This window comes from Bradyrhizobium sp. CW1 (assembly GCF_023100665.1).
GTDB lineage: Bacteria > Pseudomonadota > Alphaproteobacteria > Rhizobiales > Xanthobacteraceae > Bradyrhizobium > Bradyrhizobium canariense_D.
The window spans coordinates 6,939,371-6,996,178 of sequence record NZ_CP064684.1; the positions used below are offsets into that span (position 1 = coordinate 6,939,371).

The 56,808-nt window shown below is 60.0% G+C and carries 55 protein-coding genes and 4 pseudogenes (1 of these 59 running past the window's edge); 13 read left to right on the forward strand and 46 right to left on the reverse strand.

Annotation, left to right across the window (positions count from 1 at the left end; all coding sequences use genetic code 11):
- Positions 1–1,027 precede the first annotated feature (1,027 nt).
- The 3 genes from IVB54_RS33325 (at position 1,028) to trpD (ending at position 4,109) form a co-directional block, all read left to right on the forward strand.
- Positions 1,028–1,765, forward strand: a complete 738-nt coding sequence (locus IVB54_RS33325) for a carbonic anhydrase (RefSeq protein WP_247440346.1) — start codon at positions 1,028–1,030, stop codon at positions 1,763–1,765.
- A gap of 667 nt (positions 1,766–2,432) precedes the next feature.
- Entirely contained in the window at positions 2,433–2,621 is a 189-nt protein-coding gene (locus IVB54_RS33330; protein WP_247776822.1) for a hypothetical protein, read from the forward strand.
- A 474-nt stretch (positions 2,622–3,095) separates the two neighbouring features.
- Positions 3,096–4,109 (forward strand): anthranilate phosphoribosyltransferase, encoded by a 1,014-nt coding sequence (gene trpD / locus IVB54_RS33335; protein ID WP_247282149.1) that lies wholly within the window; start codon positions 3,096–3,098, stop codon positions 4,107–4,109.
- Between the two features lie 680 nt (positions 4,110–4,789).
- On the opposite strand, the gene IVB54_RS33340 is transcribed toward trpD, so the two are convergent.
- The 10 genes and pseudogenes from IVB54_RS33340 to IVB54_RS33385 form a co-directional block, all read right to left on the reverse strand.
- On the reverse strand, positions 4,790–5,266 hold the full coding sequence (locus IVB54_RS33340; protein ID WP_247776823.1) for an Lrp/AsnC family transcriptional regulator: 477 nt from the start codon (positions 5,264–5,266) through the stop codon (positions 4,790–4,792).
- 477 nt (positions 5,267–5,743) lie between these two features.
- Positions 5,744–6,163: a hypothetical protein gene (locus IVB54_RS33345; RefSeq protein WP_247776824.1), complete on the reverse strand. Its 420-nt coding sequence runs from the start codon at positions 6,161–6,163 to the stop codon at positions 5,744–5,746.
- A 1,784-nt stretch (positions 6,164–7,947) separates the two neighbouring features.
- Positions 7,948–8,154, reverse strand: a complete 207-nt coding sequence (locus IVB54_RS33350; protein ID WP_247338327.1) for a hypothetical protein — start codon at positions 8,152–8,154, stop codon at positions 7,948–7,950.
- A 560-nt stretch (positions 8,155–8,714) separates the two neighbouring features.
- Entirely contained in the window at positions 8,715–8,984 is a 270-nt protein-coding gene (locus tag IVB54_RS33355) for a DUF6129 family protein (RefSeq protein ID WP_247776826.1), read from the reverse strand.
- Positions 8,985–9,015: 31 nt separating this feature from the next.
- Positions 9,016–9,357 (reverse strand): DUF3024 domain-containing protein, encoded by a 342-nt coding sequence (locus tag IVB54_RS33360; protein ID WP_247776827.1) that lies wholly within the window; start codon positions 9,355–9,357, stop codon positions 9,016–9,018.
- A 15-nt stretch (positions 9,358–9,372) separates the two neighbouring features.
- On the reverse strand, positions 9,373–9,612 hold the full coding sequence (locus IVB54_RS33365) for a nitrogen fixation protein NifZ (protein ID WP_247776828.1): 240 nt from the start codon (positions 9,610–9,612) through the stop codon (positions 9,373–9,375).
- Positions 9,609–9,923: a nitrogen fixation protein NifZ gene (locus tag IVB54_RS33370; RefSeq protein WP_247776830.1), complete on the reverse strand. Its 315-nt coding sequence runs from the start codon at positions 9,921–9,923 to the stop codon at positions 9,609–9,611. The genes IVB54_RS33365 and IVB54_RS33370 overlap by 4 nt, the downstream gene beginning before the upstream one ends.
- A complete protein-coding gene (locus IVB54_RS33375) occupies positions 9,920–10,213 on the reverse strand; it encodes a hypothetical protein (RefSeq protein WP_247776831.1) in 294 nt (97 codons plus the stop codon). The genes IVB54_RS33370 and IVB54_RS33375 overlap by 4 nt, the downstream gene beginning before the upstream one ends.
- Before the next feature lie 638 nt (positions 10,214–10,851).
- A complete protein-coding gene (locus IVB54_RS33380) occupies positions 10,852–11,094 on the reverse strand; it encodes a ferredoxin (RefSeq protein WP_247776833.1) in 243 nt (80 codons plus the stop codon).
- Between the two features lie 92 nt (positions 11,095–11,186).
- A pseudogene (locus IVB54_RS33385) lies at positions 11,187–11,612 on the reverse strand (nitrogenase cofactor biosynthesis protein NifB); the annotation flags it as partial.
- Positions 11,613–12,451: 839 nt separating this feature from the next.
- On the opposite strand from IVB54_RS33385, the gene IVB54_RS41530 reads away from it, so the two are divergent.
- Together IVB54_RS41530 and IVB54_RS41845 are read left to right on the forward strand one after the other, a co-directional pair.
- Entirely contained in the window at positions 12,452–12,574 is a 123-nt protein-coding gene (locus IVB54_RS41530; RefSeq protein WP_256464718.1) for a hypothetical protein, read from the forward strand.
- A gap of 958 nt (positions 12,575–13,532) precedes the next feature.
- Positions 13,533–15,232 (forward strand): annotated as a pseudogene (locus IVB54_RS41845) (aldehyde dehydrogenase family protein).
- Positions 15,233–15,456: 224 nt separating this feature from the next.
- On the opposite strand, the gene ald reads toward IVB54_RS41845, so the two are convergent.
- Positions 15,457–16,569: an alanine dehydrogenase gene (gene ald / locus IVB54_RS33400; protein WP_247367627.1), complete on the reverse strand. Its 1,113-nt coding sequence runs from the start codon at positions 16,567–16,569 to the stop codon at positions 15,457–15,459.
- Between the two features lie 545 nt (positions 16,570–17,114).
- Between ald and IVB54_RS33405 the strand changes: the two genes are divergently transcribed.
- From IVB54_RS33405 to IVB54_RS41855, 5 genes and pseudogenes are all read left to right on the forward strand, one after another.
- Positions 17,115–17,270 (forward strand): autoinducer binding domain-containing protein, encoded by a 156-nt coding sequence (locus IVB54_RS33405; RefSeq protein WP_247367688.1) that lies wholly within the window; start codon positions 17,115–17,117, stop codon positions 17,268–17,270.
- Between the two features lie 134 nt (positions 17,271–17,404).
- The gene (locus IVB54_RS33410; protein WP_247367624.1) at positions 17,405–17,629 is read left to right on the forward strand and encodes a LuxR C-terminal-related transcriptional regulator; all 225 of its coding nucleotides are present in this window, start codon (positions 17,405–17,407) and stop codon (positions 17,627–17,629) included.
- A gap of 133 nt (positions 17,630–17,762) precedes the next feature.
- A pseudogene (locus IVB54_RS33415) lies at positions 17,763–18,322 on the forward strand (acyl-homoserine-lactone synthase).
- 184 nt (positions 18,323–18,506) lie between these two features.
- Entirely contained in the window at positions 18,507–18,764 is a 258-nt protein-coding gene (locus IVB54_RS41850; RefSeq protein ID WP_345956793.1) for a LysR family transcriptional regulator, read from the forward strand.
- Between the two features lie 138 nt (positions 18,765–18,902).
- Positions 18,903–19,229, forward strand: a complete 327-nt coding sequence (locus IVB54_RS41855; RefSeq protein ID WP_346658842.1) for a hypothetical protein — start codon at positions 18,903–18,905, stop codon at positions 19,227–19,229.
- A gap of 58 nt (positions 19,230–19,287) precedes the next feature.
- On the opposite strand, the gene IVB54_RS33425 is transcribed toward IVB54_RS41855, so the two are convergent.
- From IVB54_RS33425 to IVB54_RS33495, 15 genes are all read right to left on the reverse strand, one after another.
- Positions 19,288–19,530, reverse strand: coding sequence for a DUF2274 domain-containing protein (locus IVB54_RS33425; RefSeq protein ID WP_247289307.1), 243 nt, complete (start codon positions 19,528–19,530; stop codon positions 19,288–19,290).
- Between the two features lie 5 nt (positions 19,531–19,535).
- The gene (locus tag IVB54_RS33430; protein ID WP_247776835.1) at positions 19,536–20,741 is read right to left on the reverse strand and encodes a TrbI/VirB10 family protein; all 1,206 of its coding nucleotides are present in this window, start codon (positions 20,739–20,741) and stop codon (positions 19,536–19,538) included.
- Positions 20,738–21,712: a P-type conjugative transfer protein TrbG gene (trbG, locus tag IVB54_RS33435; protein WP_247776841.1), complete on the reverse strand. Its 975-nt coding sequence runs from the start codon at positions 21,710–21,712 to the stop codon at positions 20,738–20,740. Before trbG ends, IVB54_RS33430 begins: the two co-directional genes overlap by 4 nt.
- A 1-nt stretch (position 21,713) precedes the next feature.
- Positions 21,714–22,394, reverse strand: coding sequence for a conjugal transfer protein TrbF (gene trbF, locus IVB54_RS33440; RefSeq protein ID WP_247776843.1), 681 nt, complete (start codon positions 22,392–22,394; stop codon positions 21,714–21,716).
- A gap of 47 nt (positions 22,395–22,441) precedes the next feature.
- A complete protein-coding gene (gene trbL, locus IVB54_RS33445) occupies positions 22,442–23,677 on the reverse strand; it encodes a P-type conjugative transfer protein TrbL (RefSeq protein WP_247776850.1) in 1,236 nt (411 codons plus the stop codon).
- Between the two features lie 3 nt (positions 23,678–23,680).
- Entirely contained in the window at positions 23,681–24,052 is a 372-nt protein-coding gene (trbK-alt, locus tag IVB54_RS33450) for a putative entry exclusion protein TrbK-alt (RefSeq protein WP_247776851.1), read from the reverse strand.
- A gap of 2 nt (positions 24,053–24,054) precedes the next feature.
- Positions 24,055–24,789, reverse strand: coding sequence for a P-type conjugative transfer protein TrbJ (gene trbJ, locus IVB54_RS33455; RefSeq protein WP_247289295.1), 735 nt, complete (start codon positions 24,787–24,789; stop codon positions 24,055–24,057).
- Complete coding sequence (trbE, locus tag IVB54_RS33460; RefSeq protein WP_247776853.1) at positions 24,786–27,221, reverse strand: conjugal transfer protein TrbE; 2,436 nt, start codon at positions 27,219–27,221, stop codon at positions 24,786–24,788. Before trbE ends, trbJ begins: the two co-directional genes overlap by 4 nt.
- A 9-nt stretch (positions 27,222–27,230) precedes the next feature.
- Positions 27,231–27,494, reverse strand: a complete 264-nt coding sequence (locus IVB54_RS33465; protein ID WP_247289291.1) for a VirB3 family type IV secretion system protein — start codon at positions 27,492–27,494, stop codon at positions 27,231–27,233.
- Entirely contained in the window at positions 27,494–27,820 is a 327-nt protein-coding gene (locus IVB54_RS33470; RefSeq protein WP_247776855.1) for a TrbC/VirB2 family protein, read from the reverse strand. Before IVB54_RS33470 ends, IVB54_RS33465 begins: the two co-directional genes overlap by 1 nt.
- On the reverse strand, positions 27,817–28,737 hold the full coding sequence (gene trbB, locus IVB54_RS33475; protein WP_247296875.1) for a P-type conjugative transfer ATPase TrbB: 921 nt from the start codon (positions 28,735–28,737) through the stop codon (positions 27,817–27,819). The genes IVB54_RS33470 and trbB overlap by 4 nt, the downstream gene beginning before the upstream one ends.
- A gap of 572 nt (positions 28,738–29,309) precedes the next feature.
- Positions 29,310–30,605 (reverse strand): C4-dicarboxylate transporter DctA, encoded by a 1,296-nt coding sequence (gene dctA / locus IVB54_RS33480; RefSeq protein ID WP_247296874.1) that lies wholly within the window; start codon positions 30,603–30,605, stop codon positions 29,310–29,312.
- A 538-nt stretch (positions 30,606–31,143) separates the two neighbouring features.
- Positions 31,144–32,358 (reverse strand): TlpA disulfide reductase family protein, encoded by a 1,215-nt coding sequence (locus IVB54_RS33485; RefSeq protein WP_247776856.1) that lies wholly within the window; start codon positions 32,356–32,358, stop codon positions 31,144–31,146.
- A 214-nt stretch (positions 32,359–32,572) separates the two neighbouring features.
- Positions 32,573–33,868: an MFS transporter gene (locus tag IVB54_RS33490; protein WP_256465331.1), complete on the reverse strand. Its 1,296-nt coding sequence runs from the start codon at positions 33,866–33,868 to the stop codon at positions 32,573–32,575.
- Positions 33,869–33,971: 103 nt separating this feature from the next.
- Positions 33,972–34,634: a hypothetical protein gene (locus IVB54_RS33495; protein WP_247776857.1), complete on the reverse strand. Its 663-nt coding sequence runs from the start codon at positions 34,632–34,634 to the stop codon at positions 33,972–33,974.
- Between the two features lie 944 nt (positions 34,635–35,578).
- Between IVB54_RS33495 and IVB54_RS33500 the strand changes: the two genes are divergently transcribed.
- Entirely contained in the window at positions 35,579–35,749 is a 171-nt protein-coding gene (locus IVB54_RS33500) for a hypothetical protein (protein WP_247289281.1), read from the forward strand.
- Between the two features lie 1,122 nt (positions 35,750–36,871).
- Here IVB54_RS33500 and IVB54_RS33505 read toward each other — a convergent pair.
- The 10 genes and pseudogenes from IVB54_RS33505 to IVB54_RS33550 form a co-directional block, all read right to left on the reverse strand.
- Positions 36,872–37,867: a nitrilase-related carbon-nitrogen hydrolase gene (locus IVB54_RS33505; RefSeq protein ID WP_247289279.1), complete on the reverse strand. Its 996-nt coding sequence runs from the start codon at positions 37,865–37,867 to the stop codon at positions 36,872–36,874.
- A 68-nt stretch (positions 37,868–37,935) separates the two neighbouring features.
- On the reverse strand, positions 37,936–38,577 hold the full coding sequence (locus tag IVB54_RS33510) for an SDR family oxidoreductase (protein ID WP_247776859.1): 642 nt from the start codon (positions 38,575–38,577) through the stop codon (positions 37,936–37,938).
- Entirely contained in the window at positions 38,574–38,984 is a 411-nt protein-coding gene (locus tag IVB54_RS33515; protein WP_247776861.1) for a hypothetical protein, read from the reverse strand. Before IVB54_RS33515 ends, IVB54_RS33510 begins: the two co-directional genes overlap by 4 nt.
- A gap of 450 nt (positions 38,985–39,434) precedes the next feature.
- Positions 39,435–40,486, reverse strand: a pseudogene (locus tag IVB54_RS33520) (type IV secretory system conjugative DNA transfer family protein); the annotation flags it as partial.
- A 200-nt stretch (positions 40,487–40,686) separates the two neighbouring features.
- Positions 40,687–41,085, reverse strand: coding sequence for a DUF3363 domain-containing protein (locus IVB54_RS33525; protein ID WP_247776863.1), 399 nt, complete (start codon positions 41,083–41,085; stop codon positions 40,687–40,689).
- Positions 41,006–41,275, reverse strand: coding sequence for a DUF3363 domain-containing protein (locus IVB54_RS33530; protein WP_247776864.1), 270 nt, complete (start codon positions 41,273–41,275; stop codon positions 41,006–41,008). Before IVB54_RS33530 ends, IVB54_RS33525 begins: the two co-directional genes overlap by 80 nt.
- Before the next feature lie 1,364 nt (positions 41,276–42,639).
- A complete protein-coding gene (locus tag IVB54_RS33535; RefSeq protein ID WP_247777558.1) occupies positions 42,640–43,728 on the reverse strand; it encodes an IS110 family transposase in 1,089 nt (362 codons plus the stop codon).
- A 450-nt stretch (positions 43,729–44,178) separates the two neighbouring features.
- Positions 44,179–44,859: a lytic transglycosylase domain-containing protein gene (locus IVB54_RS33540; protein WP_247776866.1), complete on the reverse strand. Its 681-nt coding sequence runs from the start codon at positions 44,857–44,859 to the stop codon at positions 44,179–44,181.
- A gap of 135 nt (positions 44,860–44,994) precedes the next feature.
- Positions 44,995–45,507 carry a S26 family signal peptidase gene (locus IVB54_RS33545; protein ID WP_247776868.1) on the reverse strand — a complete coding sequence of 171 codons (513 nt, stop codon included), beginning with the start codon at positions 45,505–45,507 and terminating at the stop codon, positions 44,995–44,997.
- Positions 45,504–45,968, reverse strand: a complete 465-nt coding sequence (locus tag IVB54_RS33550) for a DUF2840 domain-containing protein (protein WP_247776870.1) — start codon at positions 45,966–45,968, stop codon at positions 45,504–45,506. Before IVB54_RS33550 ends, IVB54_RS33545 begins: the two co-directional genes overlap by 4 nt.
- 278 nt (positions 45,969–46,246) lie before the next feature.
- On the opposite strand from IVB54_RS33550, the gene IVB54_RS33555 reads away from it, so the two are divergent.
- On the forward strand, positions 46,247–47,296 hold the full coding sequence (locus IVB54_RS33555; protein ID WP_247777559.1) for an IS110 family transposase: 1,050 nt from the start codon (positions 46,247–46,249) through the stop codon (positions 47,294–47,296).
- Between the two features lie 586 nt (positions 47,297–47,882).
- Here IVB54_RS33555 and IVB54_RS33560 read toward each other — a convergent pair.
- The 5 genes from IVB54_RS33560 to IVB54_RS33580 form a co-directional block, all read right to left on the reverse strand.
- The gene (locus IVB54_RS33560) at positions 47,883–48,761 is read right to left on the reverse strand and encodes a replication initiator protein A (RefSeq protein ID WP_247776872.1); all 879 of its coding nucleotides are present in this window, start codon (positions 48,759–48,761) and stop codon (positions 47,883–47,885) included.
- Positions 48,762–48,783: 22 nt separating this feature from the next.
- On the reverse strand, positions 48,784–49,065 hold the full coding sequence (locus tag IVB54_RS33565; protein WP_247776874.1) for a helix-turn-helix domain-containing protein: 282 nt from the start codon (positions 49,063–49,065) through the stop codon (positions 48,784–48,786).
- A 133-nt stretch (positions 49,066–49,198) separates the two neighbouring features.
- Positions 49,199–49,639 carry a DUF2285 domain-containing protein gene (locus tag IVB54_RS33570; protein WP_247776875.1) on the reverse strand — a complete coding sequence of 147 codons (441 nt, stop codon included), beginning with the start codon at positions 49,637–49,639 and terminating at the stop codon, positions 49,199–49,201.
- 136 nt (positions 49,640–49,775) lie between these two features.
- Complete coding sequence (locus IVB54_RS33575) at positions 49,776–49,970, reverse strand: DUF6499 domain-containing protein (RefSeq protein WP_247776877.1); 195 nt, start codon at positions 49,968–49,970, stop codon at positions 49,776–49,778.
- A 165-nt stretch (positions 49,971–50,135) separates the two neighbouring features.
- Positions 50,136–50,408 carry a DUF2285 domain-containing protein gene (locus IVB54_RS33580; RefSeq protein WP_247776879.1) on the reverse strand — a complete coding sequence of 91 codons (273 nt, stop codon included), beginning with the start codon at positions 50,406–50,408 and terminating at the stop codon, positions 50,136–50,138.
- Between the two features lie 159 nt (positions 50,409–50,567).
- On the opposite strand from IVB54_RS33580, the gene IVB54_RS33585 reads away from it, so the two are divergent.
- Complete coding sequence (locus IVB54_RS33585; protein ID WP_208086328.1) at positions 50,568–50,819, forward strand: helix-turn-helix transcriptional regulator; 252 nt, start codon at positions 50,568–50,570, stop codon at positions 50,817–50,819.
- 181 nt (positions 50,820–51,000) lie between these two features.
- Here IVB54_RS33585 and IVB54_RS33590 read toward each other — a convergent pair whose 3' ends face one another.
- The 5 genes from IVB54_RS33590 to IVB54_RS33610 form a co-directional block, all read right to left on the reverse strand.
- The gene (locus tag IVB54_RS33590; RefSeq protein ID WP_247777561.1) at positions 51,001–52,191 is read right to left on the reverse strand and encodes a DUF932 domain-containing protein; all 1,191 of its coding nucleotides are present in this window, start codon (positions 52,189–52,191) and stop codon (positions 51,001–51,003) included.
- Between the two features lie 377 nt (positions 52,192–52,568).
- Complete coding sequence (locus tag IVB54_RS33595; protein WP_247776881.1) at positions 52,569–52,880, reverse strand: DUF736 domain-containing protein; 312 nt, start codon at positions 52,878–52,880, stop codon at positions 52,569–52,571.
- Between the two features lie 715 nt (positions 52,881–53,595).
- Entirely contained in the window at positions 53,596–55,095 is a 1,500-nt protein-coding gene (locus tag IVB54_RS33600) for a chromosome partitioning protein ParB (RefSeq protein WP_247776883.1), read from the reverse strand.
- Positions 55,061–55,636 (reverse strand): hypothetical protein, encoded by a 576-nt coding sequence (locus IVB54_RS33605; RefSeq protein ID WP_247776884.1) that lies wholly within the window; start codon positions 55,634–55,636, stop codon positions 55,061–55,063. Before IVB54_RS33605 ends, IVB54_RS33600 begins: the two co-directional genes overlap by 35 nt.
- A protein-coding gene (locus IVB54_RS33610; protein WP_247776887.1) for a hypothetical protein crosses the window boundary here: on the reverse strand, positions 55,633–56,808 show its end. It continues 2,634 nt past the right edge of the window; 1,176 of the gene's 3,810 nt are visible here — the last part of the coding sequence; its start codon lies off the right edge, out of view; the stop codon is at positions 55,633–55,635. The genes IVB54_RS33605 and IVB54_RS33610 overlap by 4 nt, the downstream gene beginning before the upstream one ends.

Consider the following 56,808-nt stretch of genomic DNA (forward strand, 5'->3'; position numbering starts at 1 on the left):
GGTCCGATGCTGACAGGGTGCCAAGGTCAACAAGCGTGCATAATCAAAGGTCTCGAGCATGGCGCGATTCGCCTTTCGACACGCGCTTGATCTTGGCACCGCTGCGTTGGCGCACGAAACGACTTCGTTTGCGCCGGCTACCGCCGAAGGCAGGTGTTCGGCACCTGAATTAATTCGGCGGACCGCCAACCGTGCACAGTCTTACATACGAGTTTGTGACGTTAGATTCCCTTCGAAGCACTTGAGAACGGTTAGGGCACATGCTTGCATGCCATCGAGCAACTTGACTTCTTCGCGCCTGCTCCGTGGAGGAAGAAGAGAATATGCTTTGCAATGGCAGACGCCCGCCACTCCTAGTGTCCTTACTGTTGGCCGTTAGCGTCAGCACGATGGTCAAGGCCGAAGAGCCCTCACCGAAGTACGCTGAGGTGCTCAGTGCCTTGCAGACCGGCAATACTCCGAACGTCATACTGGACCTAAACCGCTGCACCACGCGCACCGCGGGACGGCGCGCAGTTCGTCTAGAAATTGGAATGAGGCTTGAGCCGTTCTTAGCTGCGTCGCAATGTGATAGGCATCCCATTGGGCAGGCGCCGATGACAACTTCGGTCGGGCTACATTACCTGAGGAGCACTAGCGACCAGGATGCCCAGTTCGTTCGTGCTCACCGTGCGTGCGCACATGGGGATCCCGGCGCTAAGGCCGTTCGCGCGGCTCCGCGTTCACTCCACTCCTCCCAATCTAGTGAAGCGCATGCCGCCCGAAGAACGGCTGTTTGGAAGGCGGTGACGTTGTCTCGAAATCCTGATCAGGCCGCCGTAATGACACTTTAGAACTCCTTCTCGGAGCCATTTTGGATAACGCCCATCGCGCTGTCATCAAGCAAAGCGAGAGGCGCTAGGGCGAACACATCTGTGCAACTGAGTTGGTGCACCTCCATAGGCAAGGCGCTGGGTAGCGCTGGTTCCGCAGCGAGGCCAAGCCCGAAGCCACGGGACGGCGTAGAGCAGCACTCGAAGAGGGGAACATGTGTGAAGACTGCCTACCGATCCTGCCTTATCCGATGACGCCGTCTCGCCGTTCGCTAATGCTGTTCACGGCTTCGGCGGCGGGCATCCTGCTGGGCGGTAGGATTGCCGGCGCCATGGAGGCAACAGCGCCGCCAAAACCGGACAACCTTCTCACGCCGGACGCTTCGCTGAAGCGACTAATGGAAAGCAATGCGCGCTACGTGCATGGCCTATCACGACTCGACGATTTCAGGCAGGAGCGCGAAGCTTTAATCAGCGGGCAAAATCCATATGCAGCGGTCCTAACCTGCGCCGATTCACGTATTGCACCCGAACATGTTTTCAATAGCGGACTTGGCGATCTGTTCGTCTGCCGTGTCGCTGGTAATTTCGCCAACGATGAAATGCTAGCCAGCATTGAATATGCGGTGGCCGTGCTAAAAACCCCGGTGGTCATGGTACTTGGCCACGATCGCTGCGGCGCCGTCGGTGCTACGATCGAGTCTTTAAGAGAGGGCAAGCCTTTGCCTGGGCACATTCCATCTCTCGCCGCCGCACTTGCGCCCGCGGTAAAAGCGTCTTCCCAGGAAAGCGGGGATGCACTCGCAAATGCGATCCGGCAAAATGTAATCGACAATGTCAATAAGCTCAAATCGGCAGCTCCGATTCTAAATATAGCAATTGAGCAGAATAGGCTGAAAGTCGTCGGGGGTCTTTATCGGCTCGACACCGGCCGAGTCGAATTGGTGAGCTGACCGTCATCAGAGCCCTATTCTGAGCAGTGCCGTTTGAAAAGCGACAACGTTGAAAGGTTGTTGTCTCTGCCGCCGAGTCGACCAGATCCTGGTGATCGGAGGGACGGATCATACGCAGCGGGCCGGCGCAGCGCCTTCACGTGGCAGGCCCCACCGGTGGGACAGAATGGATAGTACGTTACGCACGGACCTGGCTACTTCCGGGGAGCCAAAAGCTTGGAGATCTTTCTGCGATCATTTCGTTGAAAGGACTTGAATCGCACGTAACGTCACATTGTACAATCTTGAAATGAAATCGCGAACTCTAACAAACAAATGTAACCTACTCCTAGCGTGTGGGGTGATGGCATAACGATCTTATCCTATTTCGAATTTGCGGCGAACGCTCGCCGCAAATGAGCCGGCGGCAACTCTCCCTTGCCGACGGTCGGTGCGATGTGTAGCAGCGTCGCTCCTCCCAGACTGACTTCGCCCGGCTTCCAAAATGAGGCCGGGCTTTTTTTGCATGCAAGCCATCATACGATCGCGGTCAACGATTCCACGATGGGCTGGTTGCAGAAGAAGTCGTCCCGCCATGCTCGGCTATGGAAACCACCCACCGTCCTCCCATCCAATCGCTGGCTCTGATCTCGAGCAAAGAACGCTTGCTCCTTTGCAGGTGAATGCCATGGATAGCTTGATTCTTACGCAGCGTCAGGTTGTAGGATCGCAGGGCGGACTGACGTTCAAGCTGACCGCGCATGCCTTCGACGACGCATACGCGGCCCTAGCCGGACCGGCTGCCGAGCTGCATGCCCCACGAATGCCCCCTTCAAATGACGCCTCGCTGTTGAACGCAGAACACGAAAACGGGTGAGAATGATGTCATGGGGCGCGCAAGTATCGATAACGAGTGACTTAGGATCAGTGCAAACATCCGCCAAGCCCACAAACGCTGCCGGTAACGAGCCCCGATGATGCCGGCCGAGACGCGCAAGTTGTGCAACGCGCTCGAAGGTCAGTTACCTCAAAGAGGAGGAGCACCATTTTTGATCGAGACGGCGCGACATAATGCCATATCAAGAGCAACATGCAGTGTATTTGGTCAGGATCTCGAGCTATGCGCCAGCGCCAGCTGGGAGCATCAACGGCGAGTAGTCGTGTGTGGCATGGACGTCATCCTGCAATCGTCGAGTGCGGCTCGATCCCACAAAACCGCAACGTTTGTCCGATCATCTATTTGCAAAGAACAGCGTGGGTAGCGACAACATGGAGATGGGATCATCTAGCGGATTAAGGTCGCGCTCGCACGCGCGACTCGCCAGTTGGCACGCTAAACACGTGTAGAGCAATGAACGCGCTCAAATCGATCATTAGCAAAGTTGCTACAGGTGCCACGCTGACCCGCGAGGAGACCGCAGCAGCCTTTGAAATCATGATGTCGGGCCAGGCGACATCCTCCCAGATCGGGGGATTACTAATGGGCATGCGGGTACGTGGCGAAACCGTAGAAGAAATCACCGGCGCAGCCTCGGCCATGAGGAGCAAAATGCTCCGGGTCAGCGCGCCCCCCGATCCTGTAGACATCGTTGGTACGGGCGGTGACGCTTTGGGCTCAGTCAACGTGTCGACATGCGCCTCATTCATCGTCGCCGGCGCCGGCGTTCCTGTGGCCAAGCATGGCAACCGCGCCGTGTCCTCACTATCGGGCGCTGCTGACGTCTTGGCCCGGCTCGGCGTGAAGGTCGACCTCCCGCCTGTAAGCGTTGCTCGTTGTGTGCACGAAGCTGGCATCGGCTTCATGCTTGCGCCCATCCGTCATCGGGCTATGCACCACGTCGCCCGGATCCGAGCGGCACTTGGGACCCGCACGATCTTCAATCTAGTCGGCCCGCTCGCAAATCCAGCCGGAGTCAAGCGGCAGATCGTCGGAGTGTTTTCGCGTCGATGGGTGCAGCCCTTGGCGCAGGTGTTAAGGAACCTTGGTGCTGAGTCGGTGTGGGTGGTGCATGGCTCAGATGGACTCGATGAGATCACCCTTACCGGACCGTCATTTGTTGCCGCGCTAGAGAGAGATGCGATCCGTACCTTCGAAGTCACCCCGGAAGACGCGGGCCTAGCCCGCTGCCACAACGAGGCGCTGAGGGGCGGCAACGCCGATGCCAATGCAATCGCGCTGCAAAGCGTGCTCGACGGCATGCCAAGTCCGTACCGCGATGTTGCTCTTCTCAACGCCGCCGCAGCAATGATCGTGGCCGGCCACGCAACCAGCTTGAGGGACGGCGTCGCCCTTGCGCAAGAATCCCTTAACAGCGGAGCGGCAGCTGCGCGATTGAAACACCTGATCGCGATCTCCAACGCTTGACACGGCCGACGCGGGACATTTTGAACACCAACATCGAAGCCTACGAGCGCGAAGAGGTTGCAGGCGCAAAGCGCGATGTGCGTCTGCCACACGTCGAGAGGCTTACCGCGGTTGCGGGGTCACAGACGCAGCAGCCCCGCTTTTCCAACCGACGGAGCGGGATCCGCGAAAGGCCTCAGATCGCCAAGACCAGTGCGAAGCAGCCTGCCGAGACAATCAGCAAAGGCCGCGGCCGAAGCTTAGGTTCTCAATTTTGTGTGCACGCAAGACGTCAATGGATAAGCAATGACGTCCCCGCGAACGGTAGAAGCGCTCGCATTTATGGCAAAGATAGAACACATTATTCCGAAATTTCGGGCGGTCATCGATACAGGCAGCTCCATCCTCAAAATCTGCGGGGTACGCTGCACACAACACTCGATAAGCATCTTCTCGCTGCAAAAAAGCAGGTTGTCGGCGATTCCGGAATCCACTAGGTGCTCTCATACCGCTCGTGTTAACCTCGGACATTGCTGTTGAGGAGCATGCGCCGAGCCAGATGGAATTGCGGGAACGCGGCCTCATCTTAATCGGACCGCATCGACGCGGGCCCAGAGTGCGAGATGGTCGTTACCGCTCTCACACCGCGGAAAGCCATTATGCTGCATCCAAGATCAGGGCGTTAAGGGTCATGGCGAGGGTCACCAGCATGCCAACGATCCCATTGGTAAAATGAAACCGGCTTTGACTCGGTCCAGAACAACTACAGTCTCGAAGCGCTTTATATCTGGATTCTCATTTATCAAGCGTCGGGTGAAATGCTCGTACTCTTCCATATTATTTGCAGTCACCAACAAGATGAAATCAGCTTGGCCCGTGATGTAAAATCCGCTCATCACCTCCGTCATAGTGCGGATCCCCCGCTTAAAACGATCAATGATGTCGGCGCGATCGCGCTCAAAGAAAATGAGGACCAGCATAGTCACGTTTCGGCCGATCGCCCTTGGCGAAATGATTGAGACGTCTGATTCTATCACGCCCTCTTTTCGTAGGCGCTTTAGTCGGCGCTGAACTCCAGATGCAGATAGGGCAACTTTTGCGCCGAGTTCTTCACTGCTTAGGCGATTGTTGCGTTGAACGAGATCAAGAATACGAGCATCGATTTTGTCGATTTCCATGGCTGCATTGCGGACTCTCGAGCGCGATCGCCTCCTCCAAGCATGCGAAGTAGTCCCATTGAGCGTCCCGGTCATCTCTAAATCTCCTCCCTAGCACCTCTACGAATGTACGTCTTCAAACGACAATGCGCGCACTGACGAGTTGAAGGCTCAAACCTTATTGGGGACAGCCAACCACCGGTTCCGGTCTTGTGCGCGCCCGGTCGGCTTGCGTCGCCTCCCCTAATTCCAATAAGCCGCTAAAGCTCTTTACCTCACGCGCTGTTTTTGGAGGTGAATTTGTCGGTACCGCACCTCTCTTGACGCCTGGCAGCTGATTGAACCTAGTTCTTTCGGGACGGACATGTGGGCGGGTTAGCGTCACCAATGGAGCCCATCGGATTGACCTCGCGGGCGAGCTAGTGGCGAGTGAATTTCCTTCAGCTATGTCACGTCGCGCCCGTGGCGGCGCGCAGGCCACACTGGCAGTTCTCGAAATCAATTAACGACAGGCAGGGCGGCTTCCCGCCTGCGTCGCCTGGTGTGATGATCGATGACTGGACGCAATAGATCAGGAAGCAGCGCGCCCGGCATCGTCGCGCTCGCACCAGCATCGAGATCTGGCATCATTGTAATGGCTTCCTCTCCGTCGAAGGGGCCGAGGATTGCCTCTCCTCCGGCGTCAGTCAACGTCCGCGGCTTCGCCGCGGCAAACGGCACCTCGACATTGAAATAGCTAAAGCGCGGCATCTCCCGGGCAAGGCGCACCAGAAACGACATTGTTAACGTCACGCCACTGAGCAGCGCATTCAGGACCAGGATCGAAATCTTGGCCGCATCTGCGATACGGCCGAGACGATCGAGCATCGAGGGCGCGTCCGCGTTGAGGCTCACGCCGTGGTAGGGCGGCATCAGCATCCACGCGCGGCCGCATAGCGGGCGCGCTCGATTGCAAATTGCGTCCTGAACTGTTTGCATGTGATCATGACCGCCTTGCGACTACCCACATGAGCCAGGCACAAATCAACCAACAATCGCACTCCTGCTCGGTTAACAGGAACTGCTCGGAACGATGAGCCAGAATGTAGATCCATCGACGCGCTCGTCGATCATGCATCGCGGCGCTGCCCCTCAATGGCAAGAACTCCGGTTTCCGTGAAAGCCGATGCGACTGGGAAGAGCCGGCTACAGGCGTATTTCCTTGCATTTGGCATGAGCAGGCTTCCAACAAGCAGATGTTCTTGAAGGGCAGATGTCTTTGGGCTCGCTCAGGTCATCAAGAGCATTGGATGCCTCGAACTGACAATAGGAACCGAGAATGGTCCTCCCTGTGTTCGCCGTCTGCAACCCAAAGGCCGAAGGGATCATCGGACGGCCAGCCATCTGCTGCGAAGACTTCGTAGTTATTCTTCCAGAGGGTCCACCAAAAACTAAAGGCTGCGTCGGTGTAGCTCATGCCATAACCCGCTTCACTTTTCTCTTCCGATGAAGGGCGTGAGCAATCCCACGAGATCATTCCGGCTCTGCGGCAGCCTTTGCCGATGAGATCGGAGCGATAGAACTTTGTCCTAGCGGTCATCCGTGGATACCCGGCGTTTTTCGCTCAGCATGGAGATGACTGGAACTGTCCTGCTTCGACCTTATGAGGCGGGGCCCTGACCCGATGGTGATTATTCCACATGAGGTCGCATTGGTCGCTGGCCCCGAAATCAGGATCTGGGTAATTTTGGGAAAATATCTCTGTAAGAGACAACCCCGTCTAATTCAGCTGCCAACTCAGACTTGTCGTTTCTCGCGTATCGCGACGTGAACGGAATGATTCACCTAACATATGCTGGGCGGTGTCTTCCGCTTATACAGCTTTCGAGAAGCAGACGGCGCTAAAGGCTCCGCAGGAAGGAAAACGCTAGCGAGCTTTTGTCTCAATCCCATAGGCTCCTCCCGCGGCCAAAGCCTGCTAGTGAGTGAAGCTTTTTCTTGTGCAACTGAGAGAAGGACACGACGCCCTGTTATAGAGGTCTTCAAATTGCCGGTCGTCTCAAGGATTCGAGTGCGCTGGCGCCCCCCAGTGTCAGTCCCGTATACATCCTTGTCCACTGGACTCCGGCTGGACACTTTCAGAATGAAGCTGAGGCATCGCCGATGGTCAGGCGCATCAGGGACAAGCGCTCAAAAGCCGCAGTGCGTGGCTGGACAAGCCGGTGCGCGAAACGCCCCTCTTGGTTTCAATCGGACGAGGCCTGTCGATCGGTTATCGGAGGAACGAGACCGCCGGCACGTGGGTGTTTCGCAAAGCCGACGCATCGCGACTGTACGCCCCCGACACTCGGACCCAACTGTCGACTACAGCGTTGAGTGCAACCGATCTAAGCGCGTGTCCATTACGGGACCCCGATGCAAAACCCACTGTCGACCTCCAAGGTCGCACCCTTTCCGTTGTATCTGAATCATGACCGATCCGGGGAGAACAACCCGCAGTAACCGATGCTAAGCCGAACACCGTCGTGCCAGCAACGATTGGTATTATCGAAATAGTCATTGCCGAAAGAATCACAAGAATTGTAACCGGCAGGCCCTCGCCGATGTCTTCGATCTGCGACAGACTGCACGCCACCCGCTTGATCGCATCGGCTGGACAGCCTGCGAACACCCCAATATCGTGGCTAGCCACGATATCGATGATCTCTTCGCTCATGCCGGCGTCACAGTTTCTGCTTGAAGGTGTCAACTGCGGCCCGGGTCACTCGAAAAACGCCACGACCACGGGACAGTGGGCGATAGGCAGAGCCGGCTCGGGTCTTGAGAACATCAAACCATTGGTCGGGCGTGAGCCTCGCCGGGCGCTCGCTGATCTGGATCACCCTGCCATTCGGGGCGAAGCGGACGTGAATGATGATCTGCGGACTCATATCGTTCCCGTTTTTTTGCCACGTTTAGAGACCGGTGGGCTGCTCGATTGTGGCGTGTTCAGTTTCGGCCCCTTTGGGGGGACCTCGCGCAGCGACTTAAACTTCGCACCTGCATTGGTGCCGGGTGGCCCGTTCGGGTTGGCGGCGATAATCGCCAGTGTGTTAGGCCTCATGCGTTCTTCGGCATTGTCTTGAGGCTCGTTTCGGACCAACATTCGGTGTCGGCGAACTCCCCCGTGCGTCCGCCAGATTGACGGCATGCACGGTCTGAGAAACGAATAGGAAGAGGCGATTACCTCTTCCTCTCGCTCGATCCCGAGCGCCTTCAGGCCAGGCAGGAGCCCAATCGTGCGTTTGGAACCGCAACGCTATGCTTGCGGCCAACATAGATCGCGAAAGCTCGTTCGAGCATCTCAGTCGTCGACCGACTGGAAATTCGCTGCGAACACAATAGCGCTTCGACAGCCGAGGGTCGGCAACAACGATATCAGGATGCGAGAGCGGAATTGCATTCACCGCCTCCGCGTCATCGGGGCGATTCTCTGCGGGTCCAGTGCCGATCACCGCCCAACATGCCTTCTAGCCAGCACCAATCCAGTCGCTCGCGCCTGGTCGGCCGTAATCTGCATGCAGTGGTCAGATACATCGATTAGATGCAGGTCAAACTGCGGAAGACGCCGGAATGGCTGCTGCGCCACATCCGACGCATCACATCGAACCAAGGTGAGCTGCGGAAAGCGGCGCCTTAGGTCAGCAACGGCGCTAGTGTCTGTGTTAGCTGTCTCAAGCAGGCGTTCGATTTCGATCAATTGTTCTGTGGCGAGCGCCATTGTGACTCCTTATGATTGTTGCCAATGAGCATCACTGCCAGAACAGCCGCTCGGGATCCGTGTTCAATTCGTCGATCGCCGACGCAAGCCGGTGGAAAATGCTGTAGAATTTCCAGCTTCCTCGCGCATGATTCTTGAAGAACAGTTTCCAGATCCCGCTCACGGCATCGTAATGAAACAGCGCGACATCGATCTGACCGCCATCCTTGTCAATATTGCGCGAGCAGCAGGGACTCTCAATGAGATAGCCAGCCTTTACCGGCGTCACACTCGGCGAGTGCTTGCGGGAGATCAAAGCACGTTCGATCCGCTTGCGATCTAGCTCGTTCGGATGCGGGATCAGCCCGACCGGTACCTCTCTCGACACTCTCATTGCGAGAACATCCCCTCAAAGGACTGTGATCTCTTCTTCAAGACAACCAACGACCAGCCGCTCACCAAAATCTACAAGATAAATCGGCACGCTTGCTTCGGTATGCATCGCGACCCGGACGATCTCGCCGATGGCACCGGCGCCGACCAGGATCCCATCAGGCGGCGCGGTGGCAACTGACTCGTCATTGATGAGATCGGCTGCCGTTTTCACGCGCTGGCCCGATCGATATTTTGGAATGCGCGGCTCTGTCATGACACAGCCACTTCCGGCAATGGCAGATCGTCTACGCCCTCGTCGGCCGGTCCGACCTCTTTGCGCCTCACGCCGACGCGGTAGCCACTTTCAAGAAGTTCGACACCGCAGATATAGAATTTCTGCAGGAACGTACCGATGGAAACGACGTAACCCAGGTCGCCCTTCTTGGCCAGAATGTCGCCGATCTCCTTGCCGCAAAGGGTGCCGTCATTGCGGATGGTACTGCTGGCCCTCACCTTTTCGCCAAAGCTGAACGCGGGCCGCCCGCTTAGCTGGACCACATCACTGTCGGAAGCGATCATGTTCATGCACCGCCCCCTCGCGAACCTGCAGGGCGCTCGGAGACGCGAGCAGAGGTGCTCTTCTGCAGCATATTGTCCTTGTCTGCCATGAGACATGCCGACTCGTCATCCGCGATGCGACTCGCCACTTCGTAGCGGGCACGCCGTTCAGCTTCGCGGTTCAGAGCGGTTACCAAATGAGGTGAAGGTCGCTGCGCGTACTCGAGGTGCACGGAGGTATCGGGATCGTTCACCGTGGCAAGCAGCCCCATACGTCGGGCCACCATGCGGCGAAACTGAATGGCCTCATCATTCATCAGCCAGCCAAGCCGACGCGGCCCGATGCGCTGCGTCCCGACCCAACAGACGCGATAAAATGCAGAGTTTTGCCACCTCCGGCGTCTTAGCCCAGCGAGTCTGTAGACGTCTAAGCGGTAGAGCTCGATCGGAACAGAGGCCAACGTCTCTGCTTCGAGCAGATGTTTTCGGCCACTCCCTCCAGATGATAGAAGAGCCCGGTCTGCCGTTGCTGATCCTCGGCTTCGGGTAGCAGACCTTCGTCGAGCCGCGTGTGTGCGACCAATGCTCCCTTGCTGCCTGATAGTGGAATGACTGGGTCCAGGTCCATGGGCAGCTTTGCTCCTCTGACAGGTGGCCCCTTCGACATTGCAACGCGATGCACCTGGCTCGGCGAAGAACAGGCCCGTCTGCACAGCGGCGTGGCTCAAATCGATGACAGCGCTGCTTAGTGGGCACTCGACACCGAGGCGCAACTTTGGACTGTTGCGCTTCGTTACTTTCTTGCGGGGTCCGGGGCGCCGCGTACGCACCGATGTTGGCGATCGATCCCGAGTAATCCGTGGCCATGACAGGAGATTGCAAGTCGACGCCTGCGGCGCCATCAATGCACACGGCGATACTCGCGACTTTGGAGTGACGGAGCTCGGCATGAAGTTCACGAGCCCCCCCCGTTGAGGCAGGCGCGTGGTAAACGCGACACTGATGTATCCATGACGTTGGTGTTTTCAACTGGACAGACAGCGACACACTGCGGCTCGTCAAGGTAGACGATGCGTTCGGTGCATTTCTGGGATTCAATTGCGAAGCTTCCAGCCTTCTCCGACGTTGCAACATTCGGGTATGAGGGTTCACAATCCGAGGAACGCGTCCACTGCGAGGCGACGATCTTGAATGGCATAGATACGACCTCTTACGCGACCGAGATCAGCGGTTCTTGCGGGATCGCGGCGTCGCCGCGCTTGGCCTTTGAGCCCGAATGCTGTGCCGTACTCGGGCACGGAGATCTATGGCATGATAAGTCGTTTTCGGATTGGCCAAAGCATCGCCGGGGCCGACGATACCGAGCACAGTCAGCTGCGGAATTCTGGTGGCTACCGCGAGCAGCTTTCCCGCCGCCTGCTCAGGAGTGAGCTTGTCACGACCAACACCGGGACGCGATTCTTTGGCGCAGTCGTACTTACGATTGCAGTAGTTGCATTGAAAATTGCACGCCGGCGCGACCGCGACATGGATGCGAGCGTCATGATGATGAGCTTCTTCGCTATAGCAGGGATGCGTCCTAACTTTGTCCCAGATTTCGGCCGGCAGATCGCCTGGGACAGCCTGTGACCCATAGCTCCCTTTGCCATTTTTCGAAGAGCTCCGGGAACCCTTATAATCGGCGCATCCCGCCGCTATCCTCAGCATCTTTGACATGTTTTCCGCGTCCGGCAACAGCGTCCATATTCAATTCTCTACCAAGTGTGCCCATGGCGATCAGCCTGAGCGGCCACAGAACGAGAGTTAGCAACTCGCGTGCCATCTCGGATGGCGATGGCATTCCCGCCGTATGAACGAGTTAGCTAGACTTGGTCCGCACAGTTGTGCACGCGTCAGCGACAGTTCACACGTCGGAAATGCGACAGGCGTCGCAATTGTGACGGAGATGACCGTTGGGTTCTCATTGAGCTCGCGTGAGATCTCCCAACACGCACCGGTCGCTTGCGATGCGACCTCTTCCTACTAGCGGACCGCGGCGAGAAGACCACTTTGCGCCGCTACTTGGCGCTCAACATCTCTATCGCGTGCGAAAGCAGAGTTCGTTGCGTGAGAGTGCTTGCGGATCGACGATCGCGTGATGGACGTCAGCCGAGCGTTTGGTGATCTGCCGGGCATAAATAGCAAAAGCAGATCAGTGAAGAGATAGCCGAAGAAGAGGGAGGAAGCTGCATCCGTTCCGCCTTTCCTTGATGAGGTCGGGAACTGGTGTCTGGATGCCGATTTCAGTCAGAACCTCAACATAATCTAGCGTCAGTAATTAGAAAGCTCTTGACCGGCAGCACGCTGCCGTGCGTGTTGCGCAGCACAGTAGGCCAATGGGGCCGCCGAGGCATGATCAACCTCTTGGCCTGCCGGATCGCGCGCGATACCTTCACCTCACGCCATAGCACAGTTGCCGTTGTTCTTTGATGCCCGAGACGTCGCGGCAGTGTCCTCCTCACAACGATAGTTGTGATGCTCTCGCTCCGCCACGCTGGTGCCGAGGAACCACCCCCGTGATGGAATCCAGCCCCGGAGGCGCTCTTTTTACGATTTTCATCGCGATGGGTTTGTCCTCGCCGCGCAACATCAATTCATGGTCGTGGCAACGCATCTTCAGCATCAATATCGGGCGCTGAGGCTGATTGAGCTCGCTCACCCGATGCTCAACTGCGCGGACGGCTATTCGTAACTTGCCTTGAACTCCTCAATCTCGCTGAAGCCAAGGCTTCGTCGGGCCGAGACCACGTTCTGGAAGCCCGCTGCGTAGAGATTGATGACAGACCGCAGGGAGGGTTGCAATTTGCCGAGATTCCAAGAAGGTCTGTGACAACGGTATAACATGATCTTTGAATTCGTTGCTGGCATTCGACTCACGTTGCGCCACGCTCCCGTAGAGCATGGCGACAGCGCAGATTGCGCCTGTGACAATGGCGCTTGAAATCCCCGGCGGTGCCAGCTGTTCGCGTAGCCCAACGCGCAATCCGCGACGCGGTGATGATCTCCACGAATTCCGATCGCAACTTTGCGCATTTTGCCCCTCAAATGACTTGTCCGGAGGCGCCCGATGCTGGTTCGCACTGTCGCGACGCGCAGCTATCCTGCTGCATCGCCGCGCTGAACATTTCTCTGCCGCTCGTCACGAGCGCTGACTAATTTAGATTGATGAATCCTGAAACCATCAACGGGACGGACGCTTACACGAGCGAATGTTCGATGCTCTCAATGAACAGTACGCAAGTTCGAATGTTCTCGCGAGAAGCGCTTGCAGATAGCAAGTGCTGCGAAGTTGGCGAAATCTGCGCACAAAAACTGCAAGATATCGCTACGAACGCCTCCAATCCTCTCAGGTAAATGAGTATCCGATATCCGCTTGCACGATCTAACGACCTTTCGTGCAAGATTGGAGTTCGCGGTGAGTTCATTTACTTGCCGAGCTCCTATTCAGTGCCCTTCGGGGCGTTTCCTCCCTGACTCGGCCGCGCGGTATCTCGCGCGGCCTTTTTTCGCGGTCGACGAAGACCTGATTGCTCGAATTTGAAGACCTCCAGGAGCAAGGCGACGACCCCGACCACCGCCGCGCAATCCACGCAAGGCTTGTCCTCCTTCGCTAGCGTCTGAAGGACCTGTCACTTCGGCGGGAGACCTGCTACATTGATGGCGCCTGAGTTGGCTCACATCGCCTTGCGGTAAAAACAATCTGGCGATCAGCATTTGGCTCGCCAAACTGCCGCAGCTCTCAGCCGACGGCTGCACGAGCCGTGGAGGCTGCTGAAAGAGCGCTCCCTGCATGGGCTAAACTCACAGCCAAGCAACGTTCCAACACCCTGCGCAAATGGTACGAATTGATCGTCGCAAATCGCGAGAATCTCGCGCTAATCCTGACCTCCAAGCAGGGCAAACCGCTCTCTGAGGCGCTAGGCGAACTCGATATCGGGGCGCCTATGTCGAGTTGTACGCCGAAGAGGCGCGCCGCGTCTATGGCGAAACGATTCTCTCGCCGCGCCCGGATGCAAGGCTGCTTGCGATCACGCCACCGATTGGCGTCTGCGGCGCCACACGCCGTGGAACTTCCCCAACTCGATGATCACCCGCAAGGTCGGGCCGGCGCTCGCCGCAGGTGCACCGTGGTGCTGAAGCCAGGCAATCAGACGCCGCTCTCGGCGGTTGCGCTCGCAGCCCTCGCTGAGAAGGCAGGCGTGCCCAAGAGTGTCTTCAACGTCATCGCCGGCGATTCGGGAGGATCGGCGAGGTTTTGTGCGAGCACGCCGCCGTGCGCTTTGTCGGCCTCACCGGCTCGACGGAGGTCGGCAAGATCCTCTCCGGTCGGGCCTGCATCGGCCTGAAGAAGCTCGGCCTCGAGCTGGCGCCTTTCGTGGAGTTCGACGATCCCATATCCGCCATCGAGGGCGCCATCGTCTCCAAATACCGCAACATGGACCAGACCTGCGTCTGCGCCAATCGCCTCTACGCACAGGCAAGCATCTATGAGGAATTCGTGCAGAAGCTCTCGACCAACGTCGCGGCATAGAGATCGGCGAAGATGCGGTTCGTGCCTGCACACTGTCCATGAGCGGCGCGATCGCGGCGATGGTGCTCAGTCATAATTCGGCCTTGACAGCCGCAGCTCTGTTTTTGCGGGCGCCGTATGGACGTGATGCCGTTCAACATTGACGTGCAGCTTTCGGCCCCGCGCTGGGTTGCGGGCCGATCCGTTGCAGCTTGGCAGGCTGCGTTCTCTGGAGGCCTCGCTCTTGGCAGTTGGGGCTGGGGTCGCCTCACCGATGCCGTCGGTGTGGACATCACGCTGCTCGCCTCTGCCGGATTGATGCTGCTCTTGCCGCTGCTAGGGCGCTGGCTGCGCATGCCGACCATCACCGATCGCGGGGAGGACGCCGAAATGCTTGCGATCCTAAGGAGCGGCTTCTGCTGACATACCGGAGCGGCCCGCTGGTGGTTGAGCTCGAATATCGTGTGGCTTCGGAAAATGCGCGAGCCTTCCACAACGTTATGCAGAATGTGCAGCGCTATGGGCAACGCAACGGGCGCCTATGGCTGGTCGATTGGGCGTGATATCGCCGACCCGAGCTGTGGACCGAGCGCTATCACTGCCCGACATGGCTCGATTATTTGCGCCAACGCAACCGCTGGACGCGCTCGGAGCGCGCATTAGATGCAAGGCCACGGCTTTCCATGTCGGGCCTGAGCCCGTGCGTCTCCGTCGTATGCTGGAGCGCCCGTTTGGATCGGTACGCTGGAAGGATGATGTGCCCGACCGCGCCCCGAGTGAGCTCTAGCTGCGGGTTGGACGTGCGCACAGGCACTAGCAGTCGTCCCTTCCGTGCCCCGCATTGAAAAAGCCCCGGGCGTGTTGACGCACTTGCGCTTCGCGAGCCCCTCGCCGTCGCCTTGCCTAGAGGACTTCCACTCCAAGCTGTGGCTGATACTCGGCACAAAAAAAGGGCCACTCTGATGAGTGGCCCAAGTCTGCGAGAGAATGTCCGCAGCAGAGCCTCTGGGATCAGGCCGCAGCCTGTTCGATCGGCGAGAAGGGAAGCCCAAGACTCTCGGCGACAGCCTTATACGTTAGCCGGCCCCGATAGACATTTAGGCCGGCGCGCAGATGCGGATCTTCGAGCACAGCTGCAAATCCTTTACTTGCGAGAGCCAAACCAAAAGGTAGCGTAGCGTTGTTGAGTGCCTGGCTTGAGGTGAGCGGCACAGCTCCGGGCATGTTTGCGACGCAATAATGGATCACGCCATCCACCTCATAGGTTGGATCGGCATGTGTCGTCGCCCGCGATGTCTCGAAACATCCGCCCTGATCGATCGCCACGTCCACGATCACGGAGCCTTTGCGCATAGAGCTCAACATACCTCGGCTGACCAGTTTCGGCGCGCTCGCGCCAGGAACGAGAACGGCGCCAATGACAACATCTGCCGCAAATACCTCTTCTTCAACGGCCTCGATCGTCGAGAATCTGGTCCGTACTCGCCCTTCGAACTGCTCATCCAGTTCGCGAAGCCTGGGAATCGAACGGTCGAGGATTGTGACCTCAGCGCCTAAGCCTGCCGCCATCCTTGCAGCGTGAGTGCCGACAACGCCCCCGCCGATCACCACGATGCGAGCGGGTGGCACGCCCGGTACCCCGCCAATCAGCAGTCCCCGTCCGCCGGCGTAACTCTTCAGCGCGGCACCCGCGGCCTCGATCGCAAGTCGTCCCGCAACCTCGCTCATAGGGGCAAGCAGTGGAAGGCCGCCGTTCGCGTCAGTCACAGTTTCATAGGCAATTGCGGTGCAGCCAGACTTGATAAGGCCCTTCGCCTGCTCCGGATCCGGAGCCAAATGCAGATAAGTGAAGAGGATCTGGTTTTCTCGCAGCTGCGTCCATTCGGAGGGCTGCGGCTCCTTGACTTTCACGATCATTTCGCTTGACGCGAACACCTCGCGAGCAGAGGCCGCAATCGTTGCTCCAGCCTTTTGGTAAATCTCGTCTGTTGCGCCGATCCCGGCGCCGGCGTTCGTCTCGAGCAATACGCTGTGGCCAGCGGCCACGTATTCGCGGACGGCCCCAGGCGTCAGGCCGACGCGGTACTCGTGCGTCTTGATTTCCTTGGGAACACCGACCTTCATTTGCAATCTCCATGGTGAGCAGCTCGTTGTAATCGGAAGAGCGTTACAAACCTGCGGGGCGAGAGGTCAAATAGCGCAGTAATCCGGCGATCTTCCATGCCCGCTTGCAGGATTTCGAACAGGCGACCGAAGACCGCCCAGTTGGCAGGGATGCTACCACAGGGTGGCGAGACCTGATGCGGCCCCGGCAGCCAAACCAAACAGCCGTGATCAGGATTGATCTACGCCGGATTGGATCGCCTTCTTCGTTGTTTTGCCTCATTCGCAACGATGCTCGATGCTAAAATGAGAGCGCTTGAGATGGAGGCCCGTTGGTTCATCAAAGGATGGATCGGGTTTTTCAAGGTCTGCTGAACGATTGATCGAAGGTACGCATCGAGACGCAGCTCAGCAGAGCATGGCTTGGGTCGCCGCTGCGCTCAAACTATCGTGCTTCGCATATCTCGCTCTTCCCGCGAGCCAGGCAGTGCTTGCAACCTGATCTCGACATATCGCCCTCCTGGACCGTCATCCATCTGCAGCGCGGCTACGACTCCGTCGATCCGGTGGTACGTCGGGCAATGCGCCAGCCTAAGCCCTTCCGATCGGGGCCCGGATTGGAAGTGCGAAATCGGCCGAAGCCTGAACGCGCTCTGTTCGAAGAAGCCGACAAAATTGGAATCCGCTGCGGGTTTACGCTATCCTCGATGACAGGTGCGTAACCGCCGCGCTGAGCTTTGCAACTGACGAGCGTCGAGCTGGTTTCGCGCGCGCGCTTCTCGAGCACGCCCAGAGCCTGCGGTTAGTCGCAACCGTTTTCCATGAACATGCAAAACGGTTCTGGACGATTGATCGCATGGTCGGCGGCTTGGTTCTGTCTTCTCGCGAGTACCAGTGTCTCGAATGGTCCGCGCGCGGTAAATCGGCCGGGGGAGATCGGGATCATTTCGGTATCGCAGAGCGAACCGCGGGTTTTCACCTGGACAGCGCCCGTGCGAAGCTCCGTGTCAGCTCCCTGCGTCAAGCGATCGTGCTGTTGACCGAATCAAAATCTCGAAAATGGATCGCCAGCCCTCCATAAACGCCTCTGGAACTGCACAAGATGCGCTCGCCTAGGCCTCTCTGCTTAGTTGCCGAAATCAAGCAGGGAGGCGAGAATGATGCAGCTCATCATGCCGGAGTACTACGGGTAATTCGTCAACGATCGCGCCGAGATGCACCGGCTGCGCTACCGCGCTTTCAAGCAGCGTCTGGATTGGACCGTCGAAGTCAGCGGCGACATGGAAGTGGACGAATTTGACGTCCTTCGACCGGTGCATCTACTGAACCGCTCGGGAGCCGGACAAATTCAAAGTTGCGTGCGGCTTTTGCCTTCCATCGGGGCAACCATGCTGAGGGACGCTTTTCCGATCCTGCTGGACGGGCAGCCGGCACCACGAAGCGACTGGATCTGGAGAGCAGCCGATTCGCGCTCGATGTTCCCGCGGATGCGCCGGCGAGCGGTCGAGTTGCTGCTGCCACTTACGTGCTGTTTGCGGGCATTTGGCCTTTCCATCGAATTGATCAAATCGTCACTGTGACCGACGCCCGCATGGGGCGGATTCTTCGCCGGGCCGGATGGCCCCTTCGCAGAGTGGGAAAAGCGCGCCCCCTTGGAAACACCACGGCTGTCGCCGGCTACCTGGAGGTGCCGTCCGATGCGTTGGACCGCATCCGCAAGGCGCAAATCTCGGGACCGGTGCTCTGGGCTCCGGTCATTCAAGTCGCTGCCTAGCTTCTGGGAAGCAAACGTAACGGCTGCAGATCGGTGCGGAGAGCCACTCTGCGCTCTCAAGACTTACCATGCACAAGCCAGGTCCCACACTTCCGTCACTCCAAGCCACCAGAGCGATCGAACTGAAACACCTGAGATCGGCGGTCGCTGCCGCCGATTGCGGTAGCTTTCGTGAGCCGCCGAGTTGCTCGGATCGCAACAATCGAGCCTTAGCCGCAGAATCAGCGAGTTTGAGCACGACTTGGGCGTTCCATTTTTCGAGCGCTTCAGCGGAGGTGTGCGCCCAACGCGGCCCGGCCGCGACGTTCTTCGGTCCCAGAACCATCCTGGGCGGCGCGCTTATTGCAACGGCCCGATCCGTTCACAACAGCGAAACCGGCCGTCTGAGCGTCGGTTTCTGCACATCACTTTCGGACGGCAATCTGCAAGCCTCCCTACTTGAGTTCAAGCAGCGCTTCCCGCAGAGCACGATCACGGACACGTTTAGCAGCGGCACTTCGTAACGGAGCGCTCGATCTCCTGATCGTCACCGGGCGCTTGCCGTTGTTGGACAATAAAGCCATGGCTCTGTGGAGCGAGGGTGTTCTCGTGGCCTTCTCATGACCATCCCCTCAGTTCGCGCGAAACTGTCTACTGGAACGACCTGCGCGGCGAGACGGTGCTGCCCAGCCACTACGACCCCGGAAAAGAGCTCCAAGATCTTCTGGTTTCCAAGCTCGTCCGACCTGAGGTCCGCCCAAAAATCTGGCGCCACGACGTCAGTCGCGGCATCATCAAAAGCCTGATCAGCATGAACACAGGAATAAGCCTCGTGTTCGAGGCCGACATAGGCGCAAATTCTGCGGGCCTTGTTTACCGGGAGCTGCACGATGGCGCGGGTGCGAGCCGATTCGAGCTTTCTGCCTAGTGGCGCGCCGACAATGAAACCCGGCGCTGCACGAATTCCTCAAGTTGGTCTCTGAGCGCTACCCATCGCCTTCGAGTGGTCGCTGACGCGCGTGGCGCGCTTTCCGGAAGCTCCTGTCGGCTGCCATGAACCGGGCCAGCATGGGCGCGATAAGCTTAGCTGGATCGCCGATCGGCTGAGCGGTCTCCTGCGCAAGGATCTCGGCATATGCCACGAGATCCCTGTGCACGCTCGCGGGCAGTTCATGCGTAATCTTGATCGGCTTGTCGTCGTGGATTGCGCCGAGCTTTAACTTGGGCATCGTTCTCACCCCCTATACGGTTCGAGCACCAGGTCACGGTTGACGATCACCCGCACCGGAAATCCCGGACGGATCGTCAAAGTTGGCTGAATGTTGAGATTGCGGCGGACTATCTGCTGGCCCGCTTGATTGATCGATTCCCCGGCTCCACGGCGGAGCGCGGCAATGAGATCGCTGTTGGTATTGCCGCTATTCGCCCCGGAATTCACCTCCGTGCCGACGGAAAGCAGCGTCGAAAGAGCGGCGGCCCCCAACAATTCCTTCCAATGATTGTCGACTTCGTCCTCAAGACCAGAGTAACCTGCCGCATCTGCGCCGGGCTGCCGTTCCAAAACAATCGACCTCCCATTCGGCATGATAAGGCGCGTCCACACCAGGAGCACGCGCGACTGTCCAAATGCGACCTGGCTATCGTAGCTCCCGATCAGCCTTGCTCCCTGGGGGATAAGGCGAGCTCGCCCGGTAGGAGAATCGTACACCGCTTCTGTGACTTGGGCTGTGATCTGGCCAGGCAGGTCGGAGCGGATTCCTGTGATCAGCGCGGCCGGAATGACCGTTCCGGCCTGAACGACAAAAGGCGAAGCGGGCCTCACAAGGCGATCGGAGCTTGTCGTCCGACGATCGACCGTTGCACTGACGAACGCAAGCTTTCGGTCTTGGCCATTTTGAGCAAATGCTTCGTCGGATGATGGCGCGGCGGATGAACGAGCTTCGCTCGATGAGGTGGCGGGGACCTGTGGCCGGACATTGGTGCTGGCAAATACCTTGCTGATCCGTGCCGCCTCGCTCTCCTGGCTGAGACGCTGCTGTTCGGCATCGATGCCGAGGGAGCTGGATGTCGAAGACCCCTGTGCTGCGACGATCGGCCGGCCGAGATCGCCCGGCAAGGGCGGCCCTAGACGCGGCACGTCCTTCGGGATCTCGGTGTAATCCTTTGGTAAGGTCGCGAGCTGATCGGCGATATTGTGGTGGTCGGTGGCGTAAAGCTCCTCAGGCGCTGAAGTATGAGACCGTTTCTCCTGCAGCGCCCAGAGCACCGCGCCGGTGACCAGCACGAGCACAGAAGCGCTGACGCCTATCAGGACCTTTCGCGAGAGGCGCGCAACTTGCGGAGGATCCGGCCGAAGCCGCAGCGCTTCGGCGATCTCTTCCGGTGGCCTGGCCCGAGGTGGTTCGTTTGGTTCATCGATCGCCTGGTCACTATCGTTCAAAGCGACCTCCCGTCGGTTCGCACGATCCTGACCTTCTGCTGGTGCTCCTCGCCGAGCCTCAGCTCGGCGGCCGCGAACAGCCGGTCAACAATCAGCACATTTCCGTAAGCGCGGTAGTTGACGATCTCGGCTTTACCGTCGGGCCCGATCACGAAGAGCGGCGGCATCTCGCCCTGACTGACGCCGGAGGAGAATTCGACATAGGTTTTGCGGCCGTCATCAAAAGCGTTGACGGGACGCCACGGCGGGCTGTCGCCCTCGATCGCGTAACGGTACCGGCGCGCCGGCAGGTCCGGAATAAAGGGTGCCGGCGGTAGAGCTCGCGTTCGCCCGCCACGATCCGCCGGATAGAACCAGGCGACCGAGGGCATATAGGGCTTTTCTTTGGCGCGAAGCTCGATCAGGTAAGTACGGCGATCCGTATTGACGACGAGGTTGGTCTCGATCGAGGGACGAGTGGGCTTGACCATGATGTGAACGCGGCGGGTGTCGCCGCTGCCACTCTCGGTGTCGCCGACCACCCAGCGGACGGTATCGCCTGCGGCGACCGGTCCTGAGCCGATCAGCTGCTCACCGGGCTCGAGGGCAATGTCCGTAATTTGCCCCGGCGCGGCATAGATCTGGTAGAGCGCGCCCGGACTATAGGAAAACACTTGCACCGCATTGTAGTAGCCCGCTTTGCGAGGCTGCACGCGTGCAGCGTCATTTGCGGTTTCGATGCGCTCGACAGGCTCTTTGGGCTCCGCGCTGTTGCCGCCTCGTGCAGCCTTCCAGGCCGGCGGCACATGCAGCGGTCGCGGGCGATCATCGGCAAGCGCCGGCAAGTCCGGTGCCGGCGGGAGCTCGTTGTCGTAGCTGATTTGCGGCGGCCTGAAGGTCGTGCAGCCGCCGAGCGTCGAGACACAGACCAGAAGAGCCAGAGGCAAGCACGGCCGCGCTTTTCCTGACACAATAACGAGACCTGATGGCATGTTAGCCGAGCTCCTTTGACCAGTTGATCGCGTTGACGTAGATGCCGAGGGGATTTTTGCGTAGGCGATCCAGATCGCGAGGCATTTCCACGACGATGGTGAGGATCGCGCTCCACCGCTCCGTTGCGGCAAGCTGACCGTTCTCGTAGCGCCGCTCGATCCAGGCCAGGCGAAAGCTCTCAGGGGAAGCCCGGATGACGCTAGACACTTCGATCGCGACTTGCGTTTTGCCGAGCTTGGCGAATGGTTCGTTGTTGCGGGCATAATCGTTGAGCGCCGCGGCACCGCGATCCGTCGTGAAATCGTAGGCGCGCAGCCAGTTTTCGCGAAGCACGATGGCGTCCATCGGCAGACCACGCACATGCTCGACGAATCGCGCCAGGTGAAAAGCGAGTTGAGGGTCGGTCGGCTGGTAGCTGGCATTTGCCGGAGCGACAGTCTTGGCTTCCCCCAGTTGATCGACCTCAACCACCCACGGCGTGATCGTCCCGTGTGCGGATTGCCAGACCAGAGCGGCGGCAAAACAGCCGGACAAGAAGAGGGAGCCAAACGCCATCAGGCGCCAGTTTTTGGCCTGGACGCGCGCAGACCCAATGCGATCATCCCAGACCTGGGCGGCGCGTTGATACGGAGTGACAGGCTCCGGCATGCGGCCATAGTGAACGGCCGATCGTTTGAACATTGTTTGACCTCAAGATGCTCAGGAATGGAAATGGTCGATGTGAAGCGTCAGCGGTCTTGTTGCGAGAGGTCGACAGATCCGCCGCCCACGCCGTGATCGCCGGAACGGATCGCCTGGGTAGCCGCTGATGCGCCATGGCTGATCGTCTGCGCTCGCTTCATCCGACGAACCCAAGGGGGCGCGTCGGACCCAGCGGCGGAAGAGTCCCCCTCTTCACGACCGGCATGGTTCGGCGCTCCGCCAAGACCAGTGGCGACCGAACGTAAAGGACTAGCCGCACCTGACGCACTTGCCTCTGCGCCGGACATGCTCCCCGCCCGCGACACGCTCATCGTACCATTTGCAATCGCGCTGCCTCCACGTGCCGCGCCAGCAATCGCGCCGCCGGCGAGACCGGCCGCGCCGGCGGCGAGACCTGCGCCAGCCGCAACAACGCCACCGGCGGCGAGGCCTGTCCCGACAGCGCTTCCGGCGCCAAGCTGCGGACCTGCGGAGACGATGCCGTTGGCAACACCGGGCCCGAAAATCCCGAGCCCCAGAAGTGTGAGCGCACCGAGCACCAGCGCCATCGCATTCTCGATGGTCGGCTGGTTGCCGCCGAAGCCTGCCGTGAACTGCGAGAACAAGGTCGATCCGATGCCGACAATGACGGCCAGGACCAGGACCTTGACGCCGGAAGAGATTACGTTGCCCAGCACTCGCTCGGCCGCAAAGGCCGTCTTGCCGAAGAGGCCAAAGGGGATCAGCACGAAGCCGGCAAGTGTCGTCAGTTTGAACTCGACAAGCGTGACGAAAAGCTGGATCGCGAGAATAAAGAAGGCCAACAGCACCACGATCCAGGCGAACAGCAGGACCACGATCTGCACTAAATTCTCGAAGAAGCTGACGTAACCCATCAGCCCCGAGATCGAGTCGAGGATGGGGCGGCCGGCATCAAGCCCCACTTGCGCGATCCGGCCCGGCCGCAGAAAATCTGCCGCCGACAGGCTTGTGCCTGAGGCTTTTAGCCCAAGGCCTGCAAAGCTTTCGAAGACGATGCGCGCAAGGCTGTTCCAGTTGCCGATGAGATAGGCAAAGACGCCGACAAACAATGTCTTCTTGAGGAGCCGGGCAAGAATCTCCTCATCAGTGCCAAAGGACCAGAACAGGCCCGCGAGCGTGAGGTCGATCGCGGCCAGCGTCGTAGCGAGATAGCCCACTTCGCGTCCGACGAGGCCAAACCCGGAATCGATGTAGCGGGTGAAGGTTTCCAGGAATTGATCGATCACGGAGGTACCACCCATGGGTCACTCGCTTTGGCTTGGAATGGAGGGAAAACCGGACGGGAGGCGACTTTCGTCCTTGCGCGGGACAGGAGAGAGGAATGGCGCGGCGCCTGTCCGGCTGTCCGGATCACCTGTCGATCTACTTCCTGCCAAGAACTGCCTGCGCTGCTCGGCCCAGATCTTCTGGCATTCGAGAAGAGCCTCTTTCTGCTCGTAGGTGACGGTGCGGCATTGCTCGAGCTTTGCTGCGGTCGCATCGGATTTTGAGGCGAGATAGACGGAAGATTGGGTCGCGCTCCTGTCCTCAGGCAACCGCATGGCGCAGACGCCAACCACCAGGACAGCAAGACCAAGGGCTGCCGCGGCGGGCAGTCGTTCAAGTCGTTTCTTCATGATCAGTGAAACATCTGCACGGTTGTTGGTTGGTAGCCCTGCCCCTGGCTAAGAAAGCGCCGCAGCTGCTCCCTGCCCTGATCCTGCGCAGCTGCGCGCTGGGCAGACTCGAGCGTTTCCGCACGACCTTGCGACGCGACAGTAGCCGTAAGGTCCGCAAGCTGCTGAGCTTGCAACGCAAGGAGCTGGTTGCCGGCCTGACTTGCCTGAAGCGCACCCGATGCGCCCTGGCTCGCCGTCACCAGGGCGGACATTTGGGTGCGGTTGGTGTCGAGATTGCGGACAACACTCGCTTGGAGCCGCATGGCGTCCTGCAGCCCGGCAACGGAGTTCTGCCAACGCGTCTGCGCATTCCCGACAAGGAGCCCATTGGACATGCTGACCGATGCCGGCGCATAGGTGGTGGAAAACGCGCGATCGACCTGCTCGACATCATAGGCAATTCGCTGTGCCTGCGAGAGTAGCTGCTGGGTGCGCTGAATCGATTGCTCGAGCTGTTGTAACGACGAATAAGGCAGGCTGGCCAGGTTCTTCGCCTGATTGATCAGCATCTGCGCTTCGTTCTGCAGCGAGGTGATCTGGTTGTTGATCTGCTGCAGCTCACGCGCGGCGGTCAGCACATTCTGAACGTAGTTGTTGGGATCGAAAACGATCCACTGCGCCTTTGCTCTGCCGGGCGCTTGGACCATGATCATGGCGATGATGCTTGCCGCCAGAATCGGCCGGATCCAGTTCATGAGAGCGCTCCTTGTTGGGCGAGCTGCGGAATGAGATTGCAGGCCCAGCCGAGGTCGCGCGCCATGAGCCAACCGGTCACGAACTCGTCCCTTCCGTGCTCGGCAAGCACCCGGTCGACGAGAGCCTGGTCGGCTTTGGACGAGGCGCCCACGAAGGCGAGCGCGATTTCGCCAAGTCCGAGCTCGAACAGGCGGTTGCCGCGTCGAGATTGGCAGTAGTAGTGTCGCTTGGGGGTGGCGCGGGCGAGGATCTCGGTCTGGCGGTCGTTCAGCCCAAAGCGCCGGTAAATCGCCATGATCTGCGGCTCGACGGCGCGATCGTTTGGCAACAGGATCCGGGTCGGGCAGCTCTCAATGATGGCAGGCGCGATTTTGGAGCCGTCGACATCGGCGAGCGACTGGGTCGCAAAAACGACGGAGGCGTTCTTCTTGCGAAGCGTTTTGAGCCATTCGCGGAGCTTGCCGGCAAAATCGGCATCATCGAGCGCGAGCCAGCCTTCGTCGATGATGAGCAGTGTCGGACGGCCGTCTAAGCGGTCCTCGATCCGGTGAAACAGATACGCCAGAACTGCGGGCGCGACAGAGGTCCCAATCAATCCCTCGGTCTCGAACACCTGGACGGAGGCTTCACCGAGCGTTTCGTGCTCGCCGTCCAGCAACCGCGCGTATGGCCCCCCGAGGCAGTAGGGCTGCAGCGCGCGCTTGAGAGCGTTGGATTGTAGGAGAACGGAGAGCCCAGTCAGCGTCCGCTCGGCAACCGGCGCCGAGGCGAGCGAGGTCAACGCCGACCAGACATGATCCTTAGTCTCAGGCGTGACCTCGATCCGCTCGCGCGACAGGATCGATGCGATCCAGTCGGATGCCCAGCCTCGCTCGCCGAGATCGTCGATGCGCGCGAGCGGCTGGAGGGCGACGAGTTCTGACGGATCGAGCGCGCCGCCGAGATCATGCCAGTCGCCGCCCATGGCGATGGCCGATGCGCGGATCGAGCCGCCGAAGTCAAACGCAATGATCTGCGCCGCGCTGTAGCGGCGGAACTGCAGCGCCATGAGCGCCAGCAGGACCGACTTGCCGGCGCCCGTCGGTCCGATGACCAGCGTGTGGCCGACATCTCCGACATGCAGAGAAAACCGGAATGGCGTGGAACCTTCAGTCTTGCCGAAGAACAATGGGGGCGCCTTGAAGTGGTGATCCCTCACCTCTCCGGCCCATACCGCAGATAGCGGGATCATATGGGCGAGGTTCAGGGTCGAGACCGGCGGCTGGCGGACGTTCGCGTAAGTTTGTCCCGGCAGGCTGCCGAGCCAGGCTTCGACGGCATTGACCGTCTCGGCCATGCAGGTGAAGTCTCGGCCCTGGATAACCTTTTCGGCGAGGCGGAGCTTTTCGTCGGCTGCGCGCGGATCCCTGTCCCAGACCGTGACCGTTGCCGTGACGAAGACCTGGCCGATCTGATCCGAACCCAATTCCTGGAGCGCACTGTCCGCATCCATCGCCTTGTTGTGGGCATCGGTATCCAAAAGCGCGGAGGCCTCGTTCGTCATCACCTCCTTCAGGATCGAGGCGATCGACTTGCGCTTGGCAAACCATTGACGCCTGATCCTGGTGAGGAGCTTTGTGGCATCTGTCTTGTCGAGCATGATAGCGCGCGTCGACCAGCGGTACGGGAATGCCAGCCGGTTCAGCTCGTCGAGAATCCCGGGCGTGGTCGCAGTGGGAAACCCCACGAGCGTCAGAACGCGCAGATGCGCGTCGCCCAGCATGGGTTCAAGGCCGCCTACCAGCGATTGATCGGCTAGCAACGCATCGAGATACATCGGGATTTCTGGCACGCGCACCCGGTGCCGTTTGGTCGAGACCGTCGAATGCAGGTAGGTCAGCGTTTGCTCGTTATCAAGCCAACGGCATTCCGGCATGAAACCCTCGACCAGCTGCAGCACGCGGCTGGTCCGGTCACTAAAGCCGGCGAGCAGCTCGCGTGCATCGGCTCCCGCAGCGCGCTGGCTGCCCTCGTACAGCAGGCGCTCTGCTGCGGCCGCACTCTCTGCCGGAGGCAAATAAAGGAAAGTCAGGTAGTAGCTCGACTCGTAATGACTGCCGGCTTCCTCGAATTGCGCCTTCCGCTCCGCATCCACCAGCGCCGAGGCAACGTCCGGGAATGTATCCGGCGGATAGCGACCGGCCGAATGCCGCTGCGCCTCGACGAACACGGCCCACCCCGATCCGAGGCGACGGAGTGCATTGTTGAGGCGGCCAGCGACCGCAACAAGCTCGGCAGGCACGGAGCTGTCGAGATCCGGCCCTCTGAACCGGGCCGTTCGCTGAAACGATCCATCCTTATTGAGAATGATCCCTTCACCGACCAGGGCAGCCCAGGGCAGGAAGTCGGCAAGACGTGTGCTTGAACGGCGGTATTCGGCAAGATTCATCATGGGACGACTTCAGGTTCTGAGGTGAGCGGGAACGCGAACATGCCGGCGCACGACTTCCACGAATTCCGGATCGCGCTTTGCGGCCCAGACCGCAGCCATGTGACCCACGAAAGCGAGGAGAAGGCCGGCCAGCCACATGCGCAGGCCGAGACCGAGTGCGGCGGCCAGTGTGCCGTTGAGGATGGCGACCGCGCGCGGCGCGCCGCCCATCAGGATCGGTTCGGTGAGCGCGCGGTGGACGGGAGCCACAAATTCCGGGACTGGCTCGTCCATCAGATCACCACTCCGCCGCCGAATGAGAAGAACGAAAGGAAGAAGCTCGATGCGGCGAATGCGATCGACAGGCCGAACACGATCTGGACTAGCCGCCGGAAACCACCCGAGGTGTCGCCAAAGGCGAGCGACAGCCCGGTCACGATGATGATGATGACCGCAATGATCTTTGCGACCGGACCTTCGACCGATTGCAGGATCTGGTTCAGCGGCTGCTCCCAAGGCATGTTCGAGCCGGCGGCCCAGGCCGGCGCGCTGGCTATGCCAAGGCTGGCGAACGCCACAATTGAGATGAAGCCGCGCCCGAGAGACGATCGTGTGGTCATGACTGATCTCCGATGTTCGAAAGGCTGTAGTCGCCCGATGATCCAAGGCCGTCGACGCTGGCGAGTTCGCTCAGCCGCCGTTCGCCGCCACGGCCAGAGAGAACGGCTATGACGTTGATGGTTTCTGCGATCAGGGCGCGTGGGACGGTGATGACGGCTTCCTGGATCAGCTGCTCGAGCCGGCGCAGCGCGCCAAGCGAGGTCCCGGCGTGTATCGTTCCGATGCCGCCGGGATGTCCTGTGCCCCAGGCTTTCAAAAGATCCAGCGCTTCGGCCCCACGGACCTCGCCGATCGGAATGCGATCAGGGCGCAGGCGAAGAGAGGAGCGCACAAGATCGGAGAGCGAGATCACGCCGTCCTTGGTCCGCAGCGCCACCAAATTTGGTGCCCTGCACTGAAGCTCCCGGGTATCTTCGATGAGAACGACGCGGTCCGAACCTTTGGCAACCTCGGCAAGCAGCGCATTTGTCAGCGTGGTCTTGCCGGTCGAGGTGCCGCCGGCGACCAAGATGTTCTTCCGTGCGGCGACCGCGTTGCGAAGCGCGCTCGCTTGGCTCGCGTTCATAATGTCCGCGGCGACATACTCGTCGAGGCCAAACACGGCGATCGCCGGTTTGCGGATCGCAAACGTCGGCGCGGCAACAACCGGCGGCAGCAATCCTTCGAAACGTTCCCCCGTTTCCGGCAGCTCAGCCGAAATCCGGGGCGAGCCGGGATGAACTTCTGCTCCTACATAGTGCGCGACCAGTCGGACGATTCGTTCGCCATCCGCTGCCGAAAGGCTCTCTCCGGTGTCTGTAAGGCCGCTCGACAGTCGGTCGATCCACAGCCGGCCGTCGGGATTGAGCATCACCTCGACGATTGCCGGATCTTCCAAAAACCCTGCGATGGCGGGCCCCAACGCGGTACGCAGCATACGCGCTCCGCGCAGGTTCGCTTCTGAATCAAAAGAATGGATCGCCACGATTTGCCCCAAGCTGCTGAGGCCGCTTTCGCGCCCTCATCTGAAGGCAAATAAAAGATAGATCGCGTGTTACCGCAACGAAGGGAATATGCTGTTCGTAGTCTAGCGTAGAGAAAGGAACATTTGAAAAGAGCGCCGGCTTGACGTCCCGGCCCCTCGACCGCGAGGCGAGAAATCAGCAATGAGCAATGGTCCTGAGCTTACTATTTTTACGCCTTTCCCGGCCGCGGTGTTTGCTCAGCATCCATTGCTTCTCCTGAACCAATGTCGCTCCCTCGCGTGGGCACGATTGAGTTCCCAGTTTTTGAGGAAGCTCAAACCTGGGATAATGAACCACATCAGCCGGCGGGCTGCAGCAGGCACAAATGCCGACGCTGGTCTGGTGCACCACCGTGAGCGTAGCACACCCTGCACCATTCCCCCTGGAATCAGGGTGGCCCAGTACTGCACGACGATTGCTGACGCAGAATGCAGGCATTCAAACAGTGATTCTGGTCCGCAATGGCCGAGCTGAAATCGCAGATCTACTTGAGCTGCGCGTGTAGCGAGACATGGTCGAGTTCACCTTCCCACCACGACACAAACACCGCCGCAATACCGTTCCCGATGATGTTGGTAAGCGCGCGCACCTCGCTCATGAACTTGTCGATCGAGAATACGATCGCAATGCCCGGGACGAGGTCAGGACTGACCACGGTCAACGTTGCGGCCAGGGTGACGAACCCGGCACCGGTAACACCACTCGCGCCCTTCGAGGTGAGCATCGCCACTACGAGTATCGTGAGCTGCTGGGCGAAGTCGAGATCGACCCCGAGCGCCTGCGCGATGAACAAGGTCGCCAACGTCATGTAAATGTTGGTCCCATCCAGATTGAAAGAGTATCCTGTCGGCACCACCAGGCCCACGACCGGCTTGGAACAGCCCAGCCGTTCGAGTTTTTCCATCAACTGCGGCAGCGCGCTTTCGGACGACGACGTTCCGAGCACGATCAACAGCTCATCCTTGATGTAGAAGATGAACTTTAAAATAGAAAACCCGACCAAGCGCGCGACCAGGCCAAGCACAATGATCACGAAGAGCCCGGCTGTCACATAGAACAGAGCAACCAAGCCGATGAGTTTACCGAGCGCGGACGGTCCGAATTCGCCGATAGTGTAGGCCATGGCGCCGAACGCCCCGATTGGCGCTGCCTTCATTACGATCCTAATGACGCCAAACACCGCGTGTGCAGCATCGTCGACCAGACTGCGCATCCGCTCACCCCGCTGGCCAAGCGCCATCAGCGAGAACCCGAATAGGATGGCAAACAGCAGCACCTGTAGCACGTCGCCTCGGGCCAGAGCGCCAACTACGCTATCCGGAATAATATTGAGGAGGAAATCGACCGCCTTCTGCCCTTCCGCTCTTTTGACGTAGTTGGCTACCGCCGCGGCGTCAGCCCTGGGAGCAAGCCCATGACCGGCCTGAACGAGATTGCCCATCACGAGACCCAGGATCAGCGCGAAGGTTGACACGATCTCGAAGTAAAGCAGCGCCTTGACGCCGACTCGGCCGACCTTTCGTGCATCCTGAACATGCGCAATTCCGGACACAACAGTGCAGAAGATGATCGGCGCGATCACCATTTTGATCAGCTTGATGAATCCGTCACCAAGCGCTTTGACCCAGCTGTTCGTCCCCACAGAAGGCCACAACCAGCCAACGAGAACGCCAATCAGGATCGCGATGAGTACCTGGATGTAAAGAACATTGTACCAGGGGCCAGATGGCTGGAACAGGGCGGCGGCTTTAACAGAGCGGCGCTGGCGGTGATTGTACATCACGCTCGACCCGGCGCCGTGGTACCAAAGCGGGGTGACAATGAAGGCACCGCTTCGCTCAGTGCTCCCTTAGCGCGGCGCGCACAGCGCACTGACCGCTTTAAAAAACCCCGTCCGTTGCCACCGGTTGCCGCCTCTCCCGAATGGGCTTGCGGCCAACGCGAAACAAAGTCCTGAATCCCTTCTGAAACCAGCGGTAAAAACTTCAGAAAGCTTCCTTGAGAGTTCGAATGCATCAGCGTCACCACCCATTTCTATCTTTTTTGGTTGTTCGAAGATGCCACCAGCATGCTAAAAGCCGCCACCCTTACCAGCCGGCGACCACTCTTCACCTGAGGCATTCTCGCGGCTATCGCGCCGGACAGCGACCGTACGTTGAAGAGACATTCACCGTAAAGAACTTGTGGTGGTGCGGCGCGCCTGCGTTCACCCCTTCACTCGTCCTATCCTGGCTTCAGGTGAATGCCCGGACATTCCCAAAGGCATCAACTTCGATCGAAAACCACAAGGGCCGAGAAGACATAGCCAGTAGCATTGCTCACGCTGCCTCCATTGGCGATCCCGGTTCCGCATTTTCGGGAGCTGTGTTTTGCGGTGCCGAACAACACTCCTCGTAACAGAGCTTCTCACTCCTGTAGCTCGCCAAGGCCTGGAGGGAGCACTGCACGAGATCCCGTTTCGCTACATCGGAGGCAGGCGCTGCATCCAGCCATTTCAGCGCCACCTCGACCAATTCGATCGCGCGATCCCTGTTACCGGTCTCGTAATAGTACCGAGCGACCGCCCCGTACGAGAGGAACTTCGCGCCCTCGCTGCCTTGGGGCGGATTCGCCGCGAGGATGTGTTCGGAGAGGTCCCTGCCCATGGCAAAGCGCTCGGCATGTGGGAAACCGGAGTAGTCTTTCGCGGGGTCGAAGAGTTGGCGGATGGCCACGCTCATCCAAACCACAGATTTCTTGTCGATCGCATCGCGAACCAATTGGCGCAATACCGCCAAGCCGGCCCGCATGTCGCGTATCTTGTGAAGCAACAATTCCGCATGAAGCCCACGGATGGTGACATCGTCCGGCATCGCAGCGAGTGCCTCCTCAACCCCTGAAAGGGCTGCCGCCCAATCCTTACTATTCATGGCGGCTTCAAGTCTGGCAAAGATCGGTTCCACCAGCGCTCGCTTCTGCGATAGTTCGCGCTTTCTGCGTCTGCCCGTGGTTATCCTCTCCGCATCCAGGGCTTTGGCTTCGTCGCTCACTGCCCAGGAGCCGTTCAGAACTTTTGGCAACAAGTTATCGAGTTGCGTCGGATGGCCGATAAAGGCGAAGCGGCCGTCACGATCGACCACGAATGACGAGGGAATCCCGACAGAAAAGCTGGGATCCATCCAAAGCTTGTTCATTTCGCCGGAGTAGTCGAATGCGATCGCGAAGTTCAGATCTGGCAAGCTCTTCGTCAACCAAGCGTCCAAGCTGGCTCGCGCTTCATCTGCCGTCGAAGCTTGTTCGTGAGCCGCGATGCCCACCACCTCAACTCCGTTGCTCCTGTATTTGCTTTGCAGGGTCACCAAATTCGGCATCGAGGCGATACATGGTCCGCACCACGTCGCCCAAAACTCGATGATGTATACTTTCCCAGGCTCGAACTTTGTAAGGGGTTGGCCACGGAGCCAGTCCTCAACTTTGATGGAGGGAGCCGGCGAACCGACTCTCAGCACATTCTCCGCACCGACTTGACTTGCGCTCTCAGTCACACTGGTCATTGCTCAAATTCGCTTTACCTGGCTCTGTGGAAAACAACAGCAAGTCGCATGCCAGCCAGCGCTCATTCATATTACGCATTTTTCGTATCATTCCTGTCGACCTTGCGACGCATGTCGCATATCCGACCAGCTGTTTGGAGCTTCTTAGGCAATCAGTCGGCCGGACCTCCTTAACGCAGACCGAAGAGGCGGGAAGTCAGGCAGAAGGCCGAGTTCACCACTCCACATCATGATCGGTTTCCAGGATAACCATTTCGGCGCTCGGGATCATGACGTGAACTGACCTGCTTTGGCCCGTCGACTTGCGCTTGACGGCGATCTCAGATTTCCAATTCAACCATTTGAACCAAGGGGCGATGAACCAGACTAGTGCGACCAGCTGCAGCACAACATTCATACTGAACGCCGTCTGATACGCGATTGAGGGGTAGTGTCCGTCCTTTACCGGCCATTGCTCGAGAATTAACCCCGTCCCGTACTGGACGAGGAAAGCCCACCCGAAATGCAGAACGTTGAGCACGCCGTTTGCGCGCGCGATCAGTTGGGCCGGAAAGTAATCTCCGATGATCGCGTAGCTGAGGACGATTGCTGATCCGACCACCGCCACAACGATCCACGACGGTAGGGACGGGAATGGCGGATGCAATATCAGCGCGAGTTCGGCTGCAATGAACACAGCAGCTACGATTGAGAGCAACGTTTCAATGTTCTTGCCATGCCGGCGCAGTGAATCGGCGACCACGCTGAGCAGCAATGCGCCAATGCTTAGGGCTATCGCCATTGCGAGCAATCGAGTGACAAGGCTTGTTCGATCCAACCCTTCCACATCGCTCAGCCAGGACGCTGCCCACAAGGACTGCAGGGCCCACGCGGACCCGATACATGTTGAAGAAATCGGCGCAATTCTCCAGAACCGCCCATCCGTATAGACGGTCTTCAGGCTGACTGTCCCTGGAGGGCTCTTCGCAGTTGCCTCATGCTCTGGAACCAAAAAATAGATCGAAGCGGCCGCGGAGGCGCTGGATGCGGCAAGCACCTCAAATAGACCGCGCCAGCCTATCCAGTTAAGCAATGCCCCGGCTGGTGCGGTTGCCGTTACCGCGCCCAGTGCACCCAGCATGATCATACAGCCGTTGATGAGCGCCACGCGCTCTCTCGGAAACCAGAGCACGACTGTTTTCAGGCCAGACATGAGGGAAGCTGCGGTACCTAATGCTATCATCGCGCGAGCAATCAGAAGCGACAGAAATCCATTCGATAGTCCGAAAAGCGCAGCGCCTGCGGCAGCCAGCAGCAAGAGCGCACCCTGGACTCGGCGCGGACCGAAGCGATCCAAGAGCATGCCCATCGGAATCTGGCTGCCGGTAAGGACTAGAAAGTAGATCGAGCCCAACAGCCCCAAATCGGCCGTACCAAGCTCCAATTCAGAGGCGAGGCGGTCACAAATGAGCGTGTTGATCATCCGAAACAGGTAGGAAAGATAACATCCCGCTGCAAAGGGAAGGAACACGCAAGAGATGATCCGCCAGCTCCAACCCCGGTTGACCGGCTTCTCGCCTGATCTCAGCCCAGCGGCATCGCTGCGCGTGTCGCTCAAAACGCGGCCACTGGCTTTAACACAAGGCGTTTGGCAGCTGTCGAAAGTGGATATTGCTGCCGCCCTCCTCGGCGACAGCACCCGCGTTTGAGTTTTCACCTACGACGGCCACGCAGTGGGTTTCTTCTTCAACTGGCGCTCGTGGAACGGCGCGTGACGCTCCGCCGCCCAATTCAGGCCCGGATCGGCTGGAACTTCCCGAGCTATCAATTGCCTCCTGCAGCAAGGGCCGGCCAAACCGTACGCGACGATCGACCTGCTCGGCAAAAGCCTTGAAGCGCTCGAGGCCCAGTACGCACGCCTCGTCCTGCTTGGATGGCGGCATCGGCGGCGTCAGCGTGAGGTGGTATCGCACATGGAGAGCCACTGTTTCCGCGATCACCGCAATGTCCGTCCGCAGACTGAGCACCTGCTTATTCGTTCGCTCGATCGCCTCGTAAACCAGACCCTCTATACGCGGCGCCGGATCCAGGAAGCGCTCAAGTGCCGCCTCGACGACGACGCTCTTGCCCATACCAGGGCGGTCAGTCGCGGCTTCGAGTCGCTGGAAAATGCACTCAGAAAGTTGAATTGTTATCTTTCTGGTCTGCTGAGCTTCGCTTGGACTCGGCTGCGCGTCCACGTCCGCTTCATTCCGACTTGAGCTCGGTTCTTCCCGGCGCCCGCCGCTAATCTGCATACTCCAGCTTCCTTCTTTCTGCGACCGCACACCGCCTGCGCTTGCTCGGGCGTCGTCTGGATGTTTGGTCGAAACAGATGAATCGCCCTGCGATGACGCACGACAAAAGGGCCGAGACCGCATGCCGCTTCAACCGCGGGGACATTCTGGTCGCAGCCTGGCGTACCGAAAGAAAGAAAGGGCGGATTCCTAAAGACCAGCGCCAGACGTCGTAGCCTCTTGTGCCTCTAGACAGCAGGTCGCCGATAGACGCGCGATTTCGGGGACGGTGCGTGCACCCTTACGTCAAATCGACAAAGTTGCCGATCCAAAACGAGGCGCAGGCGCAATCTAGATGCGCCCTCGCGCCCTCGAGGTCGCGAACGACCCGCGCGGACGCACCGGCCTTATTCCCTGTGCGGTGATGCGCCTCGTAAGAAGCGCACCAGCTCATGCGGCGACCAAATACATCCGCGCCTCGCCCGATTTCCGGCATGCATCACCAGCGTGCGATAGGACTTACACCCGTTCGCGTGCCGCACGTCGAGCCCGTCCTACGGCTGTTCAAACGTATCAGCAGGCCCGGTGCGACCACTCACCTGTCAGGAGGCCTCAGGGGAACTGTCGGTCCCGCTGGCAGGCGGGTGGATCGCGCAGCGGGTCCCCCTCGTTATGGCTACAGACGTAGCGCTCGTTGTGCCGGTCCTCGCCAGCCACGCGATTCATGGGTCCGCCCGCACCCCGGGCGTCGCTTCCGGATCGATGGAGGACTGAAATGTGAATTGCCCCTGCCGACGGCGAGCTTACTTGCGCCAAATCGGCTGCTACAGCCTCGTTGCAGAACATTCTGCGAAAGGCCCCCCTGTTCGCCCGCCCGATGTACTTAAGTGCAAATCCTGGTGGCGTTGAGTGAGGGCACATCATGGATGTCGAGTTCTACAGGAGCTTTGCAGAGCGGGCCCACGATGGCTGATCAGGCCGATCCGTTCACGCGAAAGCGGCTTCTGGTGCTGGCCGAGAAATACGATGCTAAGCTGGGGAAACCTTCGCCGGCCAGCCGCAATCTTCAACGCACGCTGCCGCTGCACCGCACCGTGCCAGCCGTAAGCACCATTTCTGATGGTGCCGAAGCTTGAGGAAGAGCGCCGGCAGCGAGGGCGACTGCGACGCCTGCAGCGGCAGCAAGCATCACCCTCTAAGGCGCTGGATTTTCCAGGGATGGTACGCGAACTACGCCGGAAAGGATGCGCACCCAAACCGGAGTGAGCATGCCGGATGGCACCCGTCGACTGCCCTCACCGCACTTCAGAAGCACTGTGGTCACAGCTTGCCGGTGGAGGCATTCACCAAATGGACCGAGGAGCATGCCGGCCAAACGACCGGTAGATGAGTATCGGGACCGATCAGTTCCAGTCCCGTCAGCAGTTGCTGCACGTTCATGCCCGTCTGCGCGGGCACCTGAAAAGACTGATTGCTCCATCCCGCCAGCATAGGCCTGGATACTGCGCCCTGAAAGTGCGGTTGTTTACTGAGAGCGTGCCAGCGCCTTCCAGAGCACCGTGCGGCGGCAGTTATGAATTTTCATCGCATCTGGAGGCCGGGTCCAGGACACAGCTTTTCGTACTCTTTGGCCCATTTCTCGAGCCGCGGGCTGGGTCCGGATCGTTGAGCGCAAAAGTGGGCACCTTCTCGGCGAGTAATCTGGTTTTTGTCTTCCTCCATAAAATTCCTAACCCGAATGGGCGCTCGTGTTGCGCAGGATTGCCGTTGCATGGAGATCACATAGCTTGAGTGCGCGTTCACCTTCAGCCGCCAGCTTCCCCGGCGGGGATCGCCTGGACCTGATCTGTCCGCCGTTTGGCGCCACTCGGAAAGACCTGCCGTGACGAGCCGTCTCGAGCTGACGATGTAGGCTCCCAACATGAGCGGGTCCTCATCGAGGCAACATCCAGATCTCAAGGCGGGGCGCGGCAAGGATGGGCGCGGCGGTCAGCGTAACTTTTCGAACACCTGAAGCGAACTTGCCGCTGCAGTGACCGGGTGCGCTGTAGGCTGAAGGTCATTGGCGAGGCTCCGCAGCTAGTCATTTCTCCAATAGAGAATCGGTCTGGATCATGCCAAGCGGCCCGCATGGCCCTGCTGCAAACAAGCTCTTTCTCTTTGCGCACGTGACTCTCGGGCGATTACCTGATCTCCGGCCGTTCGGGTCGAAGCGGGGATGCGCCATCTCCGGCTCGGGCGGGGAGGACCAAAAAATGTCAAGAGGCGTCCGCAGCACGGTCCTCGCGATGAAGGCCGGCAGTCGCCACGCTCCTCGGAGGAATAGTCCGTTCATGGACGTGCGAAGAAGGTGTTCGGTCGATCAGGAGGCTGATCAGTTCAGGGCGACTGTAGTGACCGCTTGCATCCATCACTCTCTTGCGCCCGTCGATTTCGATGAAGTCGAGATCGGCAATCACCTCTCCTTCACCTTCCTTCAGGGGCTCGCCTATCAATTGACCATCGGGGGCAACGATAGCCGTGAAGCAACCGCCGGAAATCGGGGCGATAGCAGCGCCCGTGTCATTGGCAATTTGGGCTTGTTGGTCGGCGTTGAGCCATGCGGTTGCGCTGACGACGAAGCAGGCCGATTCAAGGGCATGCTGTCGGGTGCTCACTTCCGTTTGCTGCGAGAAAAGAGGGCCGAAGATTGAGCCGGGGTACATCGCGGAGTGGATCTGCTCGCCATCGGCAATCAAGGCGTATCTTGCCAGCGGGAGATAATGTTCCCAGCACGCAAGCTGGCCGATCCGGCCAACGGCGCTGTCTACGGCGCGAAGGCCGGCACCGTCGCCTTGGCCCCAGACCATCCGCTCATGATAGGTGGGGGTGATCTTGCGGCGACGCTGGATCAGCGTGCCGTCCGCATCGAACAGGAGCTGAGTGTTATAGATCGATCCTCCGTCCCGCTCATTGGCGCCGACCGAAACGACCATTTGGGCGTCCTTGGCCGCATCACCGATCGCATGCGTCTCCGCAGAGGGTACCGTAAGGGACTGCTCAAGCAGCCTCTGATGCTCCTTGGCAAGCGTGAAGGGCGGCTGGACGAACGAGAAATACGGGTAGTAGGGAATGATGGTCTCGGGAAACGTGGCGAAACGCACCCCCTTTTTGCCCAATTCGCGAATCTTTCTGGTGATCTTCTCGACTGTCCCCTCTCGGCTGTACAACACGGGGCTGATCTGTACGGCGGCTGCCTTAATGATTTTTCTCATTCTGTTCTTCTGCACATTGTGAGTATCCGCGTTGCACTGCAACTGGTGTAGAGGATGACGGATGACTCTCACGGGGGCTCTTCGAGCCCATGGGGGCTTGTTGGGCTCAAGGCTGTGTGCGTCTGCCATCGACAGCCACGTCGATGCCGGTGATGTAGGATGCGTCGCCGAAAGCGAGGAAGCTCACGCGCCGCGATCTTCCGTGGCTTACCGAAGTGTTTCGCGGCTATCTGCTCCAGCGGGACCGTTCCGCGGTCTTGCACGCTGGTCTCGAAAATGCCGATGTTTCTAAACAGCGGACTTTCGGTGACGCCCGAGCTCTCGGCGTTTATCCGAGCGCTTCGGCGGATCAGTTGGGTGCCAAGGGCTCGCGTCAAGTGGCACAGTTCGGCCTTGGATGCCGACACAACCGATGTTCCCGCGATTCCGACCTGATTGGACGAAGAAGCCGTGAAGACGATCTCGCTCGGGTTGCGCGCGAGAGGCAGCGCCTTGTGAGTATTGAAATAGAATCCGGGGAAATTGATGAAGACGTCAACGCTCTGCTGAGTTGTTTGCGCGAGCGAGCCGAGTTTCGCGATTTCGGCATTGGCATCGAAATGGGCTATAACAGTTTCGCGCTTTCCTCCGAAGCGGGATAGCCGGCGCGAAAAATAGCCGAGCCTCGCTGTCGGGATAGCTTCGCGATTCCCTGCAGGACTTTGGCTCATGACGCGTTTTCCGCATCACTTGGCTTATGCATTGACGGATAGGGCTTTCTGCCCACTGTGTCGGTAGTCGCGTCGGCAACTGCCGTAGTCAAATGATGCGCCATCATGTAGTACGTGGCGAAGTGGCCGCTCTTGCTCGCGATCTTACCGTTCTTGCGAGTGACGCTGCCCTTCTCACGTTTGGTAATCAGCTTCATCTTGCACCGCTTCGCGATCAGGGGCATCGGGACAAGCTTCCATCCTGTGGCCTTGCGCAACTCTGCTTGCGTAACGCCGTCTTGTCGCGAGGCCATCGAGCTGATCAGATTGATCTTGGTGTGAGGATGCTTGGCCATCATCGCCATCCGGCGGGATTGGGTCTCATTCAACGGCTCCAAGCCAATGTGCTTCTCCAGTTGTCCTTCCATCGAAAGTGGACGATGTAGTTCCGTTCCTCTGGAATTGTGGAAACATATTGCAGGCGGTCTCAGGGGTTGCCTCATTGCAATCCGACGTAAACGGATAACGTTACGCCAGTTTGCTGAAGTTTGGGGCAGTGCAAGTTCTCGCATTTTCGACAGGATTTCGCAGACTAAGACCGTGCAAGGTGGATTGCTAACACAGAGGCCCTGCGATGCAATCCGCAAAAACTGGTGGGCCAACTTTTGAGAAGAGCTTCCGGAACTCTGGAGAGGCTTCCGCTTGCTCAAGCAAGCAGCGTTACCCCATCGAGCGGCAGCTCGAATGCAGGCCGTACGTCGTCTCAACTCGCTTCAGATTTCAGCATTCATGTCATGCGGCCTCCCAGCCCTCAGATATCTGCCGTCGGTCCCGATCTAAGGCGCTCGGTCCGTTCGATTTGGCCCTGTCGTTATCGGGTCCTCGTGATAACGAACCTTGGTGGCACGCAGCGGGTGGAGGCCCGACACCATCACAATCGCCTCTTTCGATGAGAGCTGCATGACTTCGCCAGGCGTCAGGAGAGGACAGGACGTTCTTGGCGGCTCACCATCAAGTGTCCAAGCGAGGGGGCTTATGCGATGCCCGGCATAGTTTTTCATGGCGCGCAGTTCGGTCGCGGTCCCCAGCGCATCCGAGACGCGCTTAGCGGTGCGCTCGTCATTATGGAGACGGCTATCCGGATGTGACGATTGTCGAGGTCGCGTGGTTCGGTCCATAGGCGCGTTCTAACTGGTTCAAGCTCTGAGTGATCAGGAAACTACGAATGCCATAGCCGGCCATGAAGGCAAGCTGGCTCTCGAACAAATCGAGGCGGCCCAGAGCTGCATGACTCGTGGAGCATCAGGAGGAGCTTTTGACGGCGCCGGTCGCGATCCAGGCTCTCGGTCAGGCGCCGTCCGATCTGATTGAGGATGAGCCACATCAGGAATTTTGTGTGGACGATGTCGGATGGCGGCACGACGAGATAGAGTGAAACGGGCTGCGGTTTGTCGACGAGATCGAGAATGCGCCAATCGCTCCGGCGGTGACCTTAGCAACGACCGGATCGCGATAAAGGCCCAAGAAGCTCATTGTGGTCGACAGCACGCCCGACCGCTCGTTCTCGCTCTTGTTGAGCAGCTCTCGCGCTGCTGAAGCGACGACGGGATGAACGCGATCACCAAGTTGAGCCCCGGCAAGTGTCTTGTCAGCTTCAGCGTAGAGGACATGCAGGATAGCGCCGATGGGCAGAGAATGGCTGGTTTTTCCCAATGGTTGCGGCGCTCGAGCGCCCCTTCGGGATCAACCAGGATATGCAGACATTTTGCGCTTCTCGTACTTCCCAAGTTGTAGGCGGCGCTTGCCGTGTTAGTCGGTCGAATAAGATTACATCTCCAAGGCGCGCGCGCCATCCCGAGGTCAACTGGAAATTCTCGCGCTTGATTTCGTGGACGATCACCGAACGCGGCCACTCCCGCTCGAGCGAAGGCGACCAGGGCACAAGCTGAAAGCCGAGGCCGTTCTCGATCATCGCGAAGCGTGCGGACGCCACTGACAGACGTCCACGATAATCCCCTCAGATCTGCTCACCTACATCAGATGATAAGTGCGGAAGCCCCGCTTGCTCCATGAGCCGTCGTGTAACGACGTCGAGTTCGCGGTCGCGGAGGCTTTCGATCACGTTGCGGCTTAGCCGGACCTTGTTGCCATCGCGCCGGGCGGGTCCTTGGTCGGCCAAAACATCGATGCGCCGTTCAAGTGCGCACGGACCTCGGCGCCAAACGCAATGCGCGAGAGCTCGGCAGGATCTCGCGCGACGAGCTGCCGGTCTAGCCACGTTGCTCCATCCGCCGCGACCTGCTGGTCCAGAAAGAGCTCCGAGCGAACCGCGAGCGCAATCCGTGTTCGACCACGGGTGTCCGCAAACCGGCGCAGTTCCACGATCCCACCGATCGGCCCACCGCCGGCCGCCTCGACAGCAGGAAGCTTCACGTGATGCACACGCCCGTCAATCCCGTCGACAACGGCAAAGGCTGTGCCCTTCATCAAGCCCGCGCCCGATGAGACGGCCAACGTTTCGTTCGCCATGAGTTTCGCCCTCCAGTGCCCAGGATGCGGGGGTGCGGCTGGCGCCGTCCCGCGTGAGGGCTTTGTGCAGCCGCTTGATGATGTCACCGCGCTCGCCCAGCGCGCGCAAGCTCGCCTCCGTATCGGGGGCCAGAACCCGGACGGCGGGGCCCGCAGGTTCCGCCAAACCGCGCCGCGCGAGCGTCCGCATGCGCCCGATCCGCTTTCCCGCAATGGATCGCGCCCGGCATCCCGCTCGGACCTCAAATTGATAACGCCGTCCGCCGTCCGCGCTTCCCGGGCAAGCGTCCGATCGAGTGTGGTCCAGCGTTCGGCTGTCGTGTCCGCCTCAAGGCTCTGGCGAGTCTCGAGCTCCGAACGAGGGCCAAGTTCGCGCATGACAAGGTCGCTGGCGCCGGCGCGCAAGCCCATAGCGAAATAACCGCGACTGATGAGGAGGTCGGCACCATCATCGGTACGGCCCCGCACGAGGATGTGAATGTGCGGATGCTCTGTATTCGAGTGGTCGACCGCCACCAGTCAAGCCGTGTGCCAGGGCCGCGCGAGGCTTGGTCCATTAGCTCCCGACTGAAGCTACGCAGGCTGGCAAATTCACCCGCATCATCAGGCGAGACAATGAACCTAAAATGATGGCGGTCACCCTCGCAACGCCTGACGAAGGCGCAACCGTCCGCATCATCCGCCTCGGCGTCGAATAGTTTGCCCTGAGCGCCGTCTCGTGTGGTTCCGTCGCGCTGCAGGTAACCGATATGGGCGCGCAACGCGCCCGGCGAACGCATCCGCCGCACCACCCGCGCCTTGACCATAGCACCGCGGCCGCTGGCGTTGAGCCGTGCCGCAGCGATGCTCGCAGCACGGCCGCGTCCAAACTTTCCGCCACGGCCATCCTTGCCTCGCGAGAGGCCGCCGGCCTTCTGAGCGGCTGTGAGTACCTGCGCCACAAACGGCTTTGTCCGGGGCGCGCGCGTGGAGCGGATACGGCCAGGACGGGTCCGAAGATCATCCTCGCGCGTCATTCCGGCCGCCGCAAGGCATCGAAGGCCGTGTAAGAACAGCGCCTTGGGGAAAGCTGAACTTTGCTCCGAGTCGCCGCAATGTTTAGTCGATCATTGAAATCCATACACTTTCTCTCACAACCGACCGGCCGCACCTTGCGGCTTTTATCCTGCCGTCTTAATCGGTCGTGTCGTCTGTCTGACCTCAGCCATTCTCGCTTCCTTTCTCGCTTGCGACAAGCCTCTCTGATCCACGCCATGACACGATGCTCCGCGAGGCTTGCGAGTCCTGATGCGCCGTGCAGTCTTCCGCGCTCAGCGACGGCACAGTGTCGCTGCAGCAAGGCAGCGCGGACGCCGTCGCGGCGCATCTTTCCATCGGTGTGACGGAGCCACATCACAGGCAATCCGGCGCGATCGGTCGGCATCCGAAGATGCATCGTCGCAGGCAAGATAACGTGCGTTCCGTCGTGTTGGTGCTGCACCAGTCCTCATCCGCCGGCGGCGGAGCTCGTCGCGGCCATCACCGCGTCGTTGCCAGGTTGCAGGATCACGCGCCTCATGCGTAGGGCCCGAGCAATTTGCGCTGCTTAGCTGTTGTTTCGGCATGCATCTCCGCCGCCGAGGCGTCCGGATCGCCGCAGTACAACGTGCCGCTGGTCCACATCGCATGCATGATCACAGCGAGCTTGCGCGCTACCGCCACCGTCGCCTTGCGGTGCGAGGAGCGCTTGGCCAGCGCCAGCCCCCACGCCTTGACCTTGTCTTTTTTCTTGTAGCGAGTCAGCAAAGCGCTGGCCGCCTCGTACAGCGCCCGCCGCACGTCACCGTCGCCCGCCTTGCTGATCCGGCCCTTGACGTCGATAGACGAGCCGGACTGCCAGCGCCGCGAGGTCAGGCCAAAATAGGCCGCCACGTCGCGCGAGCGCCTGAAGCGCGAGGGATCGTCGACCGCGGTCATAAAGCTCAGCGCCGCGATCGGGCCGACGCCAGGAATCTGCATGAAGCGCCGGCACAGCTCATGGCCGGCGACCAGGCGAACCACCAGGTCGTGCAGCCGGCAGTACTCCTTCCACAGCGCCGCGCGCGCATTCAGCATGGCGTCGATCAGCTCGCTGACAAGCGCATCGTGGGCCACCGCCTCGCGCACGACTTGCGCAAAGCCGCCGCGCCCGACCCGGTTCAGCCGGATGCCAAACACTTTCAGCGAGTGCCGGATCGCATTCTCGAGGTCCACAAACTTGCGCTTCAGATTGCGCCGGTGCGTCAACAACAGCCGCAGCCGGTAGTAGGCCTCGCTCTTGATATGGGCGCGCCGGAACCAGCCGGTGCGCATGATGTGGGCAATCCCGAGCGCATCTGCCCGGTCGGTCTTGTTGCGCTGCGCCTTCAGCGCCGCGCGAACATGCAAAGTCTCCAGGCAGACCGCCGGCAGGCCCAGCCTGAGCAGCTCCGGATGCAACCAGGGCGACAGCGATCCCGCCTCATGACCAAGGCGTCGCAAGCGGCCAAGATAGGGCGTCAGCGCCACCTTGATCGCGTCCGGATCGGTCACCACCGCCGTCTCCAGCATCACCTTGCCGGTCGCGTCCACCACGCAGATCGCCGTCTCGTCCATGCCGACGTCCAAACCACAGAAGAATTCCATCACACGCCTCCCGCGTTGCTGAGCCGGTGCAGTGTGCGCAATATTCATCGCGCAGACCATCTGCTCCGCCGCCGCAAGTTCTGCAGGAGACCGATTACGGGCGGCCGTCCTGCCGTCGTGTTCTCCCGGTCGTTGATTTCCAGGGCCGAACCCCAACAGACTCTTGGTCCTCGCGGCGATTTGCGACAAATACAGTTCGGGTCATTGCGGTAGATCCTCCCATAGCGCCTGCGCGAACAGGTCGGCTGGTGGCCGATTCATTGCGAAAGAGCAGCAGCGACTTGGCAGCCAACTTGCGAAGCCCCACTGTTTCCGGCCGCTTGCGATAGCGATCGTTACCCGAAGGGCCGAGACACCCGTAGGGTGGCTCGGTGAGGAGCGAAGCGACGAGTAGAGCGCGGGCCGAAGGCATCGCCTATACCCCATCAGCTTGCGAACCTACCCAATTGATCATTGCGATACTCCCGCATTCCATCGAGACACGAACACGCCAACAGATCGAGGAACCATCGGCGAAGCATCAAGCGCCGAGATTGCGGGCATGGCACCGCTCGGTGGCACAAGCGCCCGCAACCGATCGCGCGTTTTCATAGGTTCGGATCGCGTGACGAACAGCATCGCACCTGGTGATGACTGTCCGCTGGACGTCCACGTGGGCGGCAGTTCGATGGCAAGCAGATTTGCAAGCTTTGCGACGTATGCTCGCGTCTCGTCTGGCAAAGCGCCGCCTGCGAGATGCTCTTCATAGCGAGACGGTCCCGCGTTGTACGCGGCAAACACGCCAGGCGAGCCATACCAGTCGAGCAGTTCACGCAGAAAGGCTGTGCCTGCCAGAATGTTGTCGTGCGGGTCGTAGGGGTCGTTTCCGAGATTGTAGCGCTCGCGAAGTTCCGCCCAGGTCGCCGGCATGATTTGCATCAGGCCCATTGCGCCTTTTGGCGATCTGGCGTGCGCGTCACCAGCACTCTCGATGCTTTGGACTGAGCGGATCCAGTTCGGCGCAATCGCAAAACGTTGCGAGGCTTCATTGATGAAGCCGGCAAATGAGTGAGCGGTCTGACTGATCGCCGGCTGGGCGGCCGATCCGCTCTGGGCCAAAGCAGCACTGTCGAACGCCGTCAGAAGAAGCATCAGGGGCACGACAGCACAAAAGCGCGTGCCCAACCGGGCTCGCGCCAGCCTTAAAGACATCGATCGAGACGGAGGCATGATCCCGCAATCGATCGAACAAGGGACCGGCGAGGAGAACACGTCGAATACGCACGATCACTCCTCCCACGTCCACACCGGGATCGCACTGCCGATCACGGCCGACGCCGGAAGAAATCCAAAATACCGGCCATCAAGAGAGTCGTCCGACTGCCAGTTCATGAGAAAGAGCTCATCGTCGCCGACGACGCGGCAGCCCTGCCATTTCGGCAGCGGCCGGCCGCGTCCATCGCGATCCCGCGCCTCGCCCATCGCAATGTTATCGACCGAAATGGTGAGCCCACCTCTGCCGACCGTTTGGCCGGGAAGCGCCAAGACGCGTTTGAGCATGGGGAGACCGATCGGCAAATAGCCATTAAGGTCGAGGAAGGTCGCGAGCGGCTCCGGCGGCTGGACGGCGACCAATTCAGTGACTTGGAATTGGTCCGCCGGTCGGAGGCGGTAGAGACCGATCGGCACGCTCGCAGATGCGTTCCAGATGTAAAGCGGAAGCGGCTCCAGGACGATCGTCGCGACGAGCGCAGCAGCGACCACAAACGTCGTGGTCAGCGTCTTCAGGCGGCTGGTCATCGCGTCACCCTCTGACGGTGAAGCCAAGCCTGGTGACGTGCTTTCGTGTACGGACGCGGGTTCTCGTTAACGGACAGACGGTTATGAACGTGATGCCAATGATCAGGCGCGACGTCGGCGGGATCGATGCCGAGTGCCTCAACGGCGTCGATCAGCTGCAGCACGCGCTCGACTTTCGGCCAGCCTGACAGGCGCAGCAGAATCTCTCCGCCGGGTGTCACATAAGGTACGGTCGAGCAGCGCTGTCCAGGCGCGACCGTGCGCAAGATGTCGATCCGTGAGATGATCGTGCCAAAGTCGTTAGAGGTCCAACGGACGAAGGCAAAGATGCTGCTGGGTGCAAATGACAGAACACGCCGGTGACGATCAAGCTTGCGTTCCTTGACGATGCGACCGAACCGAATGCGGTTTTCGATCCGCTTCTCGAGCCACAACACTTCCACTTCGGTGAGATCGCTCATGCCGCCGCTCCCTGAAGCTGGAACGGGCAACCGTGAGCTCGAGGCTCGGTGGAGATCGCGTGCGGCTTGCGAAGGCAAGCAGGACTGACGGCACCCTGTTGCCGGACGCCTCCAATGCGGCTTTCCGCCTGGTCCGTTAGAAGAAATCCGAAGGATTTCTGGTTAGCCGGGGTACTGACCGGTGCCCCCTCGCCGGCCGTGCTGCTGCGAAAATGCTTCACAGCGATTCGCGAACGGAACGCGCGGTGCGTGCCGGCGATCGGCGGTGGAGGCGCATGATGGACTTCTATGCAGGGCTCGACGTGTCGCTGGAGGCGACCAACATTTGCGTGGTGGACGGTGACGGCAAGGTGGTCCGGGAAGCGAAACTCGAGACCGATCCGGATGCGATCGAGCTGTTCCTGGCGGAATGGGGAATCCCCCTCAAGCGCGTCGGGCTGGAGGCCTTCTCGTACAGCGCCTGGCTGTTCACGGCGCTTGCCGAAAAGGGCCTGCCCGTGATCTGCATCGAAACCCGCCATGCCAAGGCAGCGCTGAACGCCATGCTGAACAAGACCGATCGGAACGACGCCAAAGGCATTGCGCAGCTGATGCGGACCGGCTGGTTCCGCGCGGTGCACGTCAAGTCGGAAGGCGCGCAAACGCTGCGGGCGCTGCTGGTCGGGCGCAAGGCGATGCTCGGCAAGGTGCTGGACATGGAGAACATGATCCGCGGCCTGCTGCGCCCGTTTGGCCTCAAAGTCGGCGAGATTTCGGTCGGCCGTTTTGACGCGCGGGTGCGCGAGATCATGGCCGGGAAGAAGGAGCTGGAGGCGATCGTCACGCCGCTGTTGGACGCACGAGCTGCGATGCGGCTGCAGCTGGCAAAACTGCAGCGCCTGGCGCTGGCAGCGGCGCGCAGCGACAGCGCGGTGCGGCGGATGATGACCGTGCCCGGTGTCGGCGCGCTCGTGGCGCTGACGTTCCGCGCCACCGTCGATGATCCAAGGCGATTCAAGAAGTCGACCAATGTTGGTGCGCATTTTGGGTTGACGCCGCGGCGCTACCAATCCGGGCAGACCGATCGCATCGGCAGCATCTCCAAATGCGGCGATGAGCTGACGCGGGCAATGCTGTACGAGGCAGCGATCGCGATCCTGACGCGCATTCCAAAGAACTTTAAGCTGCGGCTGTGGGGCCTGCGGCTGGCCAGGAAGAAGGGTCTGAAGCGCGCGGCAACGGCGGTGGCGCGCGCGCTCGCCGTGCTGCTGCACAAGATCTGGATCGATGGCACGACCTTCCGGTTTGGCGCCGGCGGCAAGCGCGGCCGGGTCGCTGCGGCGGTTTAAGGGCCTCCGCGACCCGGCCGCTTCCACGCGCGCCTTTTCCTTCCGCCACGGCGGAGCGGCGTCTCCCGAGGAGACGGGGTTTTGGGTGAGATCGCAACTTTTCTTGCCGGCGGCTTCATGACGACGTTTGAAGCCATCACGCACGGCGCTGGTTAGCCTGACCGCCCATTCCTCAGATTCCGGCTTGTGGTGGCCATCGTGCCAACCACGGATGTTAGCGAGTTCTCCTCGACGAGCGAGCTGCCGCAAGGGAAAGCAACGATCGTGATGCGGTGACCCCGTTTCCGATGATCGCGCAGATTTGCGCGCGATCGCGTGCGCGCGCGTGCGTTGGCGACAAGAATCGCATTGCGGAGAAGTTTTGCGCGTGACAGAGTGAGCACATGAGGCATCCTCGTTGCACGCGCAGCCGACTTGTTCACAACGTACTGATTCACAACAAGAAGTTAGTGTCAGTATGTTAGTAAAGTTAGAGCGGTTAGAAGGTGCGCAGAAACAAGCTCCTAAGCTCGATGTCGGTCCCCGATAGCACGAGGATTGGGTCCTCGATAGCACGAGGTTGCGGTCCCCAATAGCACGAGCTGATTCACAGGTTGTCCTCCGAATTTGGAATGAGACCGCGGCGCAGGCGTGCCGTTAAGGGATCAACAGGCCTAGGCGCGAAGTTCAGCCGCTCGGTGCCGTTCGGATCGCGCGTGAGCACGAGCTGATAACCGGGCAATGTCTGGCGCTGGACGATCTGACGCACGTCGTAAGCAAAGTGCTTGAGCGGCGAGAGGATGCCGGACTTGGCATGGAGGTGCACAAGGTCAAAGCTCCAGCCGCCGTCCTGACGACCGCCGTGCTTGCGCACGAGCCGGTAGAGCCACCGTTCAAGCCCGCCCGTCAGATCGAAATACGCGCGATCAATTGTCAGCACGAGCGCGTCATCGATGACGCCCGCATAGAACCAATCCGGCAAAATCAGCTCGAGCCCAAGCGGGCGACCATTAGCATCGGCCGTCTCCTTCCACTCGTTGATCCAGGAGAAACGATGCCGGCGCCGTTCTGTCGTCTGGCGGATCGATGTCATCACAGTCGTTGACTGAAGTCTGTCGAGACCTGCCTTCAGCCGGTCATAGTCACGCACGCTGGTGCCGCGGCCGACAAACGTCAGTATCTCGTACGGCGTTGCAGCCATCAGGCGCGACGTCTTCAAGCCGGCATCACGCGCTTCGATGATCTGGGATGCAGCCCAGATCAGAACGTCTGCATCCCAGATGGTTGCCATGCCGTGTTCCGGCACGGCTTCGACACAAATCGCGATCGTACCAGCACGGAATTCGATCGGCGCGACCCGCTTGGTCTTCGCCAGCGAAAAGAACGGATAAGCCATCAGATCCTGCGCGTCGCGCGGTGCGAGATCAACGGGCAGCGCCCGAAAGAGCTCCAACTGGTCGCGCTCGGAATGTTGTCTTCGCCGCATGATCACTGCTCTCTCGCGACGGTCAGCGACGTTCCTGGCCAGCATACGGGCGCAGTACCGGATGCTTCTTGGCCGGCAGCACGGTCCCGTTCCCGGGGTGAGACGTCGAAGTCTTGGCGCCGAGATCGGCCCACGCTTTCAGATCGTCTATGGCGTAGACGACACGTCCGCCGATCTTCCGATACGTCGGCCCGGTGCCGTACGTGAGGTGCTTCTCGAGCGTACGACCGGAGAGGCCGAGGTAACGCGCAGCTTCCGGTGTACGCAGGAAGCGAGGGGGAAGTCCGGCCATGGCATCGGGCATTTGAGAACTCCAAGGTGACAGCGCACCGCGGATGGCGGCGTCGGCGTGTGTGCGGTCATCATGGAGAAGCGCGATGTGGGAGGGGGATGCCGAATACTGGGGGTATGATTTTCGATAGCCCTCGGCCGAGGAGCTATTCGTCCCTGCGGCCGGGCCGCAGAAGTTTGCGGTAACCCCCGCGTACCAACGCAAGGCCGCCTTTCACCAGGCGGACCGTTCGATTGCGCAAATCGTGCGTCTTCCAGGCGCGATCAGGGATGCGCTTTTTACCGAACAGCGCTTCGGCGACAGCGCGATAACTACCGCCGGCGCTGCGAGCATCGAGCGCACGGATCGCGGCGCTCAGACGCTCGCGCCGCTGTTTAGATAATTTGCAAAATGCAGGACCTGGCGCACGTCCATTCATCGCGCGCCACAGCCGTCGGGCTGCATACGCGCGAGCTTCCAAATCGCCGTCAAACGGCAATTCGGCTGCGTATGACGCGCCGAGCACGGGAGTGTCTTTGGACCAGACACGGTGATCCATCGCCCCGATGCGAAAGACGATATGCCAGCCGTCGGCTGCGCGGCGCACCTGCCCCGCTGTAAGGTCGTGCAGTGGCCGAGAGGCCGAACTGCGATCGGCCGTCGACGCCACCGTGACTGGAACAACGGTCGTTAGAACCTCAGGCGCCCAAAAGATAATCTGCTCTTCGAAGGACCGCTGGGGGTCATGGGCGAAAGCAGATGCCCCACCTCCTCCTGAACTCCGTGGTCGCTTCGCCATTTGGGCTGCTAGCGATCATCGCTTCGTAATCGCGTCGATAGTCCACGTTACGACGAAGACATTCCCAGGCGATGTCGGTGATTTCGGCGTCTTCTAGGCTCTTGTAGGAATCCGGCGACCGCCAGTCGAATTCAGGCATTGCTTCCGCCCCATTGCACGCAGCTAACAAGGATTGCGGCGCAATAATTATGAACGAGGCGGTTGTAGGAAAGCCCCTAGTTTGGCACCACGTGGTGCATGAGAATGACCACCGGTCGGCGAGAGAAGATTATTCGCTCGGCCAAAATTGTGCGGCGATTTTCTTCTATTTTGAGCCGGTGCCGCGTAAGAGACGACCTTGCTCAGTCACCCATTTGGCGCGCGCGAGATGACTCTGGTATGCGCTCCGCGCACGGTCCGGATCTCGCTCTGGGTCCATGTGCAGGACCACTCGGGCCACTTCGCGCCAGTCAGCGCCCTCACCCTCTGCCTGCAGAAGTCGCATGTACGTCACAACATGCTGCTCGTCATACGGCGTCAGCTTCGGATCCGAGGGGGCAGCGTCCGCAATATCGGGATCGAGCGGCGGCTTCTTCATGGCTTCCAATCTACTTAGTACGATTCTAGACGCTTGGCCGCCAGAATGGTGAACGCGTCCAAATTTAGCGGGCATTCCACCGATGGGGCCAGCACGTGATGGTTGAATACATATTATAGGAGATAAACCTCATAGTATGTAGAGCCGCAACTTGCGCCGATGGACATGCGCAAGTTGGTCGGTCGGAATTTCGCAAGACTGCGGAAGCAGAAGCGCTTCACGCAGGAGAAATTCGCCGAAGCGTCCGGCTTTACCCAACAGTATGTCAGTGACCTGGAGCGTGGCCGCCGCAATCCAACTGTCGTAACACTGTTTGAACTGGCAAGCACATTGGGCGTCAGTCACGTCGACCTCGTCCTGCCAGACGAAGAGGCGCGAAGCGAGCGATCAAAACCTGCAAAGCGAAAATGATCGGGTACGAAGCCGATTTTGAACAATCGTAGACCGTGACTTTCGCGAGCCGGGCCGAAGGCCCGGCGAGCGCCGGACGCGGATACGCGTCATCGCCGCCGATCCGGTTTGCCGGACCGGCGGCGATGCGTAGACTACCGGGAAGTAGCCGCGCAACCGATTCCGATTGCGCGGCTCGCCTCTAGATCGCGCGTTCCATCAAGCGCTTTGCCTTCCCTTCCAGTTCAAGCCTCGCGTCCTGATGCAACTTGGTGCGGGCCAGAGCCGTAATCCCCTGCACAAAATCAAAAATGCTTTCCGGCTTGCGGTTTTCTTCGCCCAAAGCGGTTTCGATAATCTTCGTCGTGTCCGATTTGGAGAACCCGCCCTTGCGGAGAAAGCTTTCGCGATCCTCGTCAGTGCGAGCAACGATCCGCTCCCGTGCGGCCTTGATACCGGCGACGAACGGCGCGGGTGAGGAATTTGCAAAGCTCGTCAGCGCGGGGGCCGCTTCATGCGCGAAACGTTGCCCCGCGAATTTCGAATGCCGAATGGTGATCTCCTCGAAATTCTCAACGCCCCACAGATTACGGTTCATGCAGACGGCCCGGAGGTAGAAGCTCGCAATGCCCAGCGTCTTGCTGCCAACTTCGCTGTTCCAGCAATAAAAGCCCCGAAAATACAAATCCGGTGATCCGTCCGGCAAGCGCCCTGCCTCGATCGGGTTGGTGTCGTCGACCAGAAACAGGAACACGTCGCGGTCGCTGGCGTAAAGCGTCGTCGTGTCGTTGGTCACGTCCACAAAGGGGTTGTGAGTCATGGTCGACCAATCCAGCACGCCCGGCACTTTCCAGCGCGTGTCGCCGGTGCCGTTGCCTGCGATCTTCATAACGGCAGCCACAAGCTCATGATCCCAGATGCGGCCATAGTCCGGCCCGGTGACGGCACGAAGCTCGACCCGACCGTCATCGGCTTCGAGGGTTTTCACGAGCTCGGCGCGGTGCGACAGCAAGCCATGTTGCAGGTTGATGCCGGACAGAGCTGCGGGAAGCTGCCGCAAATAGGACGTCGGCGCGCCGACCAGCGTGCACAACTGGCCGAAGCTCCAATGGGTGGGTGCCACCGGCTCGTCACGTCCCGGGACCATCAAAGCCAGTCGCTCGGGATTGTTGCTGCTGGCCTCTACCCGGATGGCCCGGCTTTCCGACGTCCGCGCCTGCGCGCGCTCGGCGCGACCGAGCACGGCGTCGTGGAGGTCCGGCAGGTTCAAATAACGTTCGTCTTCCGGTCGCGAGAACCACTCCGACGACACACGGCCAATTCGCTGGCCGCGCGATACATCGACACGAAAGCCGCCGGAAGCGGACGGTTGGCCTTGCGATAAAGTCATCATGTTCATGGTCGTTTCTCCTATGGGGGCTGAGGTTGAAGCGCAGCGCTGCGCTGCAACCCTGCCCGTCGGCGAGACCTGGGGTAGCAAGGGCAAGGGCGGCCGAAGCGGAGGGGGATCACCCGCCTGACAAGGGCGCGCTCGATGAGCGCGCGTCTGCACGCGCCCTGACGACCTTGGTCGTCATGAAGATCCTTGGCGCGGAAGACCGGAGACACCGCTCCGGCCGGCACCGTCAGGTGCGTCACCCTTGCCCGCGCGAGGGCGGAGCCCTTAGCGATTCACTTCCAAAGAAAATGCTTTTCCTGCTCCCTGCCAGGCGGCAACTAAACGCAAAAAGCCCCGCCTCCGGAGGAAGCGGGGCGGATGATCCGGATGGATCAGTCGCCGTTGCGGCGGGACCAGATCAAGGTGAAGCCCTCGTCGCCCTCGACCTTCACCAGCGAGGCGTAGATCGGCGCCGGGAAGCTCGGATCGTCGAGCTTGACCGAGACGTACTCGCGATCGGATTCGCGAGCGGTCTTCTTCCAGGCGGCACCGAATTCGGTGGTGCCGGCGAAGATGCGAAAGTCGGGCGCCTTGTCGTTGTCCTTCTCGGACGGGGCGAACCTTGCCTTGATGTTCAGTGTCAGCGTCTTGATCGAGCCGACGTAGCCGTTGTCCGAAGCGGTGAAGGTGCCGATGGTAGCCATGGTGGTCTCCGTTGGTTGCTCGGGCCGCGCCCATCGCGGCCTCGATGGCGATCCTTGGCCCGGGGAGCGATCGGCCCGCAGCCGTCAGGCCCGAAGCGCAGCGGAGGACGGCGTAAGCCTGCTTTTTTGTTTTCCGCGAGGAATGCCGCCCCCTTTGCGGCAGGGGAAAAAAGCAGGCGTAGCCGTTGCGGAAGGCGATCGAGGCTCTTGCCGTCCCTCGGGCTTGATCAGCCCATTCGAGGTTGCGTTGGACGCCGCCCATGAACGAACTGACGGAGACCACCATGGCTGCCGGCATGCGAACAGCACAAGGACCCGGCTTAATCGGTCGAACACACGCTGACGTCAGCGCATCAGCGGCGATAGAAACGCGCAAAAGAAAACGATGAGCGCCAATTTTGCATGCTGTCGTGGCGCGTCGGGGCGCCACTGGAAGAAGCCCCCGCCGAAAGATGATCCGAACGGAGGCAGTCATTCGTCTCATCAAGGACCAGGCCAACGGCACATCGCCGCTGATGAAGCGCGCCGGACGACGATCCTATGTTCGCGGTTCGCTACGATCGGCACAGATCGGAGGGTCCCGCATTTCGTCGTCCAGGTGCGGGCTTGCGTCAGAGAGTCGTCGCTTTGCATCAATTAAATGGGCCGCGCGCCGAGGCGCGCGGCCGGATTTTGGGTGGTTGGCCGGGGCCGCATGCGCGGCCCCGGCCAGAACTCACTCGGCAGCCTCCGAATAGGCATCATCACGCCCAGCAGTGGGCGCATCGGATTGCTCTTGCGGCTTGGCCGTCCTCAGCACGGCGGGCAGCCAGTCGGTCGCAGCGAGCAACTGCTCAGCCGCTTCCGCCATATCGACCTTCTTCATATCGGCCATTCGCTCGGCCGCCTCGCCGCTCACGCCCTCGCAGACGGCCTCCAGAATGCGCGCCTTGGTGACGCGGCCGAGATAGCTGCGCACGGTCGGCCGCCAGTAACCGGTCATGTCGAGGGAAACCGCTTCCGCCAACCGGTCGGCTGTTACCAAGGAGCGGGACCTCCGCTCCCAGGGCAGTTTGACTGCCTTGACGGTCAGCGCGACGCAATGGGCGAACAAGGCCATGCGGCTGTCGGAATCGAGTTCGGCCACAAATGCCCACAGGCTCGTGACGTCGCGCGGAATCTGCCTTGCCCAATTGGCGTGGCGGTCCGCCCAAGCCTTGCCGGTGGGCGTGTCCTCGATCCCGTCCGCATGCCCTGCCAAATCCGTCTTGATCGGTTGGATACCGACGACATGGGCGTCCGCGCCAAAATAGAAGATTTGCGCGGCGAGGGCATGGGTGACCGCAACGATGGCGACTTCCGGCTGTTCGCTCAAATTGAGCCGGAGGCCCAAAGTTCTGTGAGCGGTGAGGTCGCGAACGAGAACATCAGACAATGGGCGGTCGTCCTCCTCTTCATCGGCGGCACCCTCTACTTCCCTGCTCTCATCTTCTGCGGCCAGAGTATCTGCTCCCTCCGGATCGGCTGCCGCCGCTTCCACGGCTTGGTCCGCTTCGGAATGAGGCTTTTCGTCCGCGGGGCGGATGAAACCGCGCTCGATCCGGACGGCACCATCGTGATTGAGGATCACGAACGCGCCGCCGCGCGCGACGTCTTCGGGGTCGTACGCCTGCCGCTTGGCTTCCAGCCGCTCGATCTCGGCCTCAAGCTCGCCGAACCGGGCATCCACTTCATCAGACAGTTCATCGGTCGTCTGGTGCTGTTCGGTGAGGCCGTCGAATTCGGCCTGTACCGTTGCAAGAGCGGCCTGATCTTCCACCGAAAGCTCGACCGGATGCGGATAGGTCCGCCGCATGCCGTGGGCGTGCGGGAAATCGAGATAGGCTTCCGTCCATTTCCAGCCCTCGGCCGCCCGAACCGCATCGGCTTCGCGACCCAGCTTTGCCGTGACCAGCAAATCAAGCAGCGCCACGTCTTCCAGATAGCCGCCGCGATCCTCGCTGAAGAGGTCCCGAAGGATCGAGCCGCCTGCTTCGGTGTACGCCTCAATACCGACAAAGCGCGCGCGGCGGTCGGTTGCGGCCACATGGGTTTCGGTGAGCATGCGACGGATGGTGCTGGCATCCCGGTTATAGGATAGCCGCTCATGAACGCCTTCCTGCCGGGCGTGATCATCGGTGATGGCAAAGGCCATCAACTGCTCAAGAGCCAGATCGCCGTCGCGGTAGGCCTGCATCAATCTCGGCGAGACCGCGCCCAACCGCAGGCGCCGCCGCACCACATGCGGCGTCACGCCGAAGCGGGCGGCGATTTCCTCGGCACCGAACCGGTGACCATGATTCCCTGAAAGGCAGAACGGTGTCACGGCCGCTCATTAACTTAAACATCCCCTCCGCCGCACAATCGCGAACACCGCTCAGCGCCAGCCCCGGGTTCTTGAACGCCGCGGCCACCTCAAGGGCCTGCATATCAATGACCGAACCCGCAAGGGATTCCTCGGTCAGTGATTTGATGCTGGCAACGAGGGGTTTTGAGGCGAGGTATTCAAAACGTTGCTCGATGACGGCCTTGTTCTCATGCGAAAGGAGTTCTCGAAGATGGTGCCAGCTCAGCAGCAACACGCTTCCGCTACTCTCGAATGCACGCTCGAACGCCGCCGCCTTTTCGCGTGCAGCAGATTCCTTGGAGAAGGTGTCGCGAATAACATTGACAAGATGCGAGCTATCGAGCGCAACTAACTTTGACTTGATGAGGCTTCCGGCTGTCACGGCGTTCACTCAAAACGGCCACTGCGCGCACGATCACGCTCGGTCTCGCGAATTCGCCACGCATCAACTTCGTTCCGCAATGATTGCGTGGCCCGCAGCAACGGCGCGGCCAGTACAGGCATGTCACTTAGGTCAAGCTGGTCAAGAAGCTTGAGACGGGCGTCGTACTGCGAGGATAGTGAGCCAACGCCCCCTGTTGGAAATAGCCGACTTGCGATCTCTTTGAACACGGCCTCCTGGTCCGGCGCCTTCAAAAGCAGGAGCCGCGTGATCTCTCTCCAGCCGTCCGGATTCTCGTCGTTCTTCTGATTAAAGAGAGTGGCAATCGCCGTCGCTAACGGGTATCGCGTCCTTGGGTCCTTATCACACCACGCGATCAGCGTGGCATCTGGCACCGCGTCCATTGGGCTCTTGTTATGGCGTGCAAAATCGCTCATTAATCCAACGCTTCTGTTTTTAGCTTTCTTGTCCCCCCTTATCAGTTCATCCAGTACTTCGCATGGATGAACCTTGAGCAAGGATGTCATCAAGTCATCGTACTCAAAGGCCGATACATTGTAACCGGCAACGGCCGAAAGCAGCCCCCTACAAAGCTGTCGCACGATTGGCTTTCCCTCATCGCCTTTTAGGGAAGCGGAAACAATGACACCCAACTCATAATCTTCGCGCTGATTGCGACCTTGCGCACGCTTAAAGGAATACGCCGCCAACAATGCCCGGCCAACCTCGGCGACTTCCGGAACGGAAGCCTTTTTGTCGCTGCCATCTGCGTGGATGCGCATGGATAATATTTCAATCGCGACCGGGCTCCCGCCGGGTCTGGCATTGATGGCCAGTACGAGAGATTTGAAATCCGGCCCTGAAAGTCCGTCGCAGGCGCGGCCAGAGGCGAGATTGTAGTAGGCGTTGATTGGCGCTTGCCCGAGAGTGAGCGCCCGTTGCAGACGTGCGGCCCCGTTTTGGTCAACCGTGTCGAATGCTTGCAGAACAGGAAACCATTTTGCTAGGGTCGGGTTTTCTACCGCCTCATCCAGAAGAGCATCGGCCAGATCGCGGTCCCGCGTGCGCAGCTCGTCGACGAAACCTCCCAGCAGGCCAACGCTTGGATTTTCTGTAACGGCTACTTGGTTCACCATGGCGCACCACATCTCGCGTGGATGCTCTGCTGCGAGCGCCAACCC

Coding starts and splice junctions, on each gene's coding strand:
- IVB54_RS33595 (WP_247776881.1), bottom strand. CDS start 52,880: ATGGCTACCATCGGCACCTTCACCGCTTCGGACAACGGCTACGTCGGC.
- IVB54_RS33580 (WP_247776879.1), bottom strand. CDS start 50,408: ATGAAGAAGCCGCCGCTCGATCCCGATATTGCGGACGCTGCCCCCTCG.
- IVB54_RS33325 (WP_247440346.1), top strand. CDS start 1,028: ATGTGTGAAGACTGCCTACCGATCCTGCCTTATCCGATGACGCCGTCT.
- IVB54_RS33425 (WP_247289307.1), bottom strand. CDS start 19,530: ATGCCCAAGTTAAAGCTCGGCGCAATCCACGACGACAAGCCGATCAAG.
- IVB54_RS33370 (WP_247776830.1), bottom strand. CDS start 9,923: ATGAACATGATCGCTTCCGACAGTGATGTGGTCCAGCTAAGCGGGCGG.
- IVB54_RS33410 (WP_247367624.1), top strand. CDS start 17,405: ATGGTCGGCGGCTTGGTTCTGTCTTCTCGCGAGTACCAGTGTCTCGAA.
- IVB54_RS33585 (WP_208086328.1), top strand. CDS start 50,568: ATGGACATGCGCAAGTTGGTCGGTCGGAATTTCGCAAGACTGCGGAAG.
- IVB54_RS33350 (WP_247338327.1), bottom strand. CDS start 8,154: ATGAGTCCGCAGATCATCATTCACGTCCGCTTCGCCCCGAATGGCAGG.
- IVB54_RS33590 (WP_247777561.1), bottom strand. CDS start 52,191: ATGATGACTTTATCGCAAGGCCAACCGTCCGCTTCCGGCGGCTTTCGT.
- IVB54_RS33510 (WP_247776859.1), bottom strand. CDS start 38,577: ATGAGCCAAAGTCCTGCAGGGAATCGCGAAGCTATCCCGACAGCGAGG.
- IVB54_RS33505 (WP_247289279.1), bottom strand. CDS start 37,867: ATGAGAAAAATCATTAAGGCAGCCGCCGTACAGATCAGCCCCGTGTTG.
- IVB54_RS33470 (WP_247776855.1), bottom strand. CDS start 27,820: ATGACCACACGATCGTCTCTCGGGCGCGGCTTCATCTCAATTGTGGCG.
- IVB54_RS33565 (WP_247776874.1), bottom strand. CDS start 49,065: ATGCCCGATGCCATGGCCGGACTTCCCCCTCGCTTCCTGCGTACACCG.
- IVB54_RS33495 (WP_247776857.1), bottom strand. CDS start 34,634: ATGCAGATTAGCGGCGGGCGCCGGGAAGAACCGAGCTCAAGTCGGAAT.
- IVB54_RS33600 (WP_247776883.1), bottom strand. CDS start 55,095: ATGCAGGCCTACCGCGACGGCGATCTGGCTCTTGAGCAGTTGATGGCC.
- IVB54_RS33485 (WP_247776856.1), bottom strand. CDS start 32,358: ATGACCAGTGTGACTGAGAGCGCAAGTCAAGTCGGTGCGGAGAATGTG.
- IVB54_RS33345 (WP_247776824.1), bottom strand. CDS start 6,163: ATGCTGATGCCGCCCTACCACGGCGTGAGCCTCAACGCGGACGCGCCC.
- trbE (WP_247776853.1), bottom strand. CDS start 27,221: ATGATGAATCTTGCCGAATACCGCCGTTCAAGCACACGTCTTGCCGAC.
- trbF (WP_247776843.1), bottom strand. CDS start 22,394: ATGTTCAAACGATCGGCCGTTCACTATGGCCGCATGCCGGAGCCTGTC.
- trbB (WP_247296875.1), bottom strand. CDS start 28,737: ATGCTGCGTACCGCGTTGGGGCCCGCCATCGCAGGGTTTTTGGAAGAT.
- trbL (WP_247776850.1), bottom strand. CDS start 23,677: ATGGGTGGTACCTCCGTGATCGATCAATTCCTGGAAACCTTCACCCGC.
- IVB54_RS33535 (WP_247777558.1), bottom strand. CDS start 43,728: ATGGAATTCTTCTGTGGTTTGGACGTCGGCATGGACGAGACGGCGATC.
- IVB54_RS33500 (WP_247289281.1), top strand. CDS start 35,579: ATGGCTGATCAGGCCGATCCGTTCACGCGAAAGCGGCTTCTGGTGCTG.
- IVB54_RS33380 (WP_247776833.1), bottom strand. CDS start 11,094: ATGCCATTCAAGATCGTCGCCTCGCAGTGGACGCGTTCCTCGGATTGT.
- trbJ (WP_247289295.1), bottom strand. CDS start 24,789: ATGAACTGGATCCGGCCGATTCTGGCGGCAAGCATCATCGCCATGATC.
- IVB54_RS33550 (WP_247776870.1), bottom strand. CDS start 45,968: ATGAGCGATCTCACCGAAGTGGAAGTGTTGTGGCTCGAGAAGCGGATC.
- IVB54_RS33560 (WP_247776872.1), bottom strand. CDS start 48,761: ATGCGGCGAAGACAACATTCCGAGCGCGACCAGTTGGAGCTCTTTCGG.
- IVB54_RS33515 (WP_247776861.1), bottom strand. CDS start 38,984: ATGGAAGGACAACTGGAGAAGCACATTGGCTTGGAGCCGTTGAATGAG.
- IVB54_RS33525 (WP_247776863.1), bottom strand. CDS start 41,085: ATGGCGAACGAAACGTTGGCCGTCTCATCGGGCGCGGGCTTGATGAAG.
- IVB54_RS33360 (WP_247776827.1), bottom strand. CDS start 9,357: ATGAGAGTGTCGAGAGAGGTACCGGTCGGGCTGATCCCGCATCCGAAC.
- trbK-alt (WP_247776851.1), bottom strand. CDS start 24,052: ATGAAGAAACGACTTGAACGACTGCCCGCCGCGGCAGCCCTTGGTCTT.
- dctA (WP_247296874.1), bottom strand. CDS start 30,605: ATGTACAATCACCGCCAGCGCCGCTCTGTTAAAGCCGCCGCCCTGTTC.
- IVB54_RS33530 (WP_247776864.1), bottom strand. CDS start 41,275: ATGCGGACGCTCGCGCGGCGCGGTTTGGCGGAACCTGCGGGCCCCGCC.
- IVB54_RS33330 (WP_247776822.1), top strand. CDS start 2,433: ATGGATAGCTTGATTCTTACGCAGCGTCAGGTTGTAGGATCGCAGGGC.
- IVB54_RS33540 (WP_247776866.1), bottom strand. CDS start 44,859: ATGCTTCTTCTGACGGCGTTCGACAGTGCTGCTTTGGCCCAGAGCGGA.
- IVB54_RS33555 (WP_247777559.1), top strand. CDS start 46,247: ATGGACTTCTATGCAGGGCTCGACGTGTCGCTGGAGGCGACCAACATT.
- IVB54_RS33375 (WP_247776831.1), bottom strand. CDS start 10,213: ATGAATGATGAGGCCATTCAGTTTCGCCGCATGGTGGCCCGACGTATG.
- IVB54_RS33465 (WP_247289291.1), bottom strand. CDS start 27,494: ATGGACGAGCCAGTCCCGGAATTTGTGGCTCCCGTCCACCGCGCGCTC.
- IVB54_RS33340 (WP_247776823.1), bottom strand. CDS start 5,266: ATGGAAATCGACAAAATCGATGCTCGTATTCTTGATCTCGTTCAACGC.
- trbG (WP_247776841.1), bottom strand. CDS start 21,712: ATGCCATCAGGTCTCGTTATTGTGTCAGGAAAAGCGCGGCCGTGCTTG.
- trpD (WP_247282149.1), top strand. CDS start 3,096: ATGAACGCGCTCAAATCGATCATTAGCAAAGTTGCTACAGGTGCCACG.
- IVB54_RS33575 (WP_247776877.1), bottom strand. CDS start 49,970: ATGCCTGAATTCGACTGGCGGTCGCCGGATTCCTACAAGAGCCTAGAA.
- IVB54_RS33355 (WP_247776826.1), bottom strand. CDS start 8,984: ATGGCGCTCGCCACAGAACAATTGATCGAAATCGAACGCCTGCTTGAG.
- IVB54_RS33545 (WP_247776868.1), bottom strand. CDS start 45,507: ATGACCAGCCGCCTGAAGACGCTGACCACGACGTTTGTGGTCGCTGCT.
- IVB54_RS33365 (WP_247776828.1), bottom strand. CDS start 9,612: ATGACAGAGCCGCGCATTCCAAAATATCGATCGGGCCAGCGCGTGAAA.
- ald (WP_247367627.1), bottom strand. CDS start 16,569: ATGAAGGTCGGTGTTCCCAAGGAAATCAAGACGCACGAGTACCGCGTC.